37 protein-coding genes and 1 pseudogene are annotated in these 50,694 nt (G+C 45.6%); 26 read left to right on the top strand and 12 right to left on the bottom strand.

Going from position 1 to position 50,694, the window contains the following annotated elements; genetic code table 11:
* Positions 1–499: 499 nt before the first annotated feature.
* Positions 500–1,513, top strand: a complete 1,014-nt coding sequence (locus V5298_RS02515) for a LacI family DNA-binding transcriptional regulator (RefSeq protein WP_332929891.1) — start codon at positions 500–502, stop codon at positions 1,511–1,513.
* A 293-nt stretch (positions 1,514–1,806) separates the two neighbouring features.
* Here V5298_RS02515 and V5298_RS02520 read toward each other — a convergent pair whose 3' ends face one another.
* Positions 1,807–2,418, bottom strand: a complete 612-nt coding sequence (locus V5298_RS02520; RefSeq protein WP_332929892.1) for a Yip1 family protein — start codon at positions 2,416–2,418, stop codon at positions 1,807–1,809.
* 145 nt (positions 2,419–2,563) lie between these two features.
* A complete protein-coding gene (locus V5298_RS02525; protein WP_332929893.1) occupies positions 2,564–4,459 on the bottom strand; it encodes a M1 family metallopeptidase in 1,896 nt (631 codons plus the stop codon).
* A gap of 203 nt (positions 4,460–4,662) precedes the next feature.
* On the opposite strand from V5298_RS02525, the gene V5298_RS02530 reads away from it, so the two are divergent.
* The 3 genes from V5298_RS02530 to V5298_RS02540 all read left to right on the top strand — a co-directional run bounded on the left by V5298_RS02530 (position 4,663) and on the right by V5298_RS02540 (position 7,060).
* Positions 4,663–5,445 (top strand): AsmA family protein, encoded by a 783-nt coding sequence (locus V5298_RS02530; protein WP_332929894.1) that lies wholly within the window; start codon positions 4,663–4,665, stop codon positions 5,443–5,445.
* Between the two features lie 240 nt (positions 5,446–5,685).
* Positions 5,686–6,390, top strand: coding sequence for a hypothetical protein (locus V5298_RS02535; RefSeq protein WP_332929895.1), 705 nt, complete (start codon positions 5,686–5,688; stop codon positions 6,388–6,390).
* Between the two features lie 265 nt (positions 6,391–6,655).
* Positions 6,656–7,060: a hypothetical protein gene (locus V5298_RS02540; protein WP_332929896.1), complete on the top strand. Its 405-nt coding sequence runs from the start codon at positions 6,656–6,658 to the stop codon at positions 7,058–7,060.
* Between the two features lie 138 nt (positions 7,061–7,198).
* On the opposite strand, the gene V5298_RS02545 is transcribed toward V5298_RS02540, so the two are convergent.
* Both V5298_RS02545 and V5298_RS02550 read right to left on the bottom strand, forming a co-directional pair.
* Positions 7,199–8,617: a sensor histidine kinase gene (locus tag V5298_RS02545; protein ID WP_332929897.1), complete on the bottom strand. Its 1,419-nt coding sequence runs from the start codon at positions 8,615–8,617 to the stop codon at positions 7,199–7,201.
* Positions 8,614–9,285: a response regulator transcription factor gene (locus tag V5298_RS02550; RefSeq protein WP_332929898.1), complete on the bottom strand. Its 672-nt coding sequence runs from the start codon at positions 9,283–9,285 to the stop codon at positions 8,614–8,616. The genes V5298_RS02545 and V5298_RS02550 overlap by 4 nt, the downstream gene beginning before the upstream one ends.
* A gap of 161 nt (positions 9,286–9,446) precedes the next feature.
* Here V5298_RS02550 and V5298_RS02555 point away from each other — a divergent pair, with 161 nt between their 5' ends.
* The 4 genes from V5298_RS02555 to V5298_RS02570 all read left to right on the top strand — a co-directional run bounded on the left by V5298_RS02555 (position 9,447) and on the right by V5298_RS02570 (position 16,495).
* The gene (locus V5298_RS02555; protein WP_332929899.1) at positions 9,447–11,393 is read left to right on the top strand and encodes an LTA synthase family protein; all 1,947 of its coding nucleotides are present in this window, start codon (positions 9,447–9,449) and stop codon (positions 11,391–11,393) included.
* 2 nt (positions 11,394–11,395) lie between these two features.
* Complete coding sequence (locus tag V5298_RS02560) at positions 11,396–13,018, top strand: phosphoethanolamine--lipid A transferase (protein ID WP_332929900.1); 1,623 nt, start codon at positions 11,396–11,398, stop codon at positions 13,016–13,018.
* A 20-nt stretch (positions 13,019–13,038) separates the two neighbouring features.
* A complete protein-coding gene (locus tag V5298_RS02565) occupies positions 13,039–13,416 on the top strand; it encodes a diacylglycerol kinase (RefSeq protein ID WP_332929901.1) in 378 nt (125 codons plus the stop codon).
* 469 nt (positions 13,417–13,885) lie between these two features.
* Positions 13,886–16,495 carry a TonB-dependent receptor plug domain-containing protein gene (locus V5298_RS02570; RefSeq protein WP_332929902.1) on the top strand — a complete coding sequence of 870 codons (2,610 nt, stop codon included), beginning with the start codon at positions 13,886–13,888 and terminating at the stop codon, positions 16,493–16,495.
* 201 nt (positions 16,496–16,696) lie between these two features.
* On the opposite strand, the gene V5298_RS02575 is transcribed toward V5298_RS02570, so the two are convergent.
* Both V5298_RS02575 and V5298_RS02580 read right to left on the bottom strand, forming a co-directional pair.
* A complete protein-coding gene (locus V5298_RS02575) occupies positions 16,697–17,137 on the bottom strand; it encodes an acyl-CoA thioesterase (RefSeq protein WP_332929903.1) in 441 nt (146 codons plus the stop codon).
* A 118-nt stretch (positions 17,138–17,255) separates the two neighbouring features.
* Entirely contained in the window at positions 17,256–18,086 is an 831-nt protein-coding gene (locus V5298_RS02580) for a polyphosphate kinase 2 family protein (protein WP_332929904.1), read from the bottom strand.
* 224 nt (positions 18,087–18,310) lie between these two features.
* Here V5298_RS02580 and V5298_RS02585 point away from each other — a divergent pair, with 224 nt between their 5' ends.
* The 4 genes from V5298_RS02585 to V5298_RS02600 all read left to right on the top strand — a co-directional run bounded on the left by V5298_RS02585 (position 18,311) and on the right by V5298_RS02600 (position 22,473).
* On the top strand, positions 18,311–18,949 hold the full coding sequence (locus V5298_RS02585; RefSeq protein ID WP_332929905.1) for a DUF642 domain-containing protein: 639 nt from the start codon (positions 18,311–18,313) through the stop codon (positions 18,947–18,949).
* A 160-nt stretch (positions 18,950–19,109) separates the two neighbouring features.
* Positions 19,110–20,396, top strand: coding sequence for a patatin-like phospholipase family protein (locus V5298_RS02590; RefSeq protein ID WP_332929906.1), 1,287 nt, complete (start codon positions 19,110–19,112; stop codon positions 20,394–20,396).
* A gap of 74 nt (positions 20,397–20,470) precedes the next feature.
* The gene (locus V5298_RS02595; RefSeq protein ID WP_332929907.1) at positions 20,471–21,514 is read left to right on the top strand and encodes a proline iminopeptidase-family hydrolase; all 1,044 of its coding nucleotides are present in this window, start codon (positions 20,471–20,473) and stop codon (positions 21,512–21,514) included.
* 44 nt (positions 21,515–21,558) lie between these two features.
* The gene (locus V5298_RS02600; protein ID WP_332929908.1) at positions 21,559–22,473 is read left to right on the top strand and encodes a dienelactone hydrolase family protein; all 915 of its coding nucleotides are present in this window, start codon (positions 21,559–21,561) and stop codon (positions 22,471–22,473) included.
* A 68-nt stretch (positions 22,474–22,541) separates the two neighbouring features.
* On the opposite strand, the gene V5298_RS02605 is transcribed toward V5298_RS02600, so the two are convergent.
* Positions 22,542–23,738 (bottom strand): hypothetical protein, encoded by a 1,197-nt coding sequence (locus V5298_RS02605; protein ID WP_332929909.1) that lies wholly within the window; start codon positions 23,736–23,738, stop codon positions 22,542–22,544.
* A 583-nt stretch (positions 23,739–24,321) separates the two neighbouring features.
* Between V5298_RS02605 and V5298_RS02610 the strand changes: the two genes are divergently transcribed.
* Positions 24,322–27,450 (top strand): TonB-dependent receptor, encoded by a 3,129-nt coding sequence (locus tag V5298_RS02610; RefSeq protein WP_332929910.1) that lies wholly within the window; start codon positions 24,322–24,324, stop codon positions 27,448–27,450.
* Between the two features lie 76 nt (positions 27,451–27,526).
* Here V5298_RS02610 and V5298_RS02615 read toward each other — a convergent pair whose 3' ends face one another.
* On the bottom strand, positions 27,527–28,084 hold the full coding sequence (locus tag V5298_RS02615) for a hypothetical protein (protein ID WP_332929911.1): 558 nt from the start codon (positions 28,082–28,084) through the stop codon (positions 27,527–27,529).
* A gap of 142 nt (positions 28,085–28,226) precedes the next feature.
* On the bottom strand, positions 28,227–29,090 hold the full coding sequence (locus V5298_RS02620) for a LysR substrate-binding domain-containing protein (RefSeq protein ID WP_332929912.1): 864 nt from the start codon (positions 29,088–29,090) through the stop codon (positions 28,227–28,229).
* Positions 29,091–29,211: 121 nt separating this feature from the next.
* Here V5298_RS02620 and V5298_RS02625 point away from each other — a divergent pair, with 121 nt between their 5' ends.
* On the top strand, positions 29,212–30,336 hold the full coding sequence (locus tag V5298_RS02625) for an S-(hydroxymethyl)glutathione dehydrogenase/class III alcohol dehydrogenase (RefSeq protein WP_332929913.1): 1,125 nt from the start codon (positions 29,212–29,214) through the stop codon (positions 30,334–30,336).
* Between the two features lie 63 nt (positions 30,337–30,399).
* On the opposite strand, the gene V5298_RS02630 is transcribed toward V5298_RS02625, so the two are convergent.
* Positions 30,400–31,599 carry an anhydro-N-acetylmuramic acid kinase gene (locus V5298_RS02630; protein WP_332929914.1) on the bottom strand — a complete coding sequence of 400 codons (1,200 nt, stop codon included), beginning with the start codon at positions 31,597–31,599 and terminating at the stop codon, positions 30,400–30,402.
* A gap of 258 nt (positions 31,600–31,857) precedes the next feature.
* On the opposite strand from V5298_RS02630, the gene V5298_RS02635 reads away from it, so the two are divergent.
* From V5298_RS02635 to V5298_RS02645, 3 genes are all read left to right on the top strand, one after another.
* A complete protein-coding gene (locus tag V5298_RS02635; protein ID WP_332929915.1) occupies positions 31,858–34,569 on the top strand; it encodes a TonB-dependent receptor domain-containing protein in 2,712 nt (903 codons plus the stop codon).
* 278 nt (positions 34,570–34,847) lie between these two features.
* Positions 34,848–36,647 carry a glycoside hydrolase family 3 protein gene (locus V5298_RS02640; protein WP_332929916.1) on the top strand — a complete coding sequence of 600 codons (1,800 nt, stop codon included), beginning with the start codon at positions 34,848–34,850 and terminating at the stop codon, positions 36,645–36,647.
* Entirely contained in the window at positions 36,640–38,226 is a 1,587-nt protein-coding gene (locus V5298_RS02645; RefSeq protein ID WP_332929917.1) for a serine hydrolase domain-containing protein, read from the top strand. Before V5298_RS02640 ends, V5298_RS02645 begins: the two co-directional genes overlap by 8 nt.
* A gap of 69 nt (positions 38,227–38,295) precedes the next feature.
* Here the strand turns inward: V5298_RS02645 and gpmA are convergent, their stop codons facing one another.
* Positions 38,296–39,042 (bottom strand): 2,3-diphosphoglycerate-dependent phosphoglycerate mutase, encoded by a 747-nt coding sequence (gene gpmA, locus V5298_RS02650; protein ID WP_332929918.1) that lies wholly within the window; start codon positions 39,040–39,042, stop codon positions 38,296–38,298.
* A gap of 397 nt (positions 39,043–39,439) precedes the next feature.
* Between gpmA and V5298_RS02655 the strand changes: the two genes are divergently transcribed.
* Positions 39,440–39,610: a hypothetical protein gene (locus V5298_RS02655; protein ID WP_332929919.1), complete on the top strand. Its 171-nt coding sequence runs from the start codon at positions 39,440–39,442 to the stop codon at positions 39,608–39,610.
* 27 nt (positions 39,611–39,637) lie between these two features.
* Here V5298_RS02655 and V5298_RS02660 read toward each other — a convergent pair whose 3' ends face one another.
* Positions 39,638–40,522 (bottom strand): LysR family transcriptional regulator, encoded by an 885-nt coding sequence (locus tag V5298_RS02660; RefSeq protein ID WP_332929920.1) that lies wholly within the window; start codon positions 40,520–40,522, stop codon positions 39,638–39,640.
* 272 nt (positions 40,523–40,794) lie between these two features.
* Here V5298_RS02660 and V5298_RS02665 point away from each other — a divergent pair, with 272 nt between their 5' ends.
* The 8 genes and pseudogenes from V5298_RS02665 to V5298_RS02700 all read left to right on the top strand — a co-directional run.
* Positions 40,795–41,340, top strand: a complete 546-nt coding sequence (locus V5298_RS02665; RefSeq protein ID WP_332929921.1) for a DUF2271 domain-containing protein — start codon at positions 40,795–40,797, stop codon at positions 41,338–41,340.
* Between the two features lie 3 nt (positions 41,341–41,343).
* Complete coding sequence (locus V5298_RS02670) at positions 41,344–42,171, top strand: DUF4198 domain-containing protein (protein ID WP_332929922.1); 828 nt, start codon at positions 41,344–41,346, stop codon at positions 42,169–42,171.
* Between the two features lie 173 nt (positions 42,172–42,344).
* The gene (locus V5298_RS02675; protein ID WP_332929923.1) at positions 42,345–43,400 is read left to right on the top strand and encodes a 5'-methylthioadenosine/S-adenosylhomocysteine nucleosidase; all 1,056 of its coding nucleotides are present in this window, start codon (positions 42,345–42,347) and stop codon (positions 43,398–43,400) included.
* 120 nt (positions 43,401–43,520) lie between these two features.
* On the top strand, positions 43,521–44,882 hold the full coding sequence (locus V5298_RS02680; protein ID WP_332929924.1) for a TolC family protein: 1,362 nt from the start codon (positions 43,521–43,523) through the stop codon (positions 44,880–44,882).
* Positions 44,879–46,174 carry an efflux RND transporter periplasmic adaptor subunit gene (locus V5298_RS02685; protein ID WP_332929925.1) on the top strand — a complete coding sequence of 432 codons (1,296 nt, stop codon included), beginning with the start codon at positions 44,879–44,881 and terminating at the stop codon, positions 46,172–46,174. The genes V5298_RS02680 and V5298_RS02685 overlap by 4 nt, the downstream gene beginning before the upstream one ends.
* Entirely contained in the window at positions 46,161–49,322 is a 3,162-nt protein-coding gene (locus tag V5298_RS02690) for an efflux RND transporter permease subunit (protein WP_332929926.1), read from the top strand. The genes V5298_RS02685 and V5298_RS02690 overlap by 14 nt, the downstream gene beginning before the upstream one ends.
* On the top strand, positions 49,300–49,971 hold the full coding sequence (locus V5298_RS02695) for a response regulator transcription factor (protein ID WP_332929927.1): 672 nt from the start codon (positions 49,300–49,302) through the stop codon (positions 49,969–49,971). Before V5298_RS02690 ends, V5298_RS02695 begins: the two co-directional genes overlap by 23 nt.
* Before the next feature lie 2 nt (positions 49,972–49,973).
* Positions 49,974–50,694 (top strand): annotated as a pseudogene (locus tag V5298_RS02700) (sensor histidine kinase); the annotation flags it as partial.

The raw sequence follows: 50,694 nt of genomic DNA on the forward strand, positions 1-50,694 counted from the left end.
CACCGGGGTGAGTGGCTCCAAAGTTAGATGTGCCAATGAAGGGGTCCACATAATCGCTGTTACCTGCCATTGCATCATGAAGCGTAAAGGCGCTAAGAATAAGGATTAAAATACGTGTCATGGTTGATTACTCTTTGTGAAGACCCGTTTTACTCTGGTCATTAGGACGTTGCGTAACAGGACGCAGATATTGCTGGAGGGTTTTCTTAAGCCTCTGTTTTACATGGAAATATATATTTTAACCATGCACTTCCCCCTCATCTTACCGGTGAGTTTATACCCGACGTGTTACGAGTGTAATCGATTACAATTTGCTGCGCCAGAGAGATAACAAAAAAATACTATCCTGCCCTTGTATAGGTGAATAATAAGGAAACGAACGGCGTCTCCGCATCTAATGATATCGATTACATAGGTACTTGCCATCGTGCTAACATAGTGTGATCATTAAGCACTGTGCCCATAAAGGGGCGAGCATGGTTATGGAAACGAAAGGCTCATGACAAACATAAAAAAGGTAAGTGAACTGGCAGGGGTATCCACAGCCACAGTATCAAGAACCTTAAAAAACCCTGATCTAGTGACCGAACATACCCGGGAAAAGGTGATGAAAGCGGTTAAGGCCGCGGGCTATAGACCAAACTGGATGGCGACCAGTGTTAAAACAGGGAAATCCAATTCTTTGGTGGTGCTGGTGCCTAACCTTGTTAACCCGTTCTTTATGCGCATTATTGAAGGCATAGAACAAGCGGCCCAAGAGCAAGGATATTCGGTGCTGCTGGGCGATACTCAGGGCAAAGCGGAACGGGAGCATGAATACGCAGGTATGGTGTTATCGAATCGGGCCGATGGCTTAATTCAACTAGATCATACTTTCCCCTTTTCCGAACAAGATACGGCATTAGCGCAAAATGTACCTATGGTAAGTGTGTGTGAGCGCATTGAAGGCAGTCGCAAATATCCTTATGTTGAATTAGATAATTATGCGGCGGGTAGAGCCCTAGCTCATCACCTCGTTGCTTATGGTCACACTCAATTTGGTGTGATTGCCGGGCAACGTGCCAGCCAAATCTATACTGACCGGTTGGCAGGTATACGCAGTGTATTGGCAGAAGAAGGTATCCCCCTTAGTGATGAGTACGTGGTAGGAGACCACTATTCTATTGAAACCGGTATTGAAGGCGTTCAGCAGTTACTCGCCTATGATCAACCGCCAACGGCGCTACTTTGTTTAAACGATGATATTGCCATTGGGGCTGTGTTTGAACTGAAAAAGCAAGGGTTGCGTATCCCCACCGATATTTCTGTGACCGGGTTTGATAACGTGCGGGTTTCAGCCTACCTTGATCCACCGCTAACGACGGTGGATCAACCAGCATATGAAATGGGGAAGCGGGCAGTAGAGGTGCTAATTCGACAAATTCGCCGTGAGCCATTGCATCGGTCGCGGGAAATCATGCCTTTTCAATTACTGGAACGGCAAAGTTCCGGCCCCGCACCTTCCTCCCTATGACGTGACCTCTTATGATCTTAAATAGCAAGCTGTAATCGATTACATTTTGGGGTGGTGACAGAGCATGATGGTACGTGCTGGCTGAAAACCGGTGAAAACATCGGAATGAGGATGTCAGGGCGATAACGCACAAAACTGCTTAAAAAACTTACGGTAGGCTGGGGTAAGGGGAGTGTTTTATCGCTGAAAACGACAATGGCGTTAGCATGAAAACACCCGATGACGTGCACCGGGTGCTAGTACTGAACATAGTGTCAAATTTTGCTGAGGTAACGACGCAACAAGTCGCCGGGTTACTTAAAAAAGTGCCATATAATACTGTGCTCAGAGCCCATGCTCCATAACACCACCACGGCTATCATTAAGGCTTCAAGTACTAATACCCCAAGACATAAAGTTGATGTGGACAAAATAAACCCTTCTTTACGGCTAATGCCTAAAAAGGTAGGGGTGCCAGCATAGAGTAGGTAGGCGGTATAGCATAGTCCCATAACGCCGGCGAAAACACACAACCAGAAAATGGGGTACAAGGCTACCACGCCGCTGAGTAACAAGGGGGTGGCTGTATATCCGGCAAATACAATACATTCAGCGCGAGATGGCCGCTGGGGGTATTTTCTTGCCATCCAGTGAATGATGCTACCCACCGCTGCCACGGCGCAAAGAATAAGCAAATAAAATATCACGCCCAGTCCAATACCGGTGGCAACTGAAACTTGGAATGCGTCTTCGCCACCGAATGTCCAACCGAACCGGGTGGTACCAATAAACGCACACACAACGGGAATTAAGGCATACCATAATACATGGTGTGTGTATAAATGGCTGACAGTTTCGTGTTCTTTATTGATGTCGCGCCATTCTTTATCGGGATGGTGGATTAAACCCCAAATGTGATTACTCATACTCAACACTCCTGCTGGCGAAATAATGTACATCTTTATTATTAACATATTATTCACATTAATCCACAAAAATTAACGACGTGTTGGGTAGGAGCCATAAAAAAGGCCAGCATGAGGCTGGCCTTTTGTACCGGCGAGAGGAGAACTAATCCTCTACAAACCCTTCATTCACACGAATGGTGAGGGGGTGATAGCCTGGTTTTGCCTCTTCAAAAGCTTTCTTGGCAAAGGCCTTACCTTCTGGGGTTTGGGCCAGTGCTTGATAAAGAGGTTTTACCAACTTGTTCCTGCCGATATGCACCAAGTAATCGTACAATCTATCGTAAGCAGGTTTGTATTCGTTGTTGACCGCAATTAACAGCCAGCTATGGGCAATTTCATTGTTCGTACTTTGTGTTAGATGAAATACCGTATCCAGTTCGTTAAGTTGAGGCTCAGATAACTGTTTTGGCATGTTGTTTAGGAAATACAGCCATTCGTGGGTAGTCCATTGGGCGCTATTGATTTGCGCTGCACTAATGTCACCATCTAACCAAGCTTGTCGCGCCGTATCAATTTTGTCAAAGGCATCGGATACCGGCACGGGAGCACCTTCCGGAAGGCCTGGCTCAAAGATCCATTGGTGAATACGGGCTTTGCTTAATTTATCGGGGTATTGTTTAAGCAGGGTATCGTTGAGGTAATCAACGAAGGTGTCAGTGGTAATACTTTGGAAGGCAAAATGGTCAAAGTAGGCCATCAGGAAGGCATCAAAATTCGCCCGACCCACTTTTTGTTCCAGCTCTCGTAAAAACAGCGCGCCTTTTTCATAGGGAATATCAGAGAACACATCATCAGGGTTACGACCGCGCAGATCGATGGCCAAAATTTGGTCTTTCGGGGGCAGGGTATTTAAATCGGCCTGTAAGCTTTGATAGCCCAGCACGGCTTCCATACTAAAGCGGTGTTCACCATAGACCATTTCCATAATGCGATAGGTTAAATAGGTAGTGAAGCCTTCATTTAGCCACAAGTCACGCCATGTGGCATTGGTCACGGTATTGCCTGACCAACTGTGGGCCAGCTCGTGGGCAATGAGGGATACGAGGCTTTTATCACCGGCGATAACGGTGGGAGTAATGAAGGACAACCGTGGGTTTTCCATTCCACCAAAGGGAAACGATGGCGGAAGGATAAGCAGGTCATAACGATCCCAGCGATACGGACCGTAGGTATTCTCTGTGACCTCCAGCATGCTTTCGGTGTCTTCAAATTCCGCGGCGGCAGCATCTAAGATCTCTGGCTCTGCGTACACACCGGTGCGCTTGCCCATGGCCTTAAAATCAAGGTGCCCAATGGCAAGGGCAATCAGATAAGACGGGATGGGCTGAGGCATGGTAAAGGTGTAATCACCATCCATTGGAGTATCCGGATCGTTGGCGGCACTCATCACGGCCCGTAACGCTTTCGGCGTGCGTATATGCGCATCATAGGTAATGCGTACCTGTGGAGAATCCTGCAGGGGAATAAAGCTTCTGGCGTGAATGGCTTGGGCCTGAGTAAACAAAAACGGATGCTTTTTACCCTGAGTTTGGGCCGGCGTTAACCATTGTACGCCGGAAGCGTTAGGCGAGGTGGCATAGTCGATGGTGACCTGGCTTGCCTGCTTGGGTAGCGAAATAGACAAGGCGCTGCCAAGGTTTTCATCGGGCTCAGAAAGGCTGTATTCCACGGGTTCGCCATTTACTGTAACCTGCTTGATGGCAAGGTCGCGGGTATCAACGATGAGCGTATCGGCATCGTCTTTTATCCGTTTAAAATCCAACGTTGCCGAACCAATGAGTTCATGTAAATTGAAATCGGCGGTTAAGGATAAATCAAGGTGCGTTACCCGCACTTCATCGGGATTAGAGAATGAATGATAGTCCGTGCCAGATACCATTGCGGATGTATGGGTGGCGTCGGCGGGCATCTTTTCTGTCGGGGGCTGGGTTTTATTCGCCAGATCGGAACAGGCGAATAAAAGTGGTGCACTTATGAGCACCCATGAGAGTTTATTCATTGCTTTCCTTTACTCTTCAAATTAGTCTGAAAGCTAACAAGCCTGATGCTTGTTCAGCGTAACAATGACAATAGCAGCCAGTGACAAAATCGAAAAGGCAAACGCCATGAATCGAAGTGCTTCACCGACTAATCGCTATTGGAATGTGCGCCGTATTACATTTAAGGTATCAGCCAAGATAAAATTATGAAGGGAAGGGAATAATGAAGAAAGTTCTGGTCATTTTGCTGTTAATCGTTGTGATCATCGCCGGAGGCGTGATGTATCTGGCAAGCAATGCGAACGATTTTATTCGCACGCAAATTGAAACCCAAGGCACCAAATACCTGGCAACGCCAGTGTCTGTAAGTGCGGTGGATCTGTCTTTCAGTGAGGGGAAACTCACCATCACCGATATCGATGTGGAAAACCCGGACGGCTTTAGCGATGAAGATGCCTTGAGTTTAGACGCTGTCACGCTGGACATCGCCGGTGCCACCCAAGAGCCCTACCGCATTCAGGAAATCACCGTAGACGGCCCGGAAATCTTATATGAAGTGGATGCTAGCGGTCAGGGTAACCTATTAGTACTGAAAAACAACCTGATGGAAAACCTGCCCACAGGGGAAAGTGAAAGCACACCTAGCGAATCAGAAGGCGCCAACCCCAAACTCATCGTTGATGAAATTACGGTCAGTAATGCCAAATTAACACTGAATTTTGAGAAGCTTGATACTGGCGATATTGAGCTAGATAAAAAAGTTTACGATGTTACCTTACCCACGTTTAGCGCGGGCTCTATTGGTCAGCCCGATGGTTTACCCGCCGATCAGGTGGGCGCGGCTGTGGTCAGTAAAATGTTAGATAATGTCATTGCCCAAGCCAAAGCTGAAGCGAAAAAAGTGCTGGCAGAAAAAGCCAAAGAAAAAGTACAAGAGAAAATCGACGAAGAAAAAGAAAAGCTGATGGAAAAAGGTAAAGATAAGTTAAAAGGCCTGTTTAATTAATATCGGTTTTGCCATGCTTACAAAGCCTTGTTGTATCGCAACAAGGCTTTTTTTTGCAATAGTCAAATCTCCCACTATGAGACTGCGATAACCTCATGGAATCTCTCATTATTTCCAAAGAATTTAGGGAGGCGTTTGTCAAATATAACGGTGGGCTCCCTTGGCAGTTTGCCATTGTAAAGCCATACGCGGTCATTCGTAGTCTTTATCGCATTTCTTACAATCAGGTTAAAAATAACGATGACGTCACTTAAATACGGCCTTATCTGTTTTTCAGTTTTATTCTTTGGCTGTAGCAGTCAGCCTACGGTGTTTGTTTACGCTAAGTATTTAGATAATCAACAACGAGAAGACGTGACACGTACCTTCGAACAATCAGGTAAGTATCAGGTTGAGCTAAACGAATTTGATTTTCCCACCAGTGTCACAACCAACACCTTGCTGTATTCTTTGCTGTTGCGGGATCCTGATACCATTGACGCAGCCGCAGATTTATCGGCCTCTGCGGGGTTCCCTATTCAGCGTACTCAAGGGTTAACACAAGGTAATAACTGGTATACCAAAAACTCGATGGCACTTTTTCTTCTGCCGGCACATCTAGGCTCCCAAGCTCCCTTCTTTGTTCAAGATCTCGTTCACGACTACCTTGCCGATAACTGTGATGTTGCCCAATCCCTTACCCTAGCGAAAGATGGTACGTTTAGTCTGCAATTTGCGACACCCAATCATGGCGCAACCAAGGAGTCCGTGCATGGAACCTGGAAGTACCGACAATATCCCTTTGTGGAATTACAATCCCGAGATTCTCCCTATGCAGATTTTTACTTTGAAATTGAGCAGTTTAGGGGAGCAGATAAGGTAAGTGAAATCGATTATCTTAAGCTGCAACTGCTAAATGGTTCTTTACCGGAAGGTTGTGCGTTTTTGATTGGAACGCGCATTTAATGGCATCTTCTTTGCTTTTTAGTTCGTGAAAGCCCCGTAGACTGCGGCGAAGTCGATGGCCCTAGTGGGTGATACGGTTTTTCCTTGGTTGCGGGTTTTCAATTATAAAGCTAGCTTAATGGGTATTTTAAGCTAGACTGCAATGGGATAAGTATCAATTAAAACGGCGTTATTCCATCATGAGAAAACTCTGATAAATGAATACGGCGTTTTAAAGAGCTTTTTATATTTACATTTCACGATATAAGGCAAAAGGAACTTCAAAATGAAAACTAAAACAATCGCGCTAGCATTATTGTTATCTACATTAGGTGTAACAGCCTGTACAGACTCAGATAAAGAAACAAAACAAGATGTCAAAGAAGAGATGATGTCTGACATGGAAGAGACTGGTGAGGCCACCGCTGATTCTATGGAAAGCGCCAAAGAGATGGCATCTGACACATGGGATGAAGCTAAAGATACTGCATCTGACGCCTATGAAGAGGGTAAAGAAATGGCATCTGATGCGTATGAAAGTAGCAAAGATAAAGCGTCTGAGATGATGGATGATGGCGCGGAAAAATCCGAAGAGCTAAAAGATGCCGCAGGGGACAAAGCGTACGAAGCTTGCGTCAAAATGAAAGAGAAAATGGGTGGTGATGTGAGTGAGTGCGAAAAAAACAACTAAGTTTAAATCGTAACCGTCAATCAGCTCTAACGGCTCATAATGCATCTTAATTGGGTGTCATGAGCCGTTTTAGTTTCTCCCGCTACTGCATTTCCCAATACATCACTGTATATATCCCGTCCTCATACTGAGTGAAATTTACTTAATCGGCAATACTAGCTTGAAAGTAATAGCGTTATCTTTCACTGCAACTTCTAGTTTTGCGTTAATGGCCGAACTGAGTGTCTTTGCGATAGATAAGCCAAGACCAAAATTATTGTGGGAGGAGCGGGCGGTGTCTTTTTGCCAAAAGGGATCGAAGAGTTGATGAATGTCACTACTGTCTAATGGATTGTAAAGCGGGTTACTGACAGAGAAAACAAGGGATTGTTCTATATTATATGTGGCAACAATAACCTTTGAATCACGAGGGCTGTATTGTTTTGCGTTGTTCACCAGATTACTAATAATCGATTCGAGGGCAAACAGGTTACTCACAATCGCCGGTAGTTCCTTTGCTAAATGAAACTGTAAGGCCGATACATCACTGTGTTCTAGTATTCTCATAATAACTTGGTTTAGATCGCAAGCATCTTTTTTAGCGAGTTGTCCATCGTTGTACTTGTGTAGAAGTAATAGGTTTTCGACAATTTTTTGTAACCGTAAACTGATCTGCAAAACCTCGGGTTTAAAGCTTACGGCAAGCTCTTTTTCGGCGGGAAAACGTATCGATACTTCAGCTAGATTAATCAGTTCAGCAATAGGTGTCTTGATTTCATGTGCAATATCAGAGGTTAAGCGTTTCTCTCGTAGGTAGAGTTGGCGATTTTCTTCTATAAACAAATTTAAGCTGTCTACGATGGGAGATAATTCCTTTATAGGTTCATCAATGCTAATACGGGCATTTTTGTCCACAATACGAAGTTGACCAATATCTGCATTTAACTTGCTTAAAGGGGCCAGAGCGGTATCAATGGCCTTTCTGACAAATAAACGAATGAATATGATCACGGTGATAGTCGTGATAATAAAAATGACGTCTATCAGCCAAAGTATAAAGTTAACTTCTTCTGATGAGGCCGCATAGGCTAGTGTGAGTCCCTTCCCCCTTCCTTTCTTGTGCACTTTGTTGGTATCTAGCTGCTGGTTTGGGCTCACCTCTGGTATAAATTTAATGTATATAATTCGGCCGTCTCGGCCATCAGGCAATGGGTTTTCCAGTATTTTCGACGTACCCATATCTAAGTTTTTAAAGGGGAGGTTTTTTTGCGGAAACAAATCGAGGCTTTTTGACCGAGCAACAATATTTTCATTGTTCCATATCTGAAAATACTCGGGTTCGATCTGACTATTGAATTCACTCATATATTGACTTGAAAAATCGAAAAAAAGCCCTTCGCTATCCTCTCGGATTAGCGTCATCAACATGTTTGCTTTTGCTTGCATACTGCGGTCGAATTCGTCATCTATCCAACTGTCAACGGCGATGTCTATCGCTAACAAAATGCACAAGACTAACCCTGCAATAGATAGGGAAAGCGTGACAACTAACTTATTGCGAATCGACCGTATTGTCACCCTTGTACCATATACCCAAAACCACGTTTAGTTTTAATGGGTAATTCACCACCGGCAACTCTTACTTTTTTTCGTGCGGAAGATAGATGAGCTTCAATTGCATTCTTTGACACTAAATCATACTGTCCTGCAATGTAATTACTTAATTGCTCGGGGCTAAATACCTTGTTTTGATTGCTAAATAAACATTCAACTATTCTATATTCATTAGGGGTTAAATCGATAATTTTATTACCGACTTTTAATAATTTTAGTTGCAAGTTTAATGCTAGATTCTTCACACAAATGACATCGCTCGTGGTTTTCAATTCGCCCCGGCGCATTAGGTTTAGTAATCGGGCATGCAACTCATCAAAGGAAAAGGGTTTGGTGAGATAATCATCAGCACCGGTCAAAATACCGTTGATCCTATCTTCGGGTTCATTTTTGGCGGATAAAATAAGTACTTTCGTATCAAGGCGCTTTGCTCTTAATGCTTGAACTAAGGTAATACCATCCACGCTAGGCAACATAATATCAAGTATGATTAATTCGTATTCTCCTGTCATCACCATAGTTAACCCTTGAGCGCCATCTCCTGTGTCATCTACAGCAAAACCAAGGTTTTTCAATCCCACTCTGAGGCTACGTCGTAGCGAAACAGAATCTTCGATAATCAATAGCTTCATGTACAACTCGTTTAATTAAGATATCTATCAAACAATAGGCTACCACCTAAAGCTTAAGATTGACTTAAGCACGGTGTAATTCCCTAACATTCAGTTTTTTATCAGCATTTCTTAAGTTTCGCTGCTTAGTATTGCGGCACTTTTTGTGTCTGAGTACCACTATGACAGTAAGACGTTCTGTTTTAAAACCCGCCTTTCGCTTAATGCTTTTAATGATGACAATATTTTTTGTTTCTCGTATTGGGCTAATGATATGGCTACACACGCGCTTGGAGAGTGATGATTGGTTAGGGGTACTAATTGGCGGTTTTAGAGTTGATTTAAGCAGTTTAGGTTACCTGATGTCGGTGCCTATTTTCCTGTTAATGATGAATTTGCTTTGCTATCGAAAAACGCTGCTTTTCCAATATGTATTTTCATTGTATGGCACCTTGATAACCACTTTTGTCTTAATTTTTGAGTTAGCCACTCCCGCATTCATTACGCAATACGACGTAAGACCTAACAGGCTGTTTATAGAATATCTCGATTACCCAGATGAAGTGCTTTCTATGCTACTTCATGGTCATTTTCTAGTAATGCTAATTACGCTAACAGTGGGGATTACAAATAGTTTTTTTTGCTATCGATACCTTCGATATAGCTTTGTAAGCTCCCATTCCAGCATTAGAGTATCGGTGGATATTGGTTACTTGATCGGTGGTTTATTGCTGTGTCTTTTTGCTGCTAGGGGCACATTGAGTCATCGTCCTATTAATCCTGCACTCGTTTATTTTTCGCAAGATGCGTTAGTCAATTCATTGATACTTAATTCTTCATATAGTGTTGCATTTGCATTAAAAAATATGGGGAATGAGAAAAACGCTCGGCGCTTGTATGGCTCTTTACCTGCCAATGAAATTATCAATACCGTGCAACAAGCATCTTACCGAAAAACGTTCTTAACCACCGACATTCCAACTTTGGCGCTAAATAAACCATTTTCCAATAAAACTAATAAAAATTTGGTGATCATACTTGAGGAAAGTTTAGGTGCTAGGTTTGTGGGAGAATTAGGTGGCACCGGAATTACCCCTGAACTTGATAAGCTCTATCAACAAGGCTGGGGATTTGACAATCTCTATGCGACAGGTACGCGCTCTGTGCGCGGAATCGAGGCCGTGATTACTGGCTTTCCTCCGTCTCCGTCCCGCTCTGTGGTTAAATTATCCAAGTCTCAACATAAATTCTTTTCAATCGCTGATGTGCTGCGTAGAAGGGGGTATGCAACACAGTTTATCTATGGCGGTGAAAGTCATTTTGACAATATGAAAAGCTTTTTTTTAGGCAATGGGTTTACCGATATTGTTGATTCAAATGACATAGAAAATCCGCAGTTTACTTCCTCATGGGGAGTCAGCGATGAAGATTTATTCCATCAAGCAGATATAGAGTTAAGCAAATTAAACGATGTTCAACAGCCATTTTTTAGCCTAATTTTCACTTCTAGTAATCACGATCCCTTCGAAATACCAAAAGGAAAAGTGTCTTTGCCAAAAGGACACAGAACAGACAATGAAAAACGGGATCTCGCGATTAAATATGCCGATTACGCACTCGGTCAATTTATGACTAAGGCGAAAACGAAGGCGTATTGGAACAACACCGTATTTTTGGTGGTCGCGGATCATGATGTGCGGGTTTATGGATCAGAGCCAGTGCCTATAAAGTCGTTTCATATTCCTGCGATCATACTAAACAGTGATATGGGGGCTAAACGTGACACCCGTCTCGTTAGTCAAATGGACTTACCCGTTACGCTATTGTCTCTTTTAGGCATTGAACAAGCCACGCCAATGCTCGGTTTTGACCTGACTAAACACTATCCCGTTGAACGAGCGATGATGCAGTACTACGATAACTTCGCCTATATTGAAAATGACCATGCAACAATACTAATGCCTGACCGAAAGGTTAGCTATTGGTCTTATGATAAGAAAAATAAGATTCAACTAGCACTAGATACAAAAGGGCTAGTAAAAAAAGCTTTAGCGCATGTGCTATTTAGCAACCTTGCTTATTCCAACCAATGGTATCGCTTACCAAATGAAAATAGCGATAAGGAATAAGCATGAAATTCTATTTAAGTCGACTATTTAGTAAACCTTGGACGTTAAAATACAGCCAATTCGTCTGTTTGTCTGCCTTGTACTTGGTTATTGCATTTAATGGGATCTTTTTATCAAAATCCTTTATCGCAGCAACCCTCCCAAGTCAGGTTAATTGGTTTTTTGTTATAAGTGTTCCATGCCTGCTTTTTTGCCTGTTTGTACTGTTATTAAGCTGGGCTTCATTAATAACCTTTGTGAAACCCGTAATTATCGTAAGTGTACTTGTTTCTTCTATTTTGTTTTATTCAACGTTTAATTATGGCGTTATTTATGACAAGCCTATGTTGCAAAATATTCTCGAAACGAATTCTGGAGAATCTTTATCCTATTTAAATATTTATGTTGTTGTTTTTTTCATTTTAATAGGTGTGATTCCTGCCTACTTCTTTTTTAAAGTTGAAGTGGTGGGGCGTTTTCGTAGCCGCCTAAAAAGTTTTATGTTGCTGAATTTTTGGGTGTTTTTATGCTGTATCGTTATTTCTGTACCCTTTTATAAAGATTATGCTGCTGTGGGACGAAATAATCGGCAACTTATTAGCTATATCATTCCTTTCGCTTTTTTCGGTGCAGGATATAAGTATTTGCGCGACAACTATTTTTGTCCCCCGTTAGCCTTTACAGTACTCGATAAAACCCCCGCTCTTATTGATAGTGACGCCTCATCATTGACCGTCATGGTGGTAGGCGAGACAGCCCGGGCGGCCAATTTTTCATTACAAGGATATTCCCGAGACACCAATGACTTTACCTCTAGATTAGGCATGATCTACTTTAAAGATGTCTCTTCATGCGGCACTGCAACGGCGATTTCGGTGCCTTGTATGTTTTCTCGTTTGGGGAGAAAGGATTATGATGCTCGTTTGGCCCAAAGCCAGGACAATGTGCTTGATATCATCCAACGTAGCGGTGTTGAGGTCACATGGATAGATAACAACAGCAGTTGTAAAGGGGTGTGCGCCCGGGTTAAGGCTGTGACCATAGATCCTAGCCAAGATAACCCACTATGTGACGGACACTATTGTTACGATGAAATACTAGTGAAAGAATTGGCACGTACCATTGCAAGTAGCCAGGCAAAACATCAGTTGGTTATTTTGCATATGATAGGTTCTCACGGTCCAACCTATTTTCGTCGTTACCCTATAGACAAAAAGCGCTTTATTCCGGATTGCCCCCGCAGTGATATTCAAAACTGCAGTAATCAAGCACTTATCAATACCTATGATAATACGATTGCTTACACGGACTGGGTGTTAAGCGAGTTAGTATCGCTACTAAAAAGCAGCGACATATCAGAAAAGTCCCTTCTTTATGTCTCGGATCATGGCGAATCTCTAGGCGAGAAAGGACTTTATTTGCACGGTTTCCCCTATGCGTTGGCGCCGGAGGAGCAAACCCACGTCCCTATGTTGTTTTGGAGCAATAAGTTAGATAAACCTTGGTTTAACCGTTGTGTTCGACACCAGCAGATAAAGGCGTTTTCCCACGACAATATTTTTGACACGCTCTTAGGTCTTACTCACGTAATGAGCTCGGAGTATCAGCCCACCACGGATATTTTCAATTCTTGTTCATTCCATTAACAGTGATAAGAGATTTAACTATGCAATTTGATAGCGTTAATAAAGCTAGGGGTATTAAACGTCTTTTTCTCGCCTGTAAAAACTCAGGTCGAGCTTTTTATTGGCTAGCTACTAATGAGGTCGCATTTAAACAAGAAGTTGTATTATTGGTACTTTCTTTGTTCGTGGTTGGTGTTTGGAATATTGGCATCTATGAAAAACTACTGCTGGTTTCGTCAGTTGTGTTTATTCTGTTTGCTGAGATTATTAATACTGCCATTGAAGCTGTTATAGACCGGATAAGCTTAGATCTTCATCCATTATCCGGGTTGGCGAAAGATTTGGGTTCCGCCGCCGTGTTCGTGGCAATTTTACTTTGTGTAATCGTCTGGCTAACGGTGTTGCTGAATAACTTATAAAGCTGCAAGAGGATTGTATACCCTACATACACTTACTTACATCTTACTGACATCTGTATGGCTTAGGGTAAATCACTGTAAATTAAGCAATTTTCATTCCAAAGTTGTCATATATCCGCTATTCAAATGTAATAAATGTGTGAATTTACAAAGCTTGACTAAATATTTCTCACTTATGTAAATCAATAACTCTATGTTTTTACTTAATAATATTTGTAGCTAAAGGTTTTACTTATACCCCTGCATAAACTTGTTTCTTCCGACAAAGCTGTAGTTTTTTTACTCTTTTCTTAGCAAGCTGGTTTGCCATCAAAGAGACAGTTTTAAATGTATCTCCTTTTTTTGGTGCACTTACTTGCAGCTTTTGGGAACACCCCATTTTAGAGCACTCTCCAGGAAGGCTGTTATTTCACAGTAATCTTACATGCTTCATAGAAGAATAAATGCGTTAAGGCAATTAGGAGTAAAGATGAAACTCAAAAAATTAAATGTTGCGGTACTCGCTGGGCTAGCCAGCTACACACTTACGATGCCCGTTATGGGCGCTGCGAATGCACAAGATGTAGAAGAAGCGCAAGAAAATGTTGAAAAAATAGCCGTGGTAGGCGCCCGTGGTGCACCTCGCTCGGTTACCAGCTCACCCGTACCCGTTGATGTTATCAGTGAAGACGAACTAAATTCCGTTTCTTTCTCTGACATGAACGATGTCATGATGACACTCGTCCCGTCCTACTCTGTTAGCAGACAACCTATTTCAGATGGTGCCTCCTTTATTCGTCCGGCAAGTTTACGTGGTCTTCCTACAGATAAAACCTTGGTTTTGGTAAATGGTAAACGACGCCATCGCTCGGCGTTAGTTGCTACCAGTGGTTCCGGGACGCAAGGGCCTGATTTAGCCACTATCCCCACTGCCGCGATTAAAGGGCTTGAAGTGTTGCGCGATGGTGCTGCCGCTCAATACGGCTCAGATGCCATTGCTGGGGTTATTAACTTTAACCTTAAAGACAATGATGAAGGTGGAAGCTTCAGCGCTGAAATGGGCCAATATTATGAAGGGGATGGCGGCTCTATTACTCTTAGTGGGAACAAAGGGTTTTCATTGGGCAGTGATGGTTTTGTAAGTGTTTCTGCTGAATATGTTAATCAGGAACGTACGGACCGTTCCGAGCAATATTGTGAAAGTTGGTTTTGTGTCACGGATCAATCAGAAGAATTCCAGGAAGCGCAAAAAGAGATGTCCAACAAGTATTTTGACTCTGACAATGCAAACCCTTGGGGGCAGCCTGAAAGTGAGGCCATTCGCGTCTTTGTCAATTCAGGATATACGGTTAACAGTAATTTAGATTTATACGCCTTCGGTAACTATTCCTGGAGCGACAGCAGCACAAACTTTTTCTATCGCTATCCGGGTAATAGCACTATAGAAGAAATTCGCTTAGAAGATGGCTCTATCTGGAGCCCAGAGGATATCTTCCCTGGTGGCTTTACGCCGAAATTTAGTGGTGAAGTTAAAGATTATTCTTTGGTGTTCGGTGGTAAAGGCATTTTAGATAGTGGCTTAGGCTATGATTTAAGCGCGCGTTACGGCTATGATGAGATTGCCTATACCCTTGAAAACACCATTAATCCCTCGTTAGGCGATGAAACACCGACGAAATTTCACCCAGGTTCCTTGTCTAACGAAGAATTCCAAATTCAGGGTGATTTCTTTTATGACATAGACCAATACGTCTTGGCCTTTGGTTTCAGTTATATGGATGAAACCTACGATCTGATCCCTGGCGATGAAGAATCCTATGAAGCGGGTATTTATTCTGCCTCTGATCCATGGGGCTTCTGTGATGATGACGGTGGCACAACCGAGGCCGGATTGGCGGTGATTGCCAATGGTTCAAGCCTAGATTGTTCTGATGAAGATGATCCTGTTTATCAAATTATGGGCGTAGGCTCTAACGGATTCCCTGGCTACGATCCTGAATACTCAGGCGACTACAGTCGTGATTCCTATGCGGTGTACGGCGATGTTAGCGGTGATATCACCGATGACTTCTTCGGTCAGGCATCGGTGCGGTACGAGGACTATTCAGACTTCGGGTCGGAGCTGGTGTATAAGCTAGCAGGTATGTATCAGATAACCAGCGAATTGGGTATACGCGGTTCATTCGGTACAGGGTTCCGCGCTCCTACGCCGGGTCAGCAAGGTACCACTAACGTGTCTACCACATTACCGGATGGCTATCCTGTAGCGCAGGGTTTGTTCCCTGCATCAAGTGACGTGGCACAGGCATTGGGGGCTTCAGAATTAAAACCTGAAAAGTCTACCAATATGACCTTAGGGTTAACCTACACGTCAGGTAATTTCTCTGCCACCCTTGATTACTACAACATTAAAATTGAAGATCGTATGTATGCCATCTCTGAATTGGATATTTCCTCTGATGAAGATGATGAGGAGGCCTATGAGAATTATCTGAAGTTACTGGCGGCGACGGACCAAACCACGGCTGACTCCATTGGTGCGGTAATCTACTTCCAAAATGCCTTTGATACGGTGACCGAAGGGGTGGATTTTGTTACCGCTTATAGCATGGACTCTGAATACGGTGATACCCGGTTCACCCTAAGCATGAACTACAACACCACCGAGTTTGATTCAGACCCAAGTGAGTATCTCGATGCTGAAGATATGTACGACTTCGAGCATGGTACGCCAAAAGTTCGCGGTGTATTCTCGATTGCTCACTCCATTGAAGATTATCAAATTATGGCTCGTGTCAGATACTTTGGCGAGTACGAAAATGTTGACTCAGTGGATACCAATGATGATGGCAGTATCATTTGGGATGAAACGGGCAAGCAAACATTTGGTGAGGAATTCATGTTTGACCTTGAAGGTACCTACCATATAAACAGTGATTTATCCTTGGTAGTGGGGGTTAGTAACCTCTTTGACAACTACCCAGATAAAGTGAATGAAGCGACGTCTGGTGATGCTTGTTGTGGCCGGGTATATAGTTCTGGCTCGGTAGTCGACTGGCAAGGTGGCTATTACTACACCAAGTTCCTAGCGCGATTCTAAGCAATTGTAAGAAAACAACAACATATAAAAAGCAGTGAGCGAAAACTCACTGCTTTTTTTAATGCTTATGATTTTTTCGTTTTTCGCCAGGGTTTTGGCGCACTCAAGAAGGCGCAAAAGAAGGGTTTAATGCCGTTGAGTAATATACCCGCCGGCTAAATTTGAGCGATGAAAATAGCCAATAAGCTTAATCGGGCTCATTTATGCCTTAAGACGGCTTTGTAAAAATGCACGCAGGGTGTCACTCAGGGGCGCTTTTTCATTTTTTTTGAAGTTAAACATGACGGTGCGAACTCGACCCTCGCATGCCACGGCTTGCTGGGCCGTAGAAAATACCGTGTAATGAGTCACAAAACCGGTGTCGGTGATGTCACTTACGCCCACGCCCACTAATAGATGGTCAGGATAGGTGACAGGGCGTTTATAGCGGGCATAGTTATCTGCCAGCACGGGGCCTATCTTGTCGCTTTCCAATGCTGCAAACAAACCTGTCCGGGCAAAGAGCTCTATTCGGGCAATTTCAAAGTAGCGGAAATAAACTTTGTTGTTAACGTGCTGCAAGGCATCCATATCGCTCCAAGCAACGTCAATCGGTTGGGCGTCGGGAAATTGGGTTAGAAAGGCTTTTTGCGCATCACTCATGCATTGTCCTTATTTTTGCTATTGTCTGGTTTGATCACAGTAACAAAGAATGGGTCTCAGGTTAATTAAAACCGAGCTGAGGTGAATGAAATTTCGTCTCAATTGCAGAGGTTTGGCATTATTTCTTTGCGGCTTTGAGGCCGAGTTGCTCTTCTGCCAATTTAATAAAGTCTTCATCCAGCGGCGGTGGTGAAATATCCACATGCTTACTGAGCGCTTTAACAATGGTTTCCATTACGTGAACACGGGCATACCACTTGTGTTCGGCGGTAATAAGGTGCCATGGCGCGTGTTGGGTATCGGTATAGTCGAACATATCTTCAGTGGCGGCTTCGTAATCATGCCATCTGGCTCGGTTTCTAATGTCTTCTTCGGTGAGCTTCCAGCGTTTGTATGGGTTGTGCAGCCGTTCTTTAAAGCGGGCTAATTGTTCCTCAGGAGAAATGTGCATAAACAGTTTGATAATGCGCACGCCGTCGTCTGTTAACATGCGTTCAAATTCATTGATTTCCTGATAAGCACGACGCCAGGCGCGCTTTTCGGTGAGCTTTTCTACCCGCTCCACCAATACCCGTCCATACCAAGAGCGATCAAAAATAGCGATTCTACCGGGTTTGGGTAAACGGGCCTGAAACCGATAGAGATAATGACGACCCTGTTCTTCCGCAGTTGGTGAAGCTATGGGATGTACTACAAAACCTCTGGGATCAAGGTTCTCGGTTAAACGCCGAATAGCACCGCCTTTCCCTGATGCATCCCATCCTTCAAATACCACAATAGCGCGCTTGTGCTGGTGAAAATAGGCTTGTTGTACATGGAGTAATTTTGTTTGCCATTTTTTCATGCAAGCTTTGTAGTGTGCCTTATCTTGGATTTGCGGCGGCGTGCCTAGCTGATCAAAACGAATTTTCCGCTTTTTCAATATTATCGGTGATACGTATTGGTCCATGTGAAGGCTCCGGTTTTCTTGACGATGATAAAGATAATTAGGTAAATAATTTGCGCTTAAAAGATATCAAACGGTATAGAACTGTACCGAAATGTATACTAAAGTGGCCTATTGCAAATGAACGTTTCAGCGTAGACTTACCGCATTAGATACAACGTACCGTTAACAGCATTTATACCATATATCAGCCTGTTGAAACTGTACAATTAGATAGGTAGCACACAATGAAATTAGTAAAAGCAATAGCCGGATTAGCCTTAGTGCTAAGCGCCAATGTCAGTGCAAACCTGATTGTTAATGGCAGTTTTGAAGACAATAACGTCGCTTCAGGATCTTGGGCGAAATACCAAGCCAATGCCGTAAATGGTTGGGATGGCCGGAACTTTGAAATATGGGATAACCGTGGTGGTACCGCGGCGTACGAAGGCAATCAAATACTTGAATTGAATTCATGGGGCGCTCCAAACGTTGATAATAACGCATATATGATCAACCAGTCTTTTGATTCAGACGTAAACGCATCCTACGCGGTGGAATTTGCTTACAAAGCCCGAAGTAAAAACGACGAGTCATTCTTGTTTGAAATTAGCGATGATATGGGCAATACCCTCTTCTCTCAGGTTTTAGATGATCACACAAAAAGCGATTGGCGAACGTTTGATACCAGGTTTTTAGCGACCAGCACATTGTCGTCCATTAGCTTTACTTCCATAAGCGGTGGTACGGTGGGTAATTTTATTGATTCGGTTAGCGTTACCGCTGTATCTGCTACTGCAACCAGTGTACCTGAGCCTGCAACGTTGGCGCCTTTTGTCGCTGCATTATTGCTTGTGGGTGCTCGTCGTATGAAAAAAGCAGCTTAAAATCAACGAACTGTGCAAAGGGCCTCCATGGCCCTTTTTTTATATCCTTCGATTACCTTAGGGCGTAGCCTCTATAAACCGTGTTGTTCTGCCTAAAGCCATTGCAAATTTGTTCTTCTGCGTTAGCATGTTGGTTAAATTATGAACAAGGACGGCAATTATGGAACCCCAATCAACCGATATCGGTGAACTACTTTCATCATTTAACATTCCCGAAGAACTCAAAACTAAAGCTTATTCCGATGTGTACTTTGAACAGGACGGACGCAAAATCTATTTTGTTGATTTGGTTATGGAAGGCGGCGGTATGCTGGGCTTAGGCCTGGTGGGGTATACCTACGTGTTGGAACAATGCAATATCCGCTTTCGCAAGGTGGCAGGGGCCTCTGCCGGTGCCATTAACGCCATTGGGATCAGTGCGGCCGGCACGCCGGATCAGGAAAAAACGCCGGCCATTGCCCAGATACTCGATGAGGTGGCTTTTTTTAGTTTTGTTGACGGTCCGAGCAATATCAGAACCCTTATTCAGAACTTTAATAAGTCAGGCTGGGGGCACAAAATTTTTCGCTACACTATCGGTGCTGCCAGTGCAGTGGTTCGGTTATTTAAAAAGCGGGGGCTGAACCCCGGTGATGCGTTTTACCAATGGATGGAAAACAAGATACTCAAACCTTTTGACGCCCTTACCGTGGCCGATTTGGAAAAAAAATGGGTGCTGGCCGATGATATCGACTTGGTGCATCCGCCTCAGTTTAATTACACCAAAGGCGAAGCGTTCAGTGATCTTGCTGTTAAAGCCAGTTGCATGTCCATTGGCGTAGAAGTGACATTTCCCAAGCACCGGGACTTATTTTATGCCCAAGGCAGTGCTGCGCCTGTGGCAGATTTTGCCCGTGCGAGCATGTCCGTGCCCATTTTCTTCGACCCCTTTGTCTTAACTCATATTCCTCCCTATCAGGCCATTGCTGAGCAATTACAGACCGAATTTTCCCATGTTTTAAGTGATCCTGATGTCTACGGCGAGTCGGCAACCTTTGTGGATGGTGGACTCATGTCGAATTTTCCCTTTGATGTTTTTCACGCCAGCGTGGGAAAAACACCTTCCATGCCGACCTTTGGGGCTAAACTGGGGTTCGATGTAGACAGGTTTGACAACACCTCGTTATTTAAATACTTAACTAACATGGTGGATATTGCAAAAGGCAACAGTGATAGGGAATACCGACACACCCATTTTGCTGATTATTCTCAGGTGGTAAAAGAAATTGATACCACGGGTATAGCCTGGTTGGATTTTGACATGTCCGCCGAAGATAAGAGGAAATTGATTGAGAATGGCTGCAATGCCGCCGTGGCCTTTTTGCAGGGGTTTGATTGGGAAAGCTATAAGCAGTTTCGTGAACAAGAAAATCAGTTGTTGTTGGCGCGTTTGACGAAAGAAAACTAAAACATCGGCGTCAGGGACATTATTGTATGTAGAGATGCAGGAAAAAGGCCTCTATACTGGATGTTTTGTATTCAATGAGAGATGCGTTTGTGAAAACCCCCCTGCTACTTGCCTTGCCTTTTTTAATGGCGATTCAATGGTCGCTGATGGCCTTGCCTGCTAATGCAAAGGTCGGGCAACACAGTGCTGATATCACCACACCTTTTGGCCCGCCCGAGCGGGAATTGATGGTGGAGGTTGAAGGGGGGAAGGTATATGTGAGAATCAATGGGCTGTCTCACACGGACGCTATTCCCGTTATTTTTGTACATGGTGGACCGGGTGGCACCCATAACGGCTTTGCCAGCATGTTGGGGTTAGCCAATGAACGCATGGTGATCATGTATGATCAGCTCGATAGCGGGAAGTCCGAACAGCCCAATGATGCGGCGAATTGGCGGGTGGAGCGCTTTGTTGAATCGCTGGATAAAATAAGACATGCACTCAACATTAAACGCTGGCATATTGTTGGACACAGCTGGGGCTCTGCGTTGGCCCTTGAATATACGGCAAAATATCCACAACATACCGTATCGACGGTGTTAGGCGGTACCTTTATCTCTACACCACACTGGATCATGGACGCCAATCTGCTTGTGCAGGCCGCCCCTGAAGAAACAAGAAAAACCCTTAAACAATGCGAGTCTGATGCGCCGCCCGCAGACCCAATTTGCCAAGAGGCCTACACCGTTCTATATTCACGCTATTATCAACCGGTAGCGCCAACAAAAGCCGCTCTGGCGTATTACAAAAACGTGGGTGGAAAGGGGTTCAACCCGCTTATTTATAATCAAATGTGGGGACCAAGTGAATTTTCATCCACGGGGGTGCTCAAACACTATGATGCCACCCACTTATTATCAGACATAGATGGGAGTCGTACGCTGTTTATGATAGGTCAGTATGATTCTGCACGTATTGATACTGTGCAAAACTATATTAAGCTCACCCCCGGCGCTGAGCTTGCCGTGGTACCCGGTGGGGCTCACGGTTTTTACCGCGACCGGCCGCTTATTACCCAAGCTATATTGCAAGACTGGCTTACTCGTCAAGACGCAGCCATTGAAGTAAACCGATAAAACGGATCCGCTAAATACGTGTATTTAACAGAAGGTTTTTAACAATGACATCATCTACGCCCAGCTCCACTCATACGCCTGTAGTTATTCCTCAAGAAGCATTTGATTGGTACGACGAATACGCCCATGGCGACATTGATCGTCGTACTTTCTTAAGCCGCCTGGCGTCCTTGTCCGTGGCGGGTCTATCCGTTGGTATCATCGGCAGTGCCCTTATTCCCGATTACGCCAAAGCCGAACAGGTTTCCTTTAACGATCCAGCAATAAAAGCGACATACGAAGAATTTCCATCCCCAGAGGGCCATGGTACCGGTGGCGGTTATTTGGTTGTGCCTAAAGGGTTAACAGAAGAACAAAAAGCACCTGCGGTCTTGGTGGTGCACGAAAACCGTGGTTTAAACCCCTATATCAAAGATGTGGCAAGACGTTTGGCCACAGAAGGCTTCATTGCGTTTGCCCCCGATGCCCTGTTTCCCCTTGGCGGCTATCCGGGCAACGACGATGACGGCCGCGCTATGCAACGAAGCTTAGATAGCGCGAAAATAGAACAGGATTTTATTGCTGCGGCTAAATGGCTGGGTAATCATGATAAAACCACCGACAAATTAGGCGTGGTGGGTTTTTGTTTTGGCGGTTACATCAGTAATTTTTTAGCAGCGGCCTTACCCGATGTTATTGATGCTGCGGTGCCATTTTATGGTACGCCAGCAAAAGGCGAGCTTCTCGACCAGGTAAAAGGTCCCTTATTGTTACATTTTGGCGAAAACGATAAACGGGTAAATGCCACCTGGCCTGAGTATGAAAAGACACTGAAAGCCAATAAGGTGGTTTATACGGCACATGTATACGCCAAAGCACAGCATGGTTTTCATAACGACTCTACAAGCCGCTATAGCCCCAAAGATGCCGAATTGGCGTGGCAGCGTACCATCGCCTTTTTTAATCAGTATTTAGGGTGATGTCACGGGCCTAAAAGACACTTCCCCCCTCGCGAAGAAAACAAAAATCCCCCGCGAGGGGCCTCGTGTTAATTTGACCAGTCGTCAATATAGGAATGGTAGTTATTCCGCCATTGTTCAACCGTCAACGGGTTACCGTCCATGTCTACCATGGTGGCGTTAAACAAATTGGTAAATTGATAATTCTCAGTGGCCAAATATTCATCAATATCCCAGGGGTACTCATCTGAATAGACATTCGTCACCAGCGCTTTTAATTCAGACATGAAGTTCACCAAGGTTTCTCTTCCGTTGGCTTCTTCTAAATATTGATAAGCAAGGGCGTAGTGACCATAGGCATTATCAACGTATGTTTCATCGAAACTGTAGATCACAAGGGTAGGATCATATTCATTGTGCTTCTTTTTCGCCACTGTACCCATACCGCTTAAATAGGTTGCCTGACCTTCTAACCACCATCTAGGAAGGGGTTGGACTAGGGAGGCATCCATGGTGAAAACCGTTTGTATGGTATGAATTAATTCGTGGGTGATAAGTTCGTCGGCGTCGGAAGGGGGGTTAACCGATGGTGCCGCAATGACGATCCCCGCATAGGTTCCTTCACCCCAATAAGAATCGTTGTCTTCTTCGTGTAAGCAGACATAAATTTTGTCATCTATATTTAACGAGGAATATTCATCAAAGTCGAGTTCTTCTTCGATAACAGTATCGATGACCGTTTGCGCGTCGGTGTAGGTGGCAAGGGTAACCGCCCATTCATACCGGTTAAAGTTAAAATCTTCTGTGTCACTGGTTTCGAGTATCTCTGTGGGTAATGTGAATTCGCCATATGATGATGAAGAATCATCCTTCAGATCTATCAGCCCTTCGAAGAAACGGTTTCGTGCCAAAAAGCGTGCATGGGTGCGTTCTGCGTAGAATTCTTCCTTGGTAATACCCATGACATCCAGTGCGTCTTGAAAGTAATTTTCCACCCAATTCGCTGCAGTTTCAAAATCGGAATCTGGTAAGTCTGGATTGCCAAAAACATACACGTTTTCGGTTTCATAGTATTGCGTACGGTTTTCCTCGCATGACAAAGCAAGTGTGCCCAAACTCTCCGCATCATAAGTGCCGTTCATATCTGGTGAATAATAAACACCGGTGTCGTCACTGAATTTAAAGCTTCCTGGTACAGAAGGTACACTTGATGTGTCGTTGTCAGAGTCACCTGAACAGCCGGCTAGAAGGCAGGCGAACCCTACCATGAAGATGGTTTTTTTCATTGATTTAGTTAACTCCAAGTCTTGTGTAAAACGGTGTAGCTGGAAAAAGTGAAATAAAGGCTACGAAACATTCACGACCATGTGTTATGGCAGTGGTGTGAAACCCTAACAAGTTCAAGGTTATGGCGAGACTATTCTTGTGGAATAATTGATATATATAACAGTGACTTATGATTTCAAAAATCAAATTATCAAAGATGATACAGGGAGGGAAGAGGGAAAAAGGAAGGCGTCACTTTATTTTTACCAATGGGGGTAAAAAAATGTAAATGTTGAAACTATACCGGAAAAGTGATTGATGGCCCCTAAGTGTAATCTGTCGAGAAAAGCGGCTTACCTGACGATGTTTATACTCTTCATTGACGATATTTCGCCCTAAAGCTGTCCGTTTAGTCAACTATTGCAAATCTTGTGTAAAGAATACATAAAGTTATGTAAGTGGCTATACCCGTAAGTGTAATAAAGATGCAATATAAATAGAGAACAATCTCGGCGCATAAAAACACTACGCCACACAACAACATAATATCTATAGATTGTTTTGGGTGTGTCTAATGGCAAATACTCTTGATGGGAGAGAAACATGAAAACAAACAGGCAATTCAGCCGCATTGCGATGGCTGTGGCGCTTTCTATTGGCCTGGCAACCAGTGCTGTTGCAGCAACAGGTCAATCATCTGCCATGCGAGGCACCATTGTTGGACCAATGGGGAACCCTGCAGCAGGCAGTAAAATTACTATCATTCACCAACCTTCTGGAACCGTTAAAGAGGTTGTTGTTAACGAGGACGGGCTCTTTTCCGCACGGGGTTTACGTGTCGGTGGTCCTTATATGATAGTGGTAGAGTCAGAAAAGTTCCAAAGTCGAATCATTGAAGATGTATATTTAGATCTCAATGACACCTTCGAACTTGATGCATCGTTAGAATCCTTATCGGATGTGGAACGCATTACCGTTACAGGTACACGAGATTTCTTTTCTAATAATGGCTCAAACTCGGTGTTTGATGAATCTAAGATTCAAAACGCACCGACCTTTAACCGTGACATTAAAGAATTGGTAAGAAATAACCCCTTGGCAGTTGTTAGTGCGGATGGGGAAGAGTTGAGTATTGCCGGTAGCAACCCAAAATATAATACCTTTACCGTTGACGGTGTGGGTGTTAATGATACTTTTGGTTTGCAAGATAACGGTTATCCTACGTCTCGTTCGCCAGTTTCTTTAGATGCCATCAGTCAAATTTCGGTGGAATACACACCTTTTACTGCTCGTGCGGGTAAATTTGGTGGTGGTAATGTTAACGTGGTTACTAAGTCTGGTACCAATGAGTTCCACGGCACCATGTTCTACGAAGAAACGCCTTTTGTTGGTACCGCAAAAGATAAGAAGCTGAACAATACCACTTACGATGTGGACAACAACGAAACCACTTACGGTTTCACCATTGGTGGTCCCCTCATCAAAGATAAGTTGTTCTTCTTTGGTTCATACGAAAAGTGGGAAGAAGACGCAGGAACAACTTACAACGAAGATATTTATGATGACGAGTTGGTGGATGCGGCGAATGAAGTGATCAGTATCCTGTCCAGCACTTATGGGTTAGAAGACTCTATCGCCACCAGTGCTGATCCTGATGAAGATGAGAAAATCTTGATCAAGTTAGATTGGAACATCAACAACGATCACCGTGCGGACTTTACTTATAGCCATCAGGAAAATACCGCAGCTCAGGTATTTAACGATGACTCAGATACTATCTATCTGCAATCTAATACCTGGACGCTGGCGCAAGAGAATACCTACTATACGGCCCACGTATACTCTGACTGGACACCGGATTTCCAAACAGAAATCAGCCTATCTTATAAAGAGTTTGATCAGCAGTCTATTACTGCGACAGACTGGGGTGAAATCAACATCGATACCGCTGATGGTTCCGATAGCGGTTATTCCATAGTTGCTGGTACTGATGAAAACCGTCATGCCAACGTACTGAAAAATGAAGTATGGAATTTTGCTGTTCATGCTACTTATCTGGCCGGCGATGTTGAATATAAATTTGGTGCCGAACTCGAAGATACTTGGAATTACAACCTATACGGACGTGACTCCTTAGGCACTTGGTATTTCGACGATCTGGATGATTTTGAAGACAAAACCATCTCTTATTTTGAATATTCCAACGCCTATACCAATGATGTTCAGGATCTGGCGTACGATGTATCAAGCACCACATATTCACTTTATGGCGACGCCACCTATGAGTTGTTTGACAACTTTACGGTTACCGGTGGATTGCGTTATGAATACCTGACGGTTGCTGATTCACCTAGCGAAAATAGTAACTTCGTTAGTACTTACGGTTTTTCAAATACCGAAAATCTAGATGGCTTCGATATCTTGCTTCCTCGTTTTAGCTTTGATTGGGCCCTCAACGATGATTTGACCGTGCGTGGTGGTGTGGGGCGCTTCTACGGTGGTATGCCACTGGTTTGGATTTCTAACGCCTACACTAACGATGGCGTAACCAAAGACTCTGTAGCTTACTCATCACTGGATTCAAGTGCAGTAGATTTCACCTCCGTACCTGAAGTGGCGCAAGCTGCGTTAACGCAAGGGGCCGGTAGTACTAACTCTATCGATCCAGATTTTGAATTGCCATCTGATTGGCGTTATCAAATTGCGGCGGACTATGTGTTTGACGTACCCGGACTGGGTGAGAACTTTGCCTGGACCAACGAATTTACCTATGTTGACCGTCAGAATGCGGCTTACTGGGTAGATCTATCCCGGGTGGATAACGGTAACAGCACCGTGGAAGGACGTATCATCTGGGATAACGTTTACGACGGAACAGATTACGAAGGCAACTATGATATTCAGCTGACGAACTCTAAAGACGGTGGCCGCAGTATCCTGTTCACGTCTGCTTTAAGCAAGCAGTGGGACAACGGTTTCCGTTTCAATGCGTCGTATACCCACCAAGATATTACGGAAGCAAACCCAGGCACCAGCTCAACGGCGGAATCGAACTACCAGTACGAAGTGACTGTTAACCGTAATGAACCGCTAGTGGGTACAGCATACTACGAAATTGAACACCGTTTGGTGATGAACTTAGGTTATACCCATCAGTTCTTTGAAGGTTATAACACGACCTTTGATTTGTTCTTCGAACGTCGTTCAGGCCGTCCTTTCTCTTGGGTACTGGGTTCTTACCAGGATGATGACTTAGGTGATCAGTCTGAGTTTGACGATTCTGACATCTATCTGCCGTATCTGCCTTCAAGTGATAGTGATCCTGCCTTCGACTTCGATGCAGGCTTAAGCTACGACGAAATCATGGCCATTGCGGAAGAAGCAGGAATCGCAGGCTCTGCAGGTGGCTATGCGGGTAAATACACGAAAACTCAGCCGTGGATCACCACCATGGACTTATCGATTTCTCAGGAAATCCCAGGCTTTGCTGAAGGGCACAAAGGCAAGATTTATCTGAACATTGATAACTTCGCTAACCTGCTTAACAGTGACTGGGGTAACGTGTACGAGATGCAGTATCCTCAAGCCATACTGTATGATTATGACATCAATGATGAAGGTCAGTACGTGTTGTACGAAGCCTATGGCGGTACAGATACGAGTAACTATGACTCCTTTGATGAAGAAGCCTCAACTTGGCGCATCAAAGTGGGTATAAAATACATGTTCTAAATGACGTGTTTTTATAACCATAAAAAACCAGCGAATTTTCGCTGGTTTTTTTTTGTATCTTAAAAAAATGGGGGGGTTATAAGTCGATGACCACCTGATCAAAATAGACGATGGCGCCGGTACCATCCATTACGGAGAAACCGGAAAAATCCACATAATCTTTTTTCTGCGACATGGCATAGTTGTCTTTTTCATGGATCATTTCGTATTCATCAGTATTGGCTTTGGTTTCACTAAAGACACCGAGGACTTCTTTATCGGTACCATGACGGATTTGCTTGCTGTTCAGTAGCAATTGATTTTCTTTCTTATCGTAAATAAACGAAAGAAAAAACATGCCTTTATCAGAGGTATTAATAAATTGTTCGATAAAGGTGATTTCGTCACTTTTTATCCGCGAATTACTCACGTCGCCATAACCAAGCCAGTAACTACTCCAGTCATTATCATCAGCAAAAACAAAACTAATGGCATTGTAGATATCCATTTTGGTTTCGTTGTTATTGGGTAATTTTAGTTCGCTCACCACACTGGTGATCAGGGTTCTTACGCCTTCATCCAAGGTGCCAAACTCATCCAGAGCAGCGGCATTGAAAGAAAGCAGAAATGAGGTAATTAGTAGCAACTTTTTCATCTTACATCCTTAATAGTCATGGCAATGTCTAATCCGTTATTGATGGAGCGTAGAAATGACCTCATGGCTCTTCTTTTGCTGACACATGGCCTGAAAAGTAAGAGAAATGCGGCGAAAACCGATCTTATCAATATGGCTATAATTACAGCTTTTTAATTAGATAATCCAGTAATAGCCGGACTTTTGTGGAAATATGTCGTGTTTGTGGGTAGACCGCCCATATGCCATCATCTTCGATTTGATAGTCTTGCATAATGACATCTAGTCGTCCTTTCTCGATATCTTCGTTTACGTAATAATCGGGTAATTGCACTATCCCTAAGCCTTTACGAGCGGCATCGCGAATAGCAATACCACTGTTACAGCGTAGTCTGGGTTGTAACCGAAAGGAGGTTTGTTTGCCTTTTACCTTAAACTGCCAGTGCGATGATGTGCCCGCAATGCATTGGTGCTGTTTAAGTTCGCTAATGGAGGTGGGGGTACCATGCTCGTTAAAATAGGCCGCCGATGCACACGTGTACAAGGTGCGATTGCCTAAACGTCTGGCGCGAAGAGTGGAGTTTTCCAAATCACCTAGGCGTATGGCAAGATCATAGTTTTCCTGTACTAAATCCAGCACCTGATTACTTAAATTTAACGTTATTTCAATGCGCGGGTTAGCAATCAGAAAGTCATTAATTAACGGGGCAATAATGCGCTCGCCAAAGGTAACCGGTGCCGTCAGTGTTAACTTGCCCGAAGGGGTAAGTTGCTGCGCTGTAATATGCCGTTCTGCATCATTTAACTGATCAAGCACGTGACGGCACTGATGATAAAATTGCTGTCCCATGTCGGTGGGCGTGACAACGCGGGTGGTGCGGTTAAGCAGTTTTGTTTCTAGTCGGCGTTCTAACATCGTCACTTTTCGACTGACTTTGGCTGTGGAAATGCCGAGTACCTTACCGGCAAGGGTAAAGCTGCGTTGGTCGGTGACGGTGACAAATTCTACAATGCCTTCTAAATTCATGGCTCACCTATTATTTCATTTATGAAAAAGTGATTTTCATTTTAGCTGTATTGTTACATTTATGGAGTAGGTTACAATAGTAAAATATTAAACGAATCATATTTACAGCGGGAGAAGTTGGATGGCTGAAGTTATTACATGTAAAGCGGCTGTGGCGTGGGAAGCAAAAGCGCCTTTATCAATTGAAGAAGTACAGGTTGCGCCCCCTAAGGCTGGTGAAGTAAGAATTAAAATCTTAGCTACCGGAGTATGCCACACGGATGCTTTTACCTTGTCAGGTGAAGATCCTGAAGGCGTGTTTCCAGCCATCCTCGGTCATGAAGGCGGCGGTATTGTAGAGTCCGTGGGCGAAGGCGTGACAAGCGTTCAGGTGGGCGATCATGTGATCCCGTTATACACGCCCGAGTGTGGTGAGTGTAAATTCTGTAAGTCGGGAAAAACGAATCTGTGTCAAAAAATTCGCGAAACCCAAGGTAAAGGGCTAATGCCTGATGGCACCACACGTTTTAGTATTGATGGCAAACCCATTTTTCATTACATGGGCACATCCACCTTTTCTGAATACACAGTTTTACCAGAAATCTCGCTGGCTAAAATTAACCCGGAAGCGCCTTTAGAAGAAGTGTGTCTGTTAGGTTGTGGTGTAACCACAGGCATGGGGGCGGTAATGAATACGGCCAAGGTACAGGAAGGCGATACGGTAGCGATTTTCGGACTCGGTGGCATTGGACTGTCGGCAATTATTGGCGCGACCATGGCCAAAGCTGGGCGTATTATTGCTATTGATATTAACGAAAGTAAGTTTGATCTGGCGAAAAAGCTGGGTGCCACGGACTGCATTAACCCTAAAAATTTCGATAAGCCTATTCAAGAAGTGGTTGTTGAAATGACCGATGGCGGTGTGGATTTTTCCTTTGAATGTATTGGTAATGTGAACGTGATGCGTTCTGCATTGGAATGCTGTCACAAAGGTTGGGGCGAGTCGGTTATTATCGGCGTTGCGGGCGCGGGACAAGAAATTTCAACCCGTCCATTCCAATTGGTTACCGGCCGTGTATGGCGTGGTTCTGCCTTTGGTGGCGTGAAAGGGCGTTCTGAGTTACCTGAGTACGTAGAGCGTTATATGGCGGGCGAATTTAAGTTGAATGATTTTATCACTCACACCATGCCCTTAGAGTCGGTGAACGAAGCCTTTGACCTGATGCATGAAGGGAAAAGCATACGTAGCGTTATCCATATGGCATAAGTGCTGATTGCAGTGATATCAAACCGGGGTGATACCCCGGTTTTTTTCGTTTTGAAGAAAAATTTAAGGCAGGCTAATTTTTCCCATGGTGGTGTTAGGGATCTGATAGTCGTTTCCTGCAAAACAGGCGCTGCCCCCTAGGGTTTCATTGGCAAGAATGGCAAACAACATGGCCTCTTTGGCGTCGGGATCAATACCGAGGGTAGAGAGGTTTTTCAGTGTGATCTTTGCCGGTAATTCTTCGGCGATGGTTTTCATTAGCACCGGATTGTGAACGCCGCCACCACTAGCATAAATCGTGGCCGTCATGTCGCTTCCCAGTGTCTGTATGAGGCTTTCTGCGATACCTTTGGCGGTAAAGGCGGTTAATGTGGCAATCACATCTTCATTGCTTAATGATAAGGTATGGCTTCTTAAACGCGCTTGATATAAATAGTCCAGATTGAAGACTTCCGGGCCAGTGGTTTTGGGTACCGAATAGGTAAAAAATTCATGTTGCAACAAGGTATTGAGTAGATCGGGGCTAACTGTGCCAGCGGCGGCAAGCATACCGTCTTTATCGAAACGTAAGTGACCATATTGCTGGCAAACAAAGGCATCAATGATGGTATTTCCCGGCCCAACATCGGTGCTGAAAACCTCATTTGCGCTATGGGAAGCGGGCAGCCAGGTGAAATTGGCAATGCCTCCCATATTTAGCAAAATCCGATTTTCTTCGGGGGACGAGAACACCAGATAATCACCGTACACCGCAAGCGGCGCGCCTTCACCACCGGCTGCAATGTGCTTTTGCCTAAAATCCGAAAAGGTAATAATCCCCGTTATTGTCGCCAGTCGATCGCCGTCACCAATTTGCAGGGTGCCATTGCCATATTGGGATAAACCATGTTGTTCCTGAGGACAATGAAAAATCGTTTGTCCGTGGCTGGCAATGCAGTCGATGTCGTGATGATTAATTTGCCATTGTTGCAGTGCCTGAGTAACCATTTGCCCATGACATTCCCCCACGTAGCCGTTGAGCAGGGTGACTTCCTGTAGATCCACGGTGCGTTTGGCAAAAACATCACGAATGGCGGATTGGAATGAAGCGCTATAAGGCACGGTAACAAATTGCTCAATCGTGACCTTGGTGCCTTTCCCGTAACCGCGGATATGACACAGTGCGATATCAAGACCATCTAGGGATGTACCACTCATCAAACCGAGAATGCGACGGCTGGGTTTCTGACTACTGGTAAAAAGCTTTTCAATATAACTGTTCATCGAATAAATCACACTCTCTCGGGCTCTGCGCCGACGCTGTATGTTGTCGGGCACACTTTATTAGGCACTAGAAGCGTAAATTTAGCACGTTAAAATAAATTATTCTTGATATAAATGTTCAATTGTTATAAAAAATTGTTACATTATGACGATAATAAGAACGCTTTTTAATCATAGTGGACTTTATTCTTCCTGGAAGTGGACCTGGCACTTGCACTGGCGGAATTACATTTTCCTCAACACACTATTGGAGATATCATGGAACGCCATAGTAGTTACTCACCTGTTCGCCGTTTTACCAAAGCGGCTTTCGCCGTTCAATTAGCAGTATTATCCGCAACCAGTGCAGCCCAAACGTCCTCTGACGATGACATTGAAGTGGTCAATGTGACGGGCTCTCGCATTCCTCGTGCCGAAGTGGTATCCACCAGTCCGGTTACCTCAGTAGAAGAATTTCAGCTTAAACTCGATAGAGCCGTCAACGTTGAAGATATTATATTTAAGCTGCCACAGGCGCCTAGCAGCGGCGCAAGTGGTAGTTCTGCAACCACCATTGATTTAAGAGCGTTGGGACAAAACCGTACTTTGGTCTTACTCGATGGTACCCGTGCGGTTCCCTTTGGATTTCGTAATGCGGTGGATGTTAACGCCATACCCGCCGGTTTGATTAAGCGGGTTGATGTATTAACCGGCGGCGCGGCAGCGGTATACGGTGCAGATGCGGTAGCGGGTGTGGTTAACTTCATTATGAATGATGATTTTGATGGCGTTGAGTTTTCTACCAGCTATGAGATGCCCGAAGATGGCGCAGAGCAATTCAATGCTGAAGCCATTTTTGGTGGTGATATCTTAGACGGTAAAGGGCATTTGACCGGTTTTGTCAGCTATGCCGATCGCCAGGCTCTATATGCCGGTGATCGTGAATTTGCCATGGAAAACAACACCGAAGTGATTAATACCGGCGGTTATTACACAGATGTGGCGTCAGGAAACAGTTTCGGTATTGATGATAGCGGTTCGCTCACTGAAGACAGAAACACCGTCGATTCCACCGCCGGTAGCTATTTGGTTTCGCCCATGACCCGTCAATCTACCGGTTTATTCTGGGATGTGGATTTACACGACAACGTCACCATGTATGGTCGCGCCCTGTATTCACAAATGGATGTGTGGTCTTCCGGTAGCGTGGGCCAAACGCCAATATCTGTGAATGAAGAGGTGACCCTTACCGAAGATAACCCTTATATCACCGATGAAATTGCCGACCAGCTTACCTTCGATGAGAACGGCGAAGCCGTGGTGAATGTGGAGCGTAATTTGGGGTTGGGGCTGCAAAAAACCAAAACCGATCGGGATCGTTTTCAGTTCCAGGTTGGATTCCGCGGCGACATTACCGATTATCTGCGTTATGACGGCTACTTTCAGCACGGTAAAACCGACGAATCCGATACGGTTTATAACTCAGGGTATGAGACCACGGCCAGCGGCACCAGTAGCTTTGCCGAAATCGCCAATAGCGTAAACATTTTTGATCCCTCCGTGGCGTTAACGGATCTTGAGACAACCCTGACTTACCATACCCGAGAACGTACACAAAATGTGGCGGCCATTACCTTTTCCGGTGAATCAACGCCGTTATTTGAATTGCCAGCCGGGCCTGTGAGCTATGCCGTTGGTTATGAGTATCGCCGCGAAGCCGGTGTACAGCGTCCGGGTGATGCTTTCAGCCTTGGTACCACCTACTCATCAAGCAGTTCGGTGTATATAGATGCCAGTTTTTACAGTAAAGAAGCCTATTTAGAAGTCCTGGTGCCTTTGCTGGTGGATAAGCCGTTTATTCAGGAACTGGATTTTGAAGGTGCGTATCGGGTGTCCAGCTATTCGAATACCGATGCCGACGATACCCATAAACTGGGCTTAAACTGGACAATCAACGATGATTGGCGTGTACGTTGGACCCGTCAATCGGCATTTCGCGCGCCTAACTTAGGTGAGTTTGCAGGTCCCGTTTCGGCGTTGTCTTTGGCAATATTCGACCCTTATAGTGATCAGTTCATCAGTAGTTTGGCAGGCCGTTTTGAAGGCGATCCTTGTTTATTGGGAACCGGTGATGCTGAACAATGTGCCCGTTTTGGTGCGCCAGAAGTGGGAACCGAATGGGATTCTTCCACCGCCCAGTATACCTATGGTGGTAACCCAGATATTCGTCCGGAAAAAGCTGACTCCACCACCATTGGTGTGGTTTATACGCCTGACTATATTGATGGCTTTGACCTAACGGTAGACTGGTATCAAATTGAAATTAACGACGCCATCTGGGTAATTCAACCGGCTGCGGCACTGCAAAGCTGTTATATCGATAACCCGGTTGCCAGCAACCCCTTGTGTGATGCGGTATTGCGTGATCCTGAAACCGGCTTTATTACCACCGCACTGGTTAATGACTTTAACGTATCGAGCTTTGCCCAGGAAGGACTGGATATTTCAGCCCAATACAAATTTGATGCCCCACAAAGTATTGGCGGTGAATTTAGCTTTAATTACTCCGCCAACATCGTTACCTTGGCAGAAAAACAGCTGGATCCCACGTTACCCGTGGAAGATTGTAAAGGCACTTATGGTACGGCCTGTACCGGCGATTACGCCAGTTCACTGCAAGCTGACTATAAGCACCGTATGAGCTTTGGCTGGGCGCTGGAAGCATTAAATATGCAGGTTAGCTGGCGTCGTATTGGTGATGTGGTTTATGCCAGCGATCCTAGTATTTCCATTGCGGCACAAAACTACGTTGACGTGGCCGCTTCCTGGCAGGTGAATGACAGCCTGAATATTGGTGCAGGTATTGATAACCTCTTCAATAAAGAAGCGCCTGTACCAGAGGCCGGTGCAACCCGCTTTAACACCGTCAGTGGTTACGATGTGGTAGGCCGTTCCATTGGCGTATCTATGAGATACACACCAATGTTGTAACGTTACCCCTGAGGTAATCGCAACATCTAGCATGCGGTCGTATTTACGGCCGCATTGCTGTAAAAACAGTGGTAGGTTTATTTTTACCGCCAGCAATTCTGTGTACACTCACCACAGAAATCCTTAAAGAATAAATATTAAATTACATTGTGTGATTTTGGCTGGGATAAATAATTTAATGATAGAGGCGTTTTATGATTGCTAAATTGGTTTCGGGCAGGCGGTTATTGCAATTAGCAATATGCTTAGGAGGCCTCCAGGTAATAAATGGTTGCGCGATGACACCCGATACAGACACCCAGCAAATTCGCCGGGATCTCGCACAGAAAATCATGCTCGATTTTCGTTACTTTTGTGAAGAGGACACGGATCCTTGTCGCACGCCCATGACTCAACTGCCGGATGAATTATCCGAATTGATCACTGATTCAGGTTTAGGTGGCGTGATCTTGTTTAGCGAGAATTTGGCGTATCCGGCACAAATTGCCGCCTTAACAAGTGACTTGCAACAGGCGGCCATGGCCTCGGAAGGCGCACAGCCATTATTGATAGGGATTGATCAGGAAGGCGGACGTGTGTTTAGAACGCCGCGGGTTTATACCACAGATTTCGCCGGTAACATGGCTATTGGTGCAACCTGGGAAAAGTCGGGGACCACCTATGCCACCCTCAGCGGAAAAATCATTGCCAGTGAATTAAAAGCGTTGGGGATCAACACCAATTTTGCGCCAGACATTGATGTGAATGCGAATTTGGCGAACCCCGTCATTAATGTGCGTTCTTTTGGACAAAACCCCGCGCAGGTAGCCCAGCTAGGACAAGCCCAGCTTAGCGCCATGCAAAAGGAAGGTGTACTCGGTACCCTCAAGCACTTTCCTGGTCATGGTGATACCCACACTGACAGCCATTTGGCGTTGCCTGTGGTGGATCATGACCGAGCCACCATCGATGCGGTAGATCTCTACCCGTTCAAGCACATTATTGATAATGCGTCACCGGCTTTGGTAATGACCGCCCATATTCAATATCCCCAGCTTGATAGCTCAACCTTAATCGACAAATCTGGTCAGCAACAAATTAAGCCTGCAACCTTATCGAAAACAATTCTTACCGGCATTTTGCGCGATGAATTGGGCTTTGAAGGCCTTATTGTCACCGATGCGATGAATATGGCAGGGATTGCCAAGTTTTTTGATCAGACTGATGCGGTGGCGGCCACCTTTGCCGCCGGCAGTGATATGGTGGTGATGCCCTTACCAGTGCACACCAAAGCCGATATTCGCCGTTACAACCGGTTGCTGGATACGCTGGTTGAGAAGGTAAAAAACAAGGAGCTGGACAGGGACGCCATTGCCGAATCTGCAGATCGAATTCGTAGGACAAAGGCACAATTTAATTTGGCTTCATGGACTGCCCCTGATCCTGACGCTCTACAAGAAAGGTTGTTGCAAAACAAACATCTTGCTCAGCAGTTAGCCGATGCGGCCATTACCCGTCTTAAAGGGGCAAGGGAAGATTACATAATACCGCCACAAAATAAGGTGCTCATGTTGATGCCAGAAGCGCACCTATGTGATGCACTCGCTTACCATGTGTCCTTATATCGCCCTCAACAAGTGGTGAACTGTATTAGCTTGCAGCAAGTCAGTGAAACGTCTCTTAAAAGCGGTATTGCCCAGGCAGATACAGTGGTGCTGGGTAGCATGACCCCGGCGCCGAGTTTGGTGGAATTGGGAGGCATGGAAGATATGGATGAAAACGCAGAACAACTTTTGGGTTTTGAACAGGCGCAAGCCATGCTTCCGGCATTGCTTGATGAGGTGAAAGACGCAGGAAAACGCAGTATTTTGGTGTATTTGCGTATGCCTTATGACAGCGACCGCCTTGATAAACGTAGCGATGCCGTACTTGTTACCTACAACGCCAATGTGTATGCCTTAGGCGATGATGATGATAGCCCCTATACCGGCGGTGCTATGGATAGCTTGTCTCGGGTGTTTGCTGGCATGCTTGAACCCACAGGCACGGTTCCCGTCTCTCTTGATGAACTTGACCATGTGCAGTCGCACCATGATTAAGTGGGCGCGCACGGTTGCCCAAGCCACGGCAATTAGCGCCTTCACATTGGTTCCGGCGTTTGCCGATGATATGGACGGACAATTGGTATTACGGGCTGAATCGGTAGGCGATAGTGTGAAAGGCCACTTTTCAGTGCCACAACAACGGGTGACGTTAAGGATCAAGCCAGTAATGGCAAGTAATGCCCGTATTTCCATTAATGAAAAAGTGGTGTTTGAGGGCAGTATTGATACCGCTGGGGATCCCCAGCTGATTTTGACGGATGAATCGGCCGTCCACAAAGGCAGGAATACATTGGGACTGACCTTGCTAAAAGGCAGTCTGACGGTGTCGGTGGATTACCCGACCTTACAACCGGCAAGTCAAGCAACGTCATTGTCTGCCCAGCAAAAGCGTTTGCTAAGACATGCCTTACAACCCTACATAGGTACCGATCCTAATAACTCGCTGTTTCCCGGTGCGGCAGTGCTGGTGGCGCAAAAAGGGGAAATCCTCTTTGCCGAAGGTCAGGGCATGAAGCAATTCAGGACAGTAAACCCCAAGGGGATACAAGAAGGGGCTACACTAGGTAAAACTGATGCGAATACCGTCTTTGATTTAGCTTCGGTGACAAAGGTAGTGAGCACCACAGCGGCAATCATGCATTTGGTCAGTGACGGTAAACTGAGTTTGCAAAGCACCCTTGGCGAATTAATTCCGGGCATGGCGGATACAGACAAAGTCGACATTACCGTTCAACAATTACTAACCCATCGCGCAGGATTATGGCAATGGCAACCTACTTGGCTGCACAAAAAACACAGCCGAGCCTCGGTCTTTGCCTACCTTGCTGCGTTGCCTAGACGCTATGACATTGGTGAGAAACGGGCGTATTCGGATATCGGCTTTATGTTACTGGGCCGGGTGGTGGAATCCTTAACGGGCACAACGCAGAATAACTATGTAGAGCAGGAAATTTTTGCGCCGTTAGGTATGAACGATACCATGTATAAACCGCCTGTTTCATGGCAACAGCGCATTGCCGCCACATCCCACGGTAATCCCTATGAACAGACCATGGTTGCCAGTGGTGAGCCCTATCCCATCTTGTCTGAACCCGCCATGACCGATACCTTTGCTGGGTATCGGGACTATACCTTGGTGGGTGAGGCCAACGATGGCAATGCCTGGTACGGCCTTGATGGCGTGGCTGGGCATGCCGGGTTGTTTTCCACCGTGTACGATTTGGCAATATATTGCCAAACCCTGCTTAACGGCGGTGGCTACGGCAATTATCAACTGGCGAGCCCAGAAACCGTGGCTGACTTTCTCGATACGCCCTATGACACCAATCAGGCGTTGGGTTTTTGGCGCTACGAGGAGGGCGATGGACGGGTGGCTTATGGGCATCCGGGGTTCACCGGTACGCAAATCTGGTTTCGCCCTGATGATGAGTTGATTGTCATTATGCTGACCAATCGTCAACACAATGGTTTAACGGCTTCCGGTACCTACCCATCGGTCAAACCCGCATGGAATGCGTTGCTGCACACCATCGAACAACATATTATTGGCCACCATGAGGCAGACAACCCGTAATCAAGTTGTCGTTGAAATAGCCATAAAAAAAGCGCCATAGCGGCGCTTTTTTTGTTATTAATTCGCCAATTACTTGGCTTTGCCCTGCTTGGCAACGGCATCCATCATGGCCTTAATCGCGGCAGGATCACCTAAGTATTCTTTTGAAATTGGCTTGAGATTTTCATCTAGCTCATAGACTAACGGTACGCCGGTGGGAATATTCAGTTCCAGCACTTCTTGCTCTGACATGCCATCTAAGTATTTCACTAAGGCGCGCAAGCTATTGCCGTGGGCAGCAATGACTACCCGTTCGCCACTTTGAATACTTGGACGGATCACATCGTGCCAGTAGGGCAGTACCCGCTCAATAGTCAGCTTAAGGCTTTCTGCGCGAGGTAAAATGCTCGCATCTACATGGCTATAACGACGATCATGACCGGGGAAGTGTTCGCTGCTTTCTTCTACCGCCGGTGGTGGAACGTCAAAACTACGACGCCAGATTTTCACTTGATCTTCGCCATGCTTGGCCGCGGTTTCTGCCTTATCCAAGCCTGTGAGGGCGCCGTAGTGACGTTCATTCAGACGCCAGTGACGCTGTACCGGCAAGTAATGTTGTCCCATTTCTTCCAGCGCAATATTAAGGGTTTTGATGGCGCGTAACAGCACCGAAGTGTAAGCAATATCAAATTCGAAGCCAGCATCTTTCATTAGCTTCCCTGCGTTTTTTGCTTGCGCGACGCCGGTGTCAGTCAAATCCACATCGTGCCAGCCGGTGAAACGATTTTCTAAGTTCCACTGACTTTCGCCGTGACGGATAAGTACCAGTTTATACATAAAGGTTCCCTAAGACTTGGTGTTGAACAAAAAGTGGTAAGGCATACAAACTGCTATGCCATTTTTACATTCAAAAGTGACGCTATCATCCTTTATTCCCGCCGAAAAATCCAGCTTCCAGCAAGAGCTAATACCAGACAGGGCGCGAGAAATGCCCAGTTTACCGCTTTAACCTAGGCCAAGAAAACGTCAAAAAAACGTTGGTCTAAATCCTGCAAGTTGGTCTAGACCTTGCTGTGAGTGGAGTGAATCCGGTAGAGCGTCCTGCAAAGAACGCTGGATTGGGGAAAGAATGATAAAACCCGTCGTCAGTAATTTTGGGGAAATCCCCGTTATGACTTCGAAGATTAGAGGGCGAAATTTTGCCTAGGCATTGCAGTAACAAGGAGTATGAACAATGTGTCTTGATGTCGTAAACGGGACTAGAATACGTAAAAAACCGGCAAAGTTGGCCAACAACCATGAGCTTGAGCAATATCGAAGCGCTAAGCGGTATCGTTATAAAGCCCGAGGTACCCGTACCTCGCCATTGGTGAAAAAAGCGATACCTTCAGCCACTGCGCCTTAGTTATCGCCTTTTGGAAGTGTTGATGTCTTAGAGTATGGCAAAGGATTCTTTGAGGCAGTTCACAGTGGCTTTTGTTTTTACGGGCATTGCCTCATGTTTGGGGGTGACAGCATAAACACTGTATTTAGGCACGTTCCAGTCTGCTAAGAGACGCACTAACTCACCGGATTTAACCAGTTCCCGCACTTCCGGTTCGGGCAAAAGGCCATACCCTAAACCGTCCCGGGTCAGGCGAATTAAGGCTGGCATGGCATTGACTTCAATGCGTGACTTTTCCAGTAGAATATTCGATTCATCGTGTTTTGTCAGTGTCACCGTGGGCATAGAACGGTGGCTTAAAAACCTATATTGTTGCAGGCTTTCTGCGGTGGGTTGGACTTCTTGAGCGAGAGGGTGATCCCGGGAAACACACAGCAGTAGATCCCAAGTAGCCAGATGACTGCAATCAAGGTTCGCTTCGTTGACTTTTTCCAGTGAAATGGCTAAATCTGCCCCTGAGGCAATAACATCCACCGAATCATCGGTTAACTCCAGCGCCACAGTAATTTTGGGATACTGAGACAGTAAATTGTTTAAAGGTTTACTAAGTAGCCCACCACCAAAGCCTTCCGGTGCGGTAATTTTTAGCTTTCCCGAGGGCGTTTCTTGTAATTGTTCAATGGCATGTTGGGCATCTCTGGCGACCTCAAGTAATTTCATGCTTGTTTTATAATAGATATGCCCCGCTTCGGTAAGGCTAATATGACGGGTATTTCGATTAAACAGGCTTAAACCGGCTTCCATTTCTAATTTTCTGAGCTGCTGACTTATGGCTGAAACTGTCATATGTAGGTTTTTTGCAGCCATGCTCATATTGCTGGTATGGGCGACTTCGACAAATATTTGTAAGGATCGCAAAAGCTTAGTATTCATAACAAAAGAATTTCCTTAGAAAAATCGCAGAAATGAGTTGAGAAAAAAGAAGAGTCAGTTTATCTTAAATAAAAATAATTCTCATTTCCTAACGAATTTGGTAACCCAGATTAAGGTTGATTGACCTGCCTGTCGATATTCTCTCGGTCAATCTGATAGACAATAGGATAAACAACCTGCTTAAGTTAGAGAAAAGGGGGAGACATTACTTACTGTGTAGGTAGGTGATAGTGCGCTCGATATTAATGTTTTGGAACTTAAGGAGTAATTGAATGGGATCAGACACCCAGTCTTTGACAAGACAGGCCAAACACCTCGCAAGTGTAGGTGTCATGTTGTCTTTCTCGTGGTTGGCTTCTGTGACATCAGCTCAGGCTGATGAACTGACGGTGACGTTACCGCGCATGTCTGTTGCTGAATATCACGCGCCCTATGTTGCGATGTGGTTGGCAAACAGTAAAGAAAAGCGTGTTAAGGATATTGCGGTTTGGTACGACATGGGAATGGAAAATGGCAAAGGCGAAAAATGGCTGAAAGATATGCGTCTTTGGTGGCGCAGAAGCGGCCGTAGTGCAGATATGCCAATTGATGGCGTTAGCGGTGCAACCCGCCGTCCTGGTGCACATACAGTGGATTTAAACGGGTTGTTCGACGGTATCGCACCGGGTGAATACACCCTTTATGTGGAAGCGGCTCGTGAGCTAGGTGGCCGGGAAGTCGTCAGCGTGCCTGTTACCTTGCCCGTCTTATCTAAACAGCATCAGATCGCCGAAGGCAGTCAAGAGCTTGCTAAAATTGAATTACTTCTGGAGCCCTAAAAAATGAAACTACGCAGTTTAATCAGTACCGGTGTTGTGGCCTTGTCGTTAATCGCAACCCCAGCTTTGGCACACCGAGCATGGATAAAGCCCACCACGACGGTGGTATCAGGTGATGATGAATGGATTAGTTTTGATGCCGCTGTGGCAAATGGTATTTTTATGCCTGATCATTTTGCCATGCCCATCGAATCCATTCAGGTGCTATCACCGTCTGGCAAAGACGTTGAAAAACAACACGGCCAGAAATTGCGCTATCGCAGTGTGTTTGACGTGAATCTGACAGAAGAAGGTACTTACCGTGTGGGCTCTTCTTCACGGTCTATCATGGCTACTTGGAAAGACGACAATGGCAAGCGTAAGCGATGGCCAGGTCGTGGCAAAGAAGCATCTACGGAGTCTTTTGAAAAAGCGGTGCCTAAAGACGCCGATGATCTTCACGTTGTGGATGCCGCACGCAGAATTGATGTCTTTGTTACCTTAAAAGAACCTTCCGATACGGTGTTAAAACCAACGGGAAGCGGCTTGGAACTGGATGGAAAAACCCATCCTAACGATCTGTATACCGGTGAAGCCATTAATTTAGGTTTCCTCATGGACGGTGACGTGGCGTCTAATACAAAAGTCACAATTGTGAAAGATGGCGAAAAATATCGCGATACCGACGACGCCATGAAGCTTACGGCGAATGAAAATGGTGAGATTTCTGTCACCTTTGATGAGCCTGGCATGTATTGGTTAGAAGCCGAATATGAAGATGACAAGGCTACAGCGCCAGCCCAAGAACGTCGCGGCATGTATGTGCTTGTTATGGAAGTATTGCCCCTTTAATCTTCGTGATACCAATGTTTATGTGGCATTGAATAAACCTGTCTTTAACCCGGTGACTTAAGTGGAACCGGGTTTTTTTACAAAATACCGACCTTTTTCCTGCTGTTATTGGGTTTATCCCCACCTAAAAACTGATAAAGTAAATTTTCTTCGCCAAACAACCAGGGAAAAATATGAAAAAAATAAGCTACTTGTGGCAGCGCGCGCTTGTTGTTGGGCTGTGTGTTATTGCCCTTGCAGGCTGTACGACAACGCCAAACAGCGCCACCCTAACAGACACCGCCAAGTCTTATCATGGGGTTAATTATGGGCCGAAAGTGTTTCAGGGTACGCCCTATACTGCCATTGTGGTGGCTTACGGGCCCGAAATGAAAGGGATTTTAGGGCGCATTGACGCCGATCCCGGTGCGCAGATCACCGATGTGGTGCGTTTTAAAGGGGTCACCTATCGCATGGGGACCTATCATGATGAGCCGGTACTGATTTTTGCCACCGGTATGAGCATTGCCAATGCAGCGCTTACTATGCAGATGGCCTTTGATTATTTTCCCATCAAGCAGGTGGTTTACATGGGAATTGCCGGTGCGGTAAACCCCAAATGGCAACCTGGTGATGTGATTGTTCCTGAGCGTTGGTACTATCATGATGAAAGCGTGTATGCCAATCCGGATCCGGCTCAAAACGGCCAGTATATTTTGCCAGAGTACTATGCCAAATTCCTTGCTGAACAGGCCGATCGTCGTGAAGTGGATCCCCATCTACCTAACTATAAAAACTTCCAATTTATCCATCCTGATGAAGTCCTTATTATTAAAGATGGCATGGATGTCCCCCAGGATACCGCCTACTTTTCAGCCACCCCACGACTGTTAGATGCTGCGCGAGACGCCATAATGACCATGCCGGAACAACGCATTTTAGGAGAACGCAAAGCCAAACTTACCGTCGGCGGTAACGGTGTCACCGGATCGGTATTTCTTGATAACCGCGAATACCGAAAATGGACGCGGGAGGTCTTTGATGCGGAAGTCGCCGAAATGGAATCAGCCGCGGTGGGGCAAGTTTGTACTATCAATGATATCGACTGGGTCATTATTCGTGCTATCAGTGATTTAGCTGGCGGCCAAGAAGGTGTGAATGTGGAACATATTTATGATCAGGAAGTGTCTCGGGTTGGCGCGAATGTGCTGTTTGCCGTACTGGATGCCTTAGCACGGGAAGATGGCTAATTTGCCACTGCGCACGGTTGTTGGGAAAGGGTTAAATTTTCACGTTTTGGGAAAGTATTAACCTTTTCTTAACCGCTCATATCTTATCCTACGTCGATTCGGGATATCAGAGATTGAGATATGAAGACGAAACCGTCGCTAACAGCATTAACGTTGGCTGTAGCCCTTAGCGGCTGCGTCAGTCAGGTAGAACCACCCTACAGTGAGCAGGCACAGACCAACTTAGGTGAAGATGTTGCTTGGATAGCGCAAAGCGCAGATGCCAAAGATACCCGTACACTGTTACAGTTGCTGCCTTTGCCCGAGGTGCAAACCCTTGTTGATGAAGCCTTGTCCAATAACCCCGGATTACAGCAAACCTTCATTACCTTAAAGCAATCTCGCATTTCTGAGACCTTGGCGAATGCCGATGGTTTACCCGATGTTTCACTGTCTTTTGACGGCAGTAAAAGCAAAGACACCGATACCCAATATACCACCTCTGTGGATGTCAGTTGGGAAGTGGATGTGTGGAACAAAATTGGCAATAGTGTTAGCGCTGCCGAATTTGCCTCGCAAAGCTATGCGGCTACCTTGCAAGCGGCGCAGGCCACACTGACATCCAGTGTCATGCAGGCCTATCTGGATATTATTGCCGAACAAAAAATCATCGAAATAGAAAAGAAAAAGCTGGTGGCATTGCAAAACAGTGAGTCGGTGATTTTAACCCGCTATCGTACCGGATTAGGCACGTTAGATGATCTTGATACCGCCCGCACCAGCAGTGCCTCTACCATGGCAAGTATTGCTGAATATGAAAATGATTTGGCCACGGCGAAAAGAACGCTGGCGGTATTGTTAGGACGTACCAGTCTTGCGGTGGATGATCTCACTGGTGAGGAAAACTTTCCGGATGTGGTACAGCCCTTAGCTTCCATGCCAGAGCAGGATCTTGCTCGTCGCCCTGACCTCATCGCTGCCTATTACGACATCAAATCAAAAGAATCCAGTGAAATGGTGGCATACAAAGACTTGCTACCGTCTCTTTCTATTAGTGCCTCATTAACAGACAGTGACGACACTCCGGCGCTTTCTTTGCTGAAAGATCCCGTTTGGACATTACTGGGCGGCATTACTGCGCCCTTGTTTCAAGGCGGTACATTGCGGGCCAATCTGGCCAGTGCAAAGCTCGATACACTCAATAGTTGGTGGGCGTATCAAGAGACCTTATTGACGGCAGTGCAGGAAGTACAGGCCGCATTGGATCTGGAGCACAGCTATCAGTTACGTCAGCAATATATTCAGCAGGCTTACGAAAGTGCCAAACGCAGTCAGGATAATTATTCGAGTCAATACCGGCAAGGTTTGGTGGATGTACTTGATCTATTGTCGGTGACACAAACCACCTATTCACTGGAAGCTCAGTTAGTAGAATTACAGCGCAACCAGCTATCAAACCGTATCGATTTAGGTCTCGCACTCGGCCTTGGAGTTTCGTCATGAGTCAGCAACGAAAAAACCTTCTTATTACTTTAATTGCCGCCATTATCATTGTTCTTTCCATTATGCTTGTGGGAGGAAATGGTGGCCCCGGAGGGCCTCCGGGTGCCGGACCTGGGGCGGGAAAACCGCCCGCTGGTGAAAGACCTACAGGTGCAAGCCTCGCCGCCCATGAAGGCGCAGAAGGTAAACCTGACGATGTGGCTAAAGCACCAACCGCTGTCGCTAAATCAACCTCTACCGATGATACTACTACGGTGCCAGAAATTGGCGTGGTCGATGTGGTGAAAAAATCCCATCAGGCCCATGTCACAGGCTATGGTGAAGTCAGTCCTCGTTTTGAGCTGACGTTATCGACGTTAGTTTCAGGACAAATTCAATCGCTGGATGACAACTTTGTCACCGGTGCAAGATTCAGCAAAGGTGCGTCACTGGCAAAAATTGATGATACGGATTATCGTCAAGCCGTGGCCGAGGCACAAGCGGATCTCGAAGATGCCAAAGTGGCACTGGAAGAAGAGCGCTTACAAGGCCAACAAGCGATGTTGGAATGGCAACGCTCGGGCCTTGACGGTGAGCCAGACTCTGAATTGGTATTGCGGGGGCCACAGTTGAAGGCAGCAGAAGCCACCCTGGCCGAAGCTGAGCGCGCGTTAGAGCAGGCCAAGCGTGATTTGCTCTTTACTGAGATATCGGTGCCCTTCAACAGTGTTGTGATAAGTCGCAGTGTGCAACCGGGTAGCTTTGTTCAATCTGGCGATGATGTGGCAAGTTTGTATTCTACCGATGTGGCAGAAATTGCGATTCCCCTGTCTGCCAGTCAATGGAAGAACCTGAAATCACCGGATTCCTTGGCCCAGTCTCCTTGGTCAGTCACACTTTGGGATATGGATAAACGCCATTCTTGGGACGGCGTGGTACGACGTATAGAACAACATTTAGATACCGATTCCCGTCAGCGTAATGCCATTGTTGAAGTAGATAAACCGCTGGATCAATCTGCGCCACTTTATTTTGGCACCTACGTCACCGCCACCATCGACGGACGGATGTTGAATAATATCTGGCAAATTCCGTCTTCGGCTATTTCGCAAAAACTGGAAGTGTGGTTTGTACGTGACGACAATACGCTGGATAAATTCACTCCCGATGTACTGTTTATGAATAACGGTTTTGCCTATATTTCGCCGGTAGCTGATATGGACGATGCCAAAATTGTTGTTCGCCCCCTTAATGGCTATCTGGTCAACATGGTCGTGAAACCGGTAGAGGAGAGCACCCATGGAGACCGATAAGAACGGTATCATTAGTTGGTTTGCCCGTAACTCGGTGGCGGCAAACCTGCTAATGGTGGGAATGATTATTGTCGGTATTGCCTCGTTAAGCGATCTTCGAAAAGAAGCCTTTCCCAGTATGGATCCCCGTTTTGTTACTGTCTCGATGACCTATGACAGTGGTGATGCGGTGCAGGCAGAAGAAGGCATTGCCATCAATATCGAAAATGCCCTTGAAGCCGTTCCGGGTATTAAGCGTATTACTTCAACATCAACGGCCAGTGGTAGCACGGTACAAATCGAAAGAGAAAGTGATTACGATTTGGATACCTTGATGGCGGATGTAAAAAATGAAGTGGACAGTATTTATAACTTTCCGTCTGATGCAGAAAACCCCATTATTTCTAAAGGCCGCCGCCAAGAGCATGTGATTTGGGTGGAGCTCTACGGAGATACAGATCATGCCACGTTACAGCAGTTGGGACGTCAGTTAGAACGGGAACTGTTAGCCAAAGACGGTATTCGGGAAGTGAGTACGCCGGATTTTATTGATCCTATGATGTCCATTGAGATTGATGAAGCCAAACTTCAAGCCTACGGCCTAACCTTTTCCGATATTGCCGATGTGATTAATGATGAATCTGCCACCGCACTAACGACCAGTTTGCGTAACGAAGAAAAAGTGATACGACTTAAAGCGTCGGAACAGGCGTATTACAAGCAAGAGTTCGCCAATATTCCTTTGCTGGCAAATAGTTCGGGCACCTATTTAACGGTGGGCGATGTGGCCAAGGTAACGGATATGTTTGCCGATGATAGCTATACACTGGCCCGCTACAATGGCAAGAATGCCTATGGCATCCAGATTGTCATGGATGAAAATGGCGATGTGGTCACCATGGTAGAGCAGGCAAAAGAAGTGGTGGACTCTTGGCATGAACGGGGTCTGTTGCCACAGGGCGTAGAAATCGAAACCTGGTATGACCGTAGTACGTTGATAACAGACCGCTTGGCGCTGCTCACTAAAAATGCCGTCTCTGGTATTATCTTGGTGTTCATTACCTTAGCGATATTCCTTAATGTGCGCGTAGCATTCTGGGTTGCTGCGGGCTTGCCCTTTATCTTCTTTGGCACCTTGTTTTTCATGACCGATAATTTTGTCGGCCTGACGATTAATGAAATGACCACCTTTGGATTTATTATGGCCTTGGGGATCGTGGTGGATGATGCCGTGGTGGTGGGCGAAAGTGTGTATGCCACACGGCAACGCTACGGCGACACGTTAAACAATACCGTAAGGGGCACCATCAGGGTGGCGATACCCACATTGTTTGGGGTACTTACCACGGTGGCCACCTTCTTTGCTTTGTCAAATGTTGAAGGGAATCTGGGCAAACTCTATTCCCAGTTTGGCACTGTAGTGACCATCTGTTTGCTGTTGTCTGTGGTGGAATCCAAATTAATTCTTCCTTCTCACCTTGCTCATTTACCGACCCATCGCAAGACTAAAAAAGGGCTGGCCGATCTTTGGGGAAAGGTCCAGCGTGGTGCTGATAAAGGGCTAATGGGCTTTAATCAACGTATTTATCAACCGGCATTACGCAAAGCGATTCAATACCGGTATGGTGCCGTATTGCTCTTTGTTGCCCTGTTTATCTTGGTTATCGGCATGCCTTTAAATGGCATGGTGCGAGTGGGGTTCTTCCCAAGTATGCAAGGGGATACCGTATCGGCTACGCTGACACTACAAAGTGATGCCAGTTTTGGTCAAACCGCGAAAAACCTAGAGCGTTTGGAAGACACCTTAAACCAAGCCGATAAACAATTGATGAAAAAAGTGGGTAAAGAAGGAACGGGTATCGGTAGCTTACAAGTCACCGGTTCGGGAGACCAAAGTGGTAGTCTGACTGTGTCGCTGGCCGAAGAACAGCCCTATTCACTTGATGAACTGGCCACCACATGGCGTGAATTGGCAGGCTCACCGGAAGGGGTTAAACAGCTAAAAATACAATCGCGCCGGGAAATGGTGGATGCCTTTAATGTGGAATTAAAAAGCATTAGCGATGAGACCTTGGTGGCTGCAGAAGGGGCATTTACCGAAGCGCTGAATCAAATAGATGGTGTGTATAGTATTGAAAGCTCTCTTACACCAGGCGAAGCCATGTATCGATTTGAGCTGACGCCTCAGGGCCGTGCGCTAGGCATGGATACGCTGAGCTTATCTCAGCAGTTGTTACGGGCGTTTGGTGGCGAAATTGTACAGCGTTATTTACGTAACAAAAATGAAGTGAAGGTGCGGGTGCGTTATCCGGAAGAATCCCGTTCTAATCCGGCGGATATTTTAAATGCCCGGGTTCGGTTAGACGATGGCACCGTGGTGCCGTTAGATGTGGTGGCGCGGATCATTCCCGATACTCAACAAAAAGAAGTGACCCGTATTGACGGCTTACGTGCTGTTACTGTGACGGCCTCGGTAGACAGTGATGTTATCACCGCCACCGAACTGGTGGCGAAATTGAACGCAGATCTGGTACCGACCTTATCCAGTCACTATTCGGATTTGTCTATGTATTTTGCCGGTGAGGCCGAACAACAGGCAGAAACCCAAAGTTCCATGGAGACCGTATTCATTCTGGCGCTTATTGCCATTTATGCGCTGTTGGCGATCCCGTTAAAATCTTACGTACAACCACTGATTATCATGACGGCGATCCCCTTTGGGATTGTCGGGGCCATTTTAGGTCACTGGAGTAACGGTTTAATGCTCAGTCTCCTGTCTTTAAATGGCATATTAGCGTTAAGTGGGGTGGTGGTGAACGATTCATTGCTACTGGTTTCTCGCTATAACGAATTGCGTCGTGATGGCGGTGAGGTGGTGGAAGCCATTGTGGAGTCATGCAGTAGTCGCTTACGGGCGGTATTGCTTACCTCGGTGACCACCTTTGTGGGCTTATACCCCATTTTAGGTGAAACCTCCAAGCAAGCACAGTTCCTTATTCCAGCCGCGGCTTCGCTGGGGTATGGTATTTTGTTTGCTACTGTGATTACCTTGTTGCTAATTCCTGCGCTGATTCTTATCAATGAAGATATAAGAAGGCTACTAGGAAAAGGAATTTCTATTATACGTCGGCGCACTGGAGGAGAAAATGACCACATTACTGCTGGTTGAAGACGATCTGGACTTGGCGGGTAATATTATCGATTACCTGTCACTGGAAAACTACATTTGTGACCACGCCAGTAATGGCGTGGCAGCGTTGAAATTTTTGTCTGAAAACCAGTACGCGGTGGTTATTTTGGATATTAACCTTCCCCGTCTTGATGGCTTGTCAGTGTGCGAACGTATTCGCAATGAAGGCAACGATACGCCGGTGATTATGCTGACCGCCCGTGATCGATTGGATGATAAACTTGCAGGCTTTGCTAACGGCGCCGATGATTACTTGGTCAAGCCCTTCGCTATGGCCGAGTTAGTTGCCCGGGTGCAGGCGTTGTCCACCAGACGAAGTGGTCAGGTTAAGCAGTTGAATTGTGGTCCTTTACAAATGGATGTGAAAAGCAAAACGGTTACCTTACATAATGAGCCGGTGAAAATTAGCCCGACAGCTCGCATTATTCTTGAACAACTTATGCGCGCATACCCTCATCCGGTCACCCGGGAATTTTTATCCGAAGTGATTTGGGGGGAACAACAACCCGACAGTAATAGCTTGAAAGTACACCTTCACAATGTGCGCAAAGGGTTGGGACGAGAGGCTGGTGTGGATGTGATCACGCAGTCGAAGCAAGGATTTAAACTTGTCATTGAGCAGAAATAAGTATGGTACGCGCCTTTAGATTGAGTCTACGCCGCTATGTGATTGCCGCCCTTTTTGTTGTCGGTACGTCAATGATTGTGGGGTTTTCTCTGCTGGCAATGAATAACTTCTTCGAAGGTATGGACGGTATGTTGCGGAGCACCATGATCCATACCGCTGAAGATGTGGATGTTCATCCAGGGGAACCGGTAAAAATTCTTACCTTTACCATTGCCGCCAATTGGGATGATTTTCCCGAAGAGGTGAAGCGCTATTTTGATGTTAATAAACTAAAACCCTTTCAATTGGAAAAATACATCGAGCGGGATTTTATTTTTCTCCGTCCCTCTAGCGCGGTGTTTGTGATGCTGGTGGTTGACCGCGACACGCAGCAACAAAAGTATATTGCCCAAGTGTTTGACCGACCGAAACGGGAGGTTAAACCAATATACGCCATGTCCCATGAAGGCTGGTCGCTGATTATCGGTTTGGGTGTACTGGTAATGTTTACGTTGTTATTGCTTGTGCTTACCCGTTCCGTATCTCGTCCGGTGGAACGCCTGCGTAAATGGGCTAAAACATTGGATGAAACGTCGCTAAGCAATCCCACTCCTGATTTTCATTACCAGGAACTTAATGAGCTCGCGGAAATTGTTCATTCCAGTTTACAAAATGTCCGCGAAGCCCTTACCCGTGAACGGGAATTTGTGAGCCATGCAAGCCATGAATTACGCACGCCTATAG

This window comes from Alteromonas sp. 14N.309.X.WAT.G.H12 (assembly GCF_036697315.1).
Taxonomy (GTDB): Bacteria; Pseudomonadota; Gammaproteobacteria; order Enterobacterales; family Alteromonadaceae; genus Alteromonas.

What these genes read in the sequence shown, in the direction of transcription:
- V5298_RS02515 (WP_332929891.1), top strand. Translation starts at nt 500, where the DNA reads ATGACAAACATAAAAAAGGTAAGTGAACTGGCAGGGGTATCCACAGCC.
- V5298_RS02520 (WP_332929892.1), bottom strand. Translation starts at nt 2,418, where the DNA reads ATGAGTAATCACATTTGGGGTTTAATCCACCATCCCGATAAAGAATGG.
- V5298_RS02525 (WP_332929893.1), bottom strand. Translation starts at nt 4,459, where the DNA reads ATGAATAAACTCTCATGGGTGCTCATAAGTGCACCACTTTTATTCGCC.
- V5298_RS02530 (WP_332929894.1), top strand. Translation starts at nt 4,663, where the DNA reads ATGAAGAAAGTTCTGGTCATTTTGCTGTTAATCGTTGTGATCATCGCC.
- V5298_RS02535 (WP_332929895.1), top strand. Translation starts at nt 5,686, where the DNA reads ATGACGTCACTTAAATACGGCCTTATCTGTTTTTCAGTTTTATTCTTT.
- V5298_RS02540 (WP_332929896.1), top strand. Translation starts at nt 6,656, where the DNA reads ATGAAAACTAAAACAATCGCGCTAGCATTATTGTTATCTACATTAGGT.
- V5298_RS02550 (WP_332929898.1), bottom strand. Translation starts at nt 9,285, where the DNA reads ATGAAGCTATTGATTATCGAAGATTCTGTTTCGCTACGACGTAGCCTC.
- V5298_RS02555 (WP_332929899.1), top strand. Translation starts at nt 9,447, where the DNA reads ATGACAGTAAGACGTTCTGTTTTAAAACCCGCCTTTCGCTTAATGCTT.
- V5298_RS02560 (WP_332929900.1), top strand. Translation starts at nt 11,396, where the DNA reads ATGAAATTCTATTTAAGTCGACTATTTAGTAAACCTTGGACGTTAAAA.
- V5298_RS02565 (WP_332929901.1), top strand. Translation starts at nt 13,039, where the DNA reads ATGCAATTTGATAGCGTTAATAAAGCTAGGGGTATTAAACGTCTTTTT.
- V5298_RS02570 (WP_332929902.1), top strand. Translation starts at nt 13,886, where the DNA reads ATGAAACTCAAAAAATTAAATGTTGCGGTACTCGCTGGGCTAGCCAGC.
- V5298_RS02575 (WP_332929903.1), bottom strand. Translation starts at nt 17,137, where the DNA reads ATGAGTGATGCGCAAAAAGCCTTTCTAACCCAATTTCCCGACGCCCAA.
- V5298_RS02580 (WP_332929904.1), bottom strand. Translation starts at nt 18,086, where the DNA reads ATGGACCAATACGTATCACCGATAATATTGAAAAAGCGGAAAATTCGT.
- V5298_RS02585 (WP_332929905.1), top strand. Translation starts at nt 18,311, where the DNA reads ATGAAATTAGTAAAAGCAATAGCCGGATTAGCCTTAGTGCTAAGCGCC.
- V5298_RS02590 (WP_332929906.1), top strand. Translation starts at nt 19,110, where the DNA reads ATGGAACCCCAATCAACCGATATCGGTGAACTACTTTCATCATTTAAC.
- V5298_RS02595 (WP_332929907.1), top strand. Translation starts at nt 20,471, where the DNA reads ATGAGAGATGCGTTTGTGAAAACCCCCCTGCTACTTGCCTTGCCTTTT.
- V5298_RS02600 (WP_332929908.1), top strand. Translation starts at nt 21,559, where the DNA reads ATGACATCATCTACGCCCAGCTCCACTCATACGCCTGTAGTTATTCCT.
- V5298_RS02605 (WP_332929909.1), bottom strand. Translation starts at nt 23,738, where the DNA reads ATGAAAAAAACCATCTTCATGGTAGGGTTCGCCTGCCTTCTAGCCGGC.
- V5298_RS02610 (WP_332929910.1), top strand. Translation starts at nt 24,322, where the DNA reads ATGAAAACAAACAGGCAATTCAGCCGCATTGCGATGGCTGTGGCGCTT.
- V5298_RS02615 (WP_332929911.1), bottom strand. Translation starts at nt 28,084, where the DNA reads ATGAAAAAGTTGCTACTAATTACCTCATTTCTGCTTTCTTTCAATGCC.
- V5298_RS02620 (WP_332929912.1), bottom strand. Translation starts at nt 29,090, where the DNA reads ATGAATTTAGAAGGCATTGTAGAATTTGTCACCGTCACCGACCAACGC.
- V5298_RS02625 (WP_332929913.1), top strand. Translation starts at nt 29,212, where the DNA reads ATGGCTGAAGTTATTACATGTAAAGCGGCTGTGGCGTGGGAAGCAAAA.
- V5298_RS02630 (WP_332929914.1), bottom strand. Translation starts at nt 31,599, where the DNA reads ATGAACAGTTATATTGAAAAGCTTTTTACCAGTAGTCAGAAACCCAGC.
- V5298_RS02635 (WP_332929915.1), top strand. Translation starts at nt 31,858, where the DNA reads ATGGAACGCCATAGTAGTTACTCACCTGTTCGCCGTTTTACCAAAGCG.
- V5298_RS02640 (WP_332929916.1), top strand. Translation starts at nt 34,848, where the DNA reads ATGACACCCGATACAGACACCCAGCAAATTCGCCGGGATCTCGCACAG.
- V5298_RS02645 (WP_332929917.1), top strand. Translation starts at nt 36,640, where the DNA reads ATGATTAAGTGGGCGCGCACGGTTGCCCAAGCCACGGCAATTAGCGCC.
- gpmA (WP_332929918.1), bottom strand. Translation starts at nt 39,042, where the DNA reads ATGTATAAACTGGTACTTATCCGTCACGGCGAAAGTCAGTGGAACTTA.
- V5298_RS02655 (WP_332929919.1), top strand. Translation starts at nt 39,440, where the DNA reads ATGTGTCTTGATGTCGTAAACGGGACTAGAATACGTAAAAAACCGGCA.
- V5298_RS02660 (WP_332929920.1), bottom strand. Translation starts at nt 40,522, where the DNA reads ATGAATACTAAGCTTTTGCGATCCTTACAAATATTTGTCGAAGTCGCC.
- V5298_RS02665 (WP_332929921.1), top strand. Translation starts at nt 40,795, where the DNA reads ATGGGATCAGACACCCAGTCTTTGACAAGACAGGCCAAACACCTCGCA.
- V5298_RS02670 (WP_332929922.1), top strand. Translation starts at nt 41,344, where the DNA reads ATGAAACTACGCAGTTTAATCAGTACCGGTGTTGTGGCCTTGTCGTTA.
- V5298_RS02675 (WP_332929923.1), top strand. Translation starts at nt 42,345, where the DNA reads ATGAAAAAAATAAGCTACTTGTGGCAGCGCGCGCTTGTTGTTGGGCTG.
- V5298_RS02680 (WP_332929924.1), top strand. Translation starts at nt 43,521, where the DNA reads ATGAAGACGAAACCGTCGCTAACAGCATTAACGTTGGCTGTAGCCCTT.
- V5298_RS02685 (WP_332929925.1), top strand. Translation starts at nt 44,879, where the DNA reads ATGAGTCAGCAACGAAAAAACCTTCTTATTACTTTAATTGCCGCCATT.
- V5298_RS02690 (WP_332929926.1), top strand. Translation starts at nt 46,161, where the DNA reads ATGGAGACCGATAAGAACGGTATCATTAGTTGGTTTGCCCGTAACTCG.
- V5298_RS02695 (WP_332929927.1), top strand. Translation starts at nt 49,300, where the DNA reads ATGACCACATTACTGCTGGTTGAAGACGATCTGGACTTGGCGGGTAAT.